Annotated in this window: 49 protein-coding genes, 1 tRNA gene and 2 pseudogenes (1 of these 52 running past the window's edge); 30 read left to right on the plus strand and 22 right to left on the minus strand. The window is 34.4% G+C overall.

Annotated elements, in window-relative coordinates; all coding sequences use genetic code 11:
- Positions 1-76 precede the first annotated feature (76 nt).
- Positions 77-1144 carry a branched-chain amino acid aminotransferase gene (locus DB891_RS12290; protein WP_116763878.1) on the minus strand — a complete coding sequence of 356 codons (1068 nt, stop codon included), beginning with the start codon at positions 1142-1144 and terminating at the stop codon, positions 77-79.
- 302 nt (positions 1145-1446) lie between these two features.
- On the opposite strand from DB891_RS12290, the gene mnmD reads away from it, so the two are divergent.
- The 3 genes from mnmD (at position 1447) to DB891_RS12305 (ending at position 2862) form a co-directional block, all read left to right on the plus strand.
- A complete protein-coding gene (mnmD, locus tag DB891_RS12295) occupies positions 1447-2106 on the plus strand; it encodes a tRNA (5-methylaminomethyl-2-thiouridine)(34)-methyltransferase MnmD (protein WP_116763879.1) in 660 nt (219 codons plus the stop codon).
- A 149-nt stretch (positions 2107-2255) separates the two neighbouring features.
- Entirely contained in the window at positions 2256-2453 is a 198-nt protein-coding gene (locus tag DB891_RS12300; protein ID WP_116763880.1) for a hypothetical protein, read from the plus strand.
- Between the two features lie 217 nt (positions 2454-2670).
- Positions 2671-2862, plus strand: coding sequence for a hypothetical protein (locus DB891_RS12305; RefSeq protein ID WP_116763881.1), 192 nt, complete (start codon positions 2671-2673; stop codon positions 2860-2862).
- An 80-nt stretch (positions 2863-2942) separates the two neighbouring features.
- On the opposite strand, the gene DB891_RS12310 is transcribed toward DB891_RS12305, so the two are convergent.
- Positions 2943-3884, minus strand: a complete 942-nt coding sequence (locus DB891_RS12310) for a LysR substrate-binding domain-containing protein (RefSeq protein WP_116763882.1) — start codon at positions 3882-3884, stop codon at positions 2943-2945.
- Positions 3885-4076: 192 nt separating this feature from the next.
- Between DB891_RS12310 and DB891_RS12315 the strand changes: the two genes are divergently transcribed.
- The 8 genes from DB891_RS12315 (at position 4077) to can (ending at position 13215) form a co-directional block, all read left to right on the plus strand.
- Positions 4077-4556, plus strand: a complete 480-nt coding sequence (locus DB891_RS12315; RefSeq protein ID WP_116763954.1) for a Dps family protein — start codon at positions 4077-4079, stop codon at positions 4554-4556.
- A gap of 129 nt (positions 4557-4685) precedes the next feature.
- Positions 4686-4982, plus strand: a complete 297-nt coding sequence (locus tag DB891_RS12320; protein WP_116763883.1) for a hypothetical protein — start codon at positions 4686-4688, stop codon at positions 4980-4982.
- Between the two features lie 160 nt (positions 4983-5142).
- Positions 5143-6714: a SulP family inorganic anion transporter gene (locus DB891_RS12325; protein WP_116763884.1), complete on the plus strand. Its 1572-nt coding sequence runs from the start codon at positions 5143-5145 to the stop codon at positions 6712-6714.
- Positions 6715-6739: 25 nt separating this feature from the next.
- The gene (locus DB891_RS12330; RefSeq protein WP_116763885.1) at positions 6740-7405 is read left to right on the plus strand and encodes a DUF2490 domain-containing protein; all 666 of its coding nucleotides are present in this window, start codon (positions 6740-6742) and stop codon (positions 7403-7405) included.
- Between the two features lie 31 nt (positions 7406-7436).
- A complete protein-coding gene (locus DB891_RS12335) occupies positions 7437-8120 on the plus strand; it encodes a carbonic anhydrase family protein (protein WP_116763886.1) in 684 nt (227 codons plus the stop codon).
- Between the two features lie 14 nt (positions 8121-8134).
- The gene (locus DB891_RS12340) at positions 8135-10675 is read left to right on the plus strand and encodes a YbcC family protein (RefSeq protein ID WP_116763887.1); all 2541 of its coding nucleotides are present in this window, start codon (positions 8135-8137) and stop codon (positions 10673-10675) included.
- Between the two features lie 2 nt (positions 10676-10677).
- Positions 10678-12537, plus strand: a complete 1860-nt coding sequence (locus DB891_RS12345; RefSeq protein ID WP_116763888.1) for a proton-conducting transporter transmembrane domain-containing protein — start codon at positions 10678-10680, stop codon at positions 12535-12537.
- A 36-nt stretch (positions 12538-12573) separates the two neighbouring features.
- Positions 12574-13215 carry a carbonate dehydratase gene (gene can / locus DB891_RS12350; protein ID WP_116763889.1) on the plus strand — a complete coding sequence of 214 codons (642 nt, stop codon included), beginning with the start codon at positions 12574-12576 and terminating at the stop codon, positions 13213-13215.
- Between the two features lie 86 nt (positions 13216-13301).
- Here can and DB891_RS12355 read toward each other — a convergent pair whose 3' ends face one another.
- From DB891_RS12355 to DB891_RS12370, 4 genes are all read right to left on the minus strand, one after another.
- A complete protein-coding gene (locus DB891_RS12355; RefSeq protein ID WP_116763890.1) occupies positions 13302-14504 on the minus strand; it encodes an LETM1-related biofilm-associated protein in 1203 nt (400 codons plus the stop codon).
- Positions 14505-14659: 155 nt separating this feature from the next.
- Positions 14660-15229 carry a YdeI/OmpD-associated family protein gene (locus DB891_RS12360; protein ID WP_116763891.1) on the minus strand — a complete coding sequence of 190 codons (570 nt, stop codon included), beginning with the start codon at positions 15227-15229 and terminating at the stop codon, positions 14660-14662.
- Between the two features lie 17 nt (positions 15230-15246).
- Complete coding sequence (locus DB891_RS12365; RefSeq protein ID WP_116763892.1) at positions 15247-15774, minus strand: superoxide dismutase family protein; 528 nt, start codon at positions 15772-15774, stop codon at positions 15247-15249.
- 73 nt (positions 15775-15847) lie between these two features.
- Positions 15848-16372 (minus strand): hypothetical protein, encoded by a 525-nt coding sequence (locus DB891_RS12370; protein ID WP_116763893.1) that lies wholly within the window; start codon positions 16370-16372, stop codon positions 15848-15850.
- A gap of 131 nt (positions 16373-16503) precedes the next feature.
- On the opposite strand from DB891_RS12370, the gene DB891_RS12375 reads away from it, so the two are divergent.
- The 12 genes from DB891_RS12375 to DB891_RS12430 all read left to right on the plus strand — a co-directional run bounded on the left by DB891_RS12375 (position 16504) and on the right by DB891_RS12430 (position 29023).
- The gene (locus DB891_RS12375; protein WP_116763894.1) at positions 16504-16935 is read left to right on the plus strand and encodes an META domain-containing protein; all 432 of its coding nucleotides are present in this window, start codon (positions 16504-16506) and stop codon (positions 16933-16935) included.
- Positions 16936-16990: 55 nt separating this feature from the next.
- Positions 16991-17500, plus strand: a complete 510-nt coding sequence (locus DB891_RS12380; RefSeq protein ID WP_124019520.1) for a DUF4251 domain-containing protein — start codon at positions 16991-16993, stop codon at positions 17498-17500.
- Positions 17501-17625: 125 nt separating this feature from the next.
- Positions 17626-18870, plus strand: coding sequence for a BamA/TamA family outer membrane protein (locus DB891_RS12385; RefSeq protein ID WP_116763896.1), 1245 nt, complete (start codon positions 17626-17628; stop codon positions 18868-18870).
- 210 nt (positions 18871-19080) lie between these two features.
- Positions 19081-20235 carry a BamA/TamA family outer membrane protein gene (locus tag DB891_RS12390; RefSeq protein WP_189337144.1) on the plus strand — a complete coding sequence of 385 codons (1155 nt, stop codon included), beginning with the start codon at positions 19081-19083 and terminating at the stop codon, positions 20233-20235.
- Between the two features lie 141 nt (positions 20236-20376).
- Complete coding sequence (locus DB891_RS12395) at positions 20377-20859, plus strand: hypothetical protein (RefSeq protein WP_116763898.1); 483 nt, start codon at positions 20377-20379, stop codon at positions 20857-20859.
- Between the two features lie 230 nt (positions 20860-21089).
- Positions 21090-21866: an ExbD/TolR family protein gene (locus tag DB891_RS12400; RefSeq protein WP_116763899.1), complete on the plus strand. Its 777-nt coding sequence runs from the start codon at positions 21090-21092 to the stop codon at positions 21864-21866.
- 235 nt (positions 21867-22101) lie between these two features.
- Complete coding sequence (locus DB891_RS12405) at positions 22102-22944, plus strand: transporter (RefSeq protein WP_223256100.1); 843 nt, start codon at positions 22102-22104, stop codon at positions 22942-22944.
- A gap of 237 nt (positions 22945-23181) precedes the next feature.
- Positions 23182-24516, plus strand: a complete 1335-nt coding sequence (locus tag DB891_RS12410; protein ID WP_116763901.1) for a TolC family protein — start codon at positions 23182-23184, stop codon at positions 24514-24516.
- 9 nt (positions 24517-24525) lie between these two features.
- Complete coding sequence (locus DB891_RS12415; protein WP_116763902.1) at positions 24526-25590, plus strand: HlyD family secretion protein; 1065 nt, start codon at positions 24526-24528, stop codon at positions 25588-25590.
- Between the two features lie 4 nt (positions 25591-25594).
- Positions 25595-27163, plus strand: coding sequence for an efflux MFS transporter permease (locus DB891_RS12420; RefSeq protein ID WP_116763903.1), 1569 nt, complete (start codon positions 25595-25597; stop codon positions 27161-27163).
- A 50-nt stretch (positions 27164-27213) separates the two neighbouring features.
- A complete protein-coding gene (locus DB891_RS12425; protein WP_116763904.1) occupies positions 27214-27918 on the plus strand; it encodes a potassium channel family protein in 705 nt (234 codons plus the stop codon).
- A 37-nt stretch (positions 27919-27955) separates the two neighbouring features.
- On the plus strand, positions 27956-29023 hold the full coding sequence (locus tag DB891_RS12430) for an AI-2E family transporter (protein WP_189337145.1): 1068 nt from the start codon (positions 27956-27958) through the stop codon (positions 29021-29023).
- Between the two features lie 90 nt (positions 29024-29113).
- Here the strand turns inward: DB891_RS12430 and DB891_RS12435 are convergent, their stop codons facing one another.
- The 5 genes from DB891_RS12435 to DB891_RS12455 all read right to left on the minus strand — a co-directional run bounded on the left by DB891_RS12435 (position 29114) and on the right by DB891_RS12455 (position 35663).
- The gene (locus tag DB891_RS12435; RefSeq protein WP_116763906.1) at positions 29114-30904 is read right to left on the minus strand and encodes an acyl-CoA dehydrogenase family protein; all 1791 of its coding nucleotides are present in this window, start codon (positions 30902-30904) and stop codon (positions 29114-29116) included.
- Positions 30905-30978: 74 nt separating this feature from the next.
- A complete protein-coding gene (locus tag DB891_RS12440) occupies positions 30979-31344 on the minus strand; it encodes a four helix bundle protein (protein WP_116763907.1) in 366 nt (121 codons plus the stop codon).
- Between the two features lie 195 nt (positions 31345-31539).
- Positions 31540-32721, minus strand: a complete 1182-nt coding sequence (locus DB891_RS12445; RefSeq protein WP_116763908.1) for an acetyl-CoA C-acyltransferase — start codon at positions 32719-32721, stop codon at positions 31540-31542.
- A 100-nt stretch (positions 32722-32821) separates the two neighbouring features.
- Positions 32822-35212, minus strand: coding sequence for a 3-hydroxyacyl-CoA dehydrogenase/enoyl-CoA hydratase family protein (locus DB891_RS12450; RefSeq protein ID WP_116763909.1), 2391 nt, complete (start codon positions 35210-35212; stop codon positions 32822-32824).
- A complete protein-coding gene (locus DB891_RS12455) occupies positions 35196-35663 on the minus strand; it encodes a MarR family winged helix-turn-helix transcriptional regulator (protein WP_116763910.1) in 468 nt (155 codons plus the stop codon). Before DB891_RS12455 ends, DB891_RS12450 begins: the two co-directional genes overlap by 17 nt.
- Before the next feature lie 298 nt (positions 35664-35961).
- Here DB891_RS12455 and DB891_RS17625 point away from each other — a divergent pair, with 298 nt between their 5' ends.
- Positions 35962-36111, plus strand: a complete 150-nt coding sequence (locus DB891_RS17625) for a hypothetical protein (RefSeq protein ID WP_189337146.1) — start codon at positions 35962-35964, stop codon at positions 36109-36111.
- Positions 36112-36174: 63 nt separating this feature from the next.
- Here the strand turns inward: DB891_RS17625 and DB891_RS12460 are convergent, their stop codons facing one another.
- The 6 genes and pseudogenes from DB891_RS12460 to DB891_RS12485 form a co-directional block, all read right to left on the minus strand.
- Entirely contained in the window at positions 36175-37224 is a 1050-nt protein-coding gene (locus DB891_RS12460; protein ID WP_116763955.1) for a proline iminopeptidase-family hydrolase, read from the minus strand.
- 273 nt (positions 37225-37497) lie between these two features.
- Positions 37498-39270, minus strand: a complete 1773-nt coding sequence (locus DB891_RS12465; RefSeq protein ID WP_116763911.1) for an AMP-dependent synthetase/ligase — start codon at positions 39268-39270, stop codon at positions 37498-37500.
- 198 nt (positions 39271-39468) lie between these two features.
- Positions 39469-39607 (minus strand): annotated as a pseudogene (locus tag DB891_RS12470) (phosphoribosylformylglycinamidine synthase subunit PurQ); the annotation flags it as partial.
- A 36-nt stretch (positions 39608-39643) separates the two neighbouring features.
- On the minus strand, positions 39644-41929 hold the full coding sequence (locus DB891_RS12475; RefSeq protein ID WP_116763913.1) for a GH92 family glycosyl hydrolase: 2286 nt from the start codon (positions 41927-41929) through the stop codon (positions 39644-39646).
- Between the two features lie 153 nt (positions 41930-42082).
- On the minus strand, positions 42083-45736 hold the full coding sequence (gene purL / locus DB891_RS12480) for a phosphoribosylformylglycinamidine synthase (protein ID WP_116763914.1): 3654 nt from the start codon (positions 45734-45736) through the stop codon (positions 42083-42085).
- A gap of 174 nt (positions 45737-45910) precedes the next feature.
- Positions 45911-47422, minus strand: coding sequence for a right-handed parallel beta-helix repeat-containing protein (locus DB891_RS12485; protein ID WP_116763915.1), 1512 nt, complete (start codon positions 47420-47422; stop codon positions 45911-45913).
- A 128-nt stretch (positions 47423-47550) separates the two neighbouring features.
- Here DB891_RS12485 and DB891_RS12490 point away from each other — a divergent pair, with 128 nt between their 5' ends.
- From DB891_RS12490 to DB891_RS12505, 4 genes are all read left to right on the plus strand, one after another.
- Positions 47551-47973 carry a PaaI family thioesterase gene (locus tag DB891_RS12490; RefSeq protein WP_116763916.1) on the plus strand — a complete coding sequence of 141 codons (423 nt, stop codon included), beginning with the start codon at positions 47551-47553 and terminating at the stop codon, positions 47971-47973.
- Between the two features lie 41 nt (positions 47974-48014).
- Positions 48015-49079, plus strand: a complete 1065-nt coding sequence (locus DB891_RS12495; protein ID WP_116763917.1) for an isochorismate synthase — start codon at positions 48015-48017, stop codon at positions 49077-49079.
- A gap of 262 nt (positions 49080-49341) precedes the next feature.
- Positions 49342-50058 carry a bacillithiol biosynthesis deacetylase BshB1 gene (gene bshB1, locus DB891_RS12500; protein ID WP_116763918.1) on the plus strand — a complete coding sequence of 239 codons (717 nt, stop codon included), beginning with the start codon at positions 49342-49344 and terminating at the stop codon, positions 50056-50058.
- Positions 50059-50134: 76 nt separating this feature from the next.
- Positions 50135-50210: transfer RNA gene (locus DB891_RS12505), tRNA-His, on the plus strand.
- A gap of 62 nt (positions 50211-50272) precedes the next feature.
- Here DB891_RS12505 and DB891_RS12510 read toward each other — a convergent pair.
- The 5 genes and pseudogenes from DB891_RS12510 to DB891_RS12530 all read right to left on the minus strand — a co-directional run bounded on the left by DB891_RS12510 (position 50273) and on the right by DB891_RS12530 (position 56165).
- On the minus strand, positions 50273-51385 hold the full coding sequence (locus tag DB891_RS12510; RefSeq protein WP_116763919.1) for a PAS domain-containing sensor histidine kinase: 1113 nt from the start codon (positions 51383-51385) through the stop codon (positions 50273-50275).
- Positions 51386-51572: 187 nt separating this feature from the next.
- The gene (locus DB891_RS12515; RefSeq protein ID WP_116763920.1) at positions 51573-52589 is read right to left on the minus strand and encodes a M28 family metallopeptidase; all 1017 of its coding nucleotides are present in this window, start codon (positions 52587-52589) and stop codon (positions 51573-51575) included.
- A gap of 24 nt (positions 52590-52613) precedes the next feature.
- A pseudogene (locus DB891_RS12520) lies at positions 52614-53386 on the minus strand (dienelactone hydrolase family protein).
- Positions 53387-53489: 103 nt separating this feature from the next.
- Positions 53490-55688, minus strand: coding sequence for a penicillin acylase family protein (locus DB891_RS12525; RefSeq protein WP_116763921.1), 2199 nt, complete (start codon positions 55686-55688; stop codon positions 53490-53492).
- Positions 55689-55712: 24 nt separating this feature from the next.
- Positions 55713-56165, minus strand: a complete 453-nt coding sequence (locus tag DB891_RS12530) for an Lrp/AsnC family transcriptional regulator (RefSeq protein WP_116763922.1) — start codon at positions 56163-56165, stop codon at positions 55713-55715.
- Positions 56166-56405: 240 nt separating this feature from the next.
- Between DB891_RS12530 and rocD the strand changes: the two genes are divergently transcribed.
- The gene (rocD, locus tag DB891_RS12535; protein ID WP_116763923.1) at positions 56406-57656 is read left to right on the plus strand and encodes an ornithine--oxo-acid transaminase; all 1251 of its coding nucleotides are present in this window, start codon (positions 56406-56408) and stop codon (positions 57654-57656) included.
- Positions 57643-57671 carry the 5' end (the start) of an arginase gene (gene rocF / locus DB891_RS12540; RefSeq protein WP_223256101.1) on the plus strand. The gene runs 955 nt beyond the window's last position, so the window shows 29 of its 984 coding nt (coding positions 1-29); it begins with the start codon at positions 57643-57645; its stop codon lies beyond the right edge, outside the window. The genes rocD and rocF overlap by 14 nt, the downstream gene beginning before the upstream one ends.

Below are 57671 nucleotides of genomic sequence, written 5' to 3' on the forward strand. Positions count from 1 at the left end.
CTAAAATCTAAAATCTAAAATCTAAAATCTAAAATCTAAAATCTAAAATCTAAAATCTAAAATCTAAAATCTAAAATTATACTTTAACCGTCCAACCAAAGGTGTCTTCAGCTAATTTATGTTGAATGTTAGTTAATTTCTCTTTAAGTAAAGAAGCGTATGAATTCTCGATTTTTGGCAATTCATAATAAACATCTTGGTAAGAGTAACCAATAATTGGATTAACTACAGCAGCAGTTCCAGCTCCAAAAATCTCTTTCAAAGAACCGTTTTTAGAAGCTTCCACTAATTCAGAAACCAATACAGGACGAACCTCTATGTTGATTCCTTCTTTTTTAGCCATATCAAGAAGACTTTTTCTCGTAATACCATCAAGTATACGCTCACTTGTAGGTGCAGTCAATAAAGTGTCGTTTATTCTAAAAAACACATTCATAGTACCTGCTTCCTCTAGTTTGGTATGAGTGGCATCATCAGTCCAGATTACTTGTTGAAATCCTTGTTTGTTTGCCAAAGTAGTTGGGTAGAATTGAGCAGCATAATTACCGGCCGCTTTTGCAGCACCAATTCCTCCGTTGGCAGCTCTACTGTAATGTTCTGCAATTAAAACTTTAACTTCACCTGCATAATAGGATTTAGCAGGAGAAAGTATAATCATGAATTTATAGTCATCAGATGGGTTTGCAATAACTCCATCACCAGTTGCAATCATAAAAGGACGAATATACATCGTGTTTCCTTTTCCTTTTTTTATCCAAGCTTCGTCCAATTGTAGTAATTGATTCAAACCATCCATGAAAATATGCTCCGGTACTTCTGGCATAGCCATTCTCACTGCAGAAGTATTGAAACGTTTGTAGTTTTCATCTGGTCTAAAAAGCCATATATCATTATTGTCATCTTTGTAAGCTTTCATCCCTTCAAAAATAGCTTGGCCATAATGAAAAACTTTTGCAGATGGGTCTAGTAAAAAGGGAGCGTAAGGCTTAATAACCGGTTTTTGCCATTCACCATTAGAAAAATCACATTCAAATAAATGATCGGTAAAAACGGCACCAAAGCTTAAATTATCAAAATCAACTTCATTTATTTTTGAAGTGGCTGCTTTTATTATTTCTATTTTGTTAGTTTGAGTTGTACTCATAATAAGGTATGGTTTAAAAAATATTTTTGTTGTTAATAAACTGTATAAAAAAAATCAATTTCTTAATTGTTGTAATATTGATTGCAAAATTAAATAAAAAACAGATTAATCCTTGCTAAAACAACATTAATTATACTGTTTAACTGTGATTTATTTACATTTTGAATTTAGTTGAAAATTAGACTGAAATTCTGTGAATTATATAAAAAAATATGAATTTTAGGTAGCTAAAAGATATTGTTTTAATTAATTTTGAAGTGGAATTAGAATTTAAATGATACTAAACATCTCAAAAAAATATTTTGGAAAGAGAAATTATACAAACACTCGATGGATCGACAACAATTCATCTCAAAGAATGGAATGAGTGTTACCATTCTAAACATGGTGCTATACAAGAAGCGAAGCATGTTTTTATTAAAAATGGATTGGCATTATTTTCAAATCAAAGCATTTCTATTTTAGAAATTGGTTTTGGTACGGGTTTAAATGCTTTTATTACGTATTTGGAATCTGAAGAATCGGGACAAACAATTGATTATGTTGGTGTAGAAGCCTATCCTGTTTCTGCCGATGAAGTTTTAGCGATGAATTATATCGAAGAATTGAAGGCTGCTGAATCCGAAGCTATTTTTGAAAAAATGCATACCTGTAATTGGGAGGAAAAAACAATTTTTTCGGGTAATTTTACATTGACCAAAAGAAAACAGTTTTTTGAAGAAATTGACGATATAGAAAAATTTGATTTAATTTATTTTGATGCTTTTGGCTATCGCGTGCAACCGGAATTATGGAGTACCGCTATCTTTGATAAAATGTATAAATCTTTAAAATCCAATGGAGTTTTAGTTACTTATGCTGCTCGTGGTGTAGTCAAAAGGAGTATGATAGAAGTTGGTTTTACGGTTGAAAAACTGGCTGGTCCACCAGGAAAAAGAGAAATGTTTCGAGCAAGGAAGTGAAATTTTCCATATTATATTTTATTATGATTTCCTTAACAATGTTAAGAATTGTAAAAAATCGATGTTAAAATTTTATTTTGTATTCAAAAAATAAAGTATATTTACAGAACGTTAAAATCGAGATCTAACCCCAAAAATCTTAATTTATTATGTCTAAAATAATGTTTGATTACACAAAATCGGTACTTGAAAGAGTGAGTTTTGATCCAATACTTTTTTGCAAAGAATTAGAAAAAGCAATTAGAACACTTTTACCATTCGAAATGGAAGAATTAAGAGAATGGTTGTTTAATTTCACAAGTGAAAAACCAGAACTAAAACAGTGTTTATTAATTGTAAATCCATAATAAAAAAAGGAACCAACGTATTGGTTCCTTTTTTTATGCTCAGTATTTAGGGATAATTGTGAAAATGTTTTTATTGTAAGTTATATCTATTTAAATAATAGAGAAGTGTGTTTTTAGTCGGTAAAATGTGTTTTTAACAATTTTTTTGTTAGTTTGAATGAGGGAATTTTATAATTTTACGAAGCTTTTAATCAATTAAATTTAAAACCTTTTTGTTATGTCCCGAATGATTTATGATTACACAAAAGAGGTACTCGAAAGAGTGAGTTTTGACCCCGAGCTTTTTACTAAAGAATTAAAAAAAGCGATTAGAAATCTATTACCTTATGAATTGGAGCAATTAAAAAGATGGCTTTTGTATTTTACGAATGAAAAACCGGAGCTTAAAAAATGTTTGGTCTATTTGTAAGGGGAATTTATCGTTAAATTAGATAATAAAAAAAAAGGAACTGAATCAGGACAAGCCCTTAGTTCCTTTTTTTTGTAGTTTTATTTTTTTGGAAGAGGACTCACGATTTGAACATTTTGAAAAACAATTGCTCCTTTTACAACTCCCGAAATAGTGCTTCTTAACGCATCAATAATTTGGATTTTTAATTCGCTTTTAGGATAAATTAAACTGACCTCTCTTGCCGGCTTTGGCTCTTTAAAATGTCTTAGTTTTAATTTGTCTTTTTCTTTCAAATCTAGTGTATGTAAGTAAGGAAGCAAAGTAGTACCCAATCCTTCGTCTGCCAATTTTATCAAAGTTTCAAAACTGCCACTTTCTATTTGAAACGGTTTTGGGTCTGATTCAGAATTGTTTTTACAGATATTTAAAATACCGTCCCTAAAACAATGTCCGTCTTGCAATAACAAAATTTCATTGATGTTTAAATCCGAAATTTCAATTTCCTCTTTCTGAAAAACAGAATTGTTCTCTGGAATATAGGCCACAAAAGGCTCAAAGTAAAGAACGATTTCTTTTATTTTTTCATCTTCTAATGGTGTAGCGGCAATTGCGGCATCAAGACGACCGTTTTTTAATTTTAAAATGATTTCTTCGGTATTAAGCTCTTCTATTATTAGTTTTACTTTTGGATATTTCTTGATGAAATTATTCAAAAACATAGGTAATAAAGTAGGCATAATTGTAGGTATAATTCCCAATCGAAATTCACCTCCTATAAAACCTTTTTGCTGTTCTACAATGTCTTGAATGCGATCCGCTTCGTTGACAATGTTCTTGGCTTGATTTACAATTTTTTGACCAATTTCGGTTAACTGAATTGGTTTTTTACTTCTGTCAAATATTTGAATGCTAAGTTCTTCTTCAATTTTTTGAATTTGCATACTCAATGTGGGTTGAGTAACAAAACATTTTTCGGCCGCTAGAGTAAAATTTTTATGTTCGGCTACAGCCAAAACGTATTTTAATTGTGTAATTGTCATAGTATAGTAGATTGTTATGCAAATATAAAAACAATCAATTAAATTTATGGTTTTTTCGCTGTGTTTATTTACTAAATTTGTGAAAGTAAGGATATGGAATTAACAAGATTGTTATTTGTTTAGAAATCTCAATGATGATTTAAAAATCACATATTAATTATGCTAAACATTAAACTTAAAAAATTTAAAGAAATGAAAATAAATTCAATTGGATTACCCGTAGCAGAATCTGAAGTAATTATAGTAGATCTGAATGTTCTTTTATCTAATTTTCAAGTTTACTATCAAAGTTTAAGAGGTTTGCATTGGAATATTAGAGGAAAACGTTTCTTTGATTTACATTTGAAATTTGAAGAATTATACAATGATGCTCAAATAAAAATTGATTTAATTGCCGAAAGAGTATTGACATTAGGAGGGAGACCTTTGCACACTTTTGAAGATTACATCAAGTTTAATCAACTTACGGTTGGTAAAAATATTTCTAACGATGAGACTGGAATTCAATTGATTGTCACTTCGTTGTCTCAGCTATTAAGAATTGAAAGAGAAATTCTTAGCAAAGCTTCAGAAATAAATGACGAAGGCACTAATTCTATGATGAGTGATTTTATAGTAGAGCAAGAAAAAACGATTTGGATGATGAAAGCTTGGTTAGAAGAAAGCTTATAATCCTTAATGTTAGATAATTGAAAAACCTAATTGATTTTTATCTTTTTAGGCTTTTTTTTTATGTTTAAAATTGATTAATTTTATAAAACTAATTTTTTAATTCAATTTTTATCTGCTATTTTTGCTCACATGAAAATCTTTTCAAGTATTGTATTATTGTTTTTTGTTTTATTTCTGGTAGCACCAACAATTGTGGTTTGCTTGAAACAAGACAAGGATTCTACTACCATCTGCGAAGATTGTAATGCTCCTTCTTCTTCTATTGAGGAAATAAAAAATGATTTAAAATTTTATACATTCAATCCTTTTTTAGAAATATCGTTTTTGGATTCTGAAAAGTCTTCTGATATTATAATTTTCGAGAATTTATCCAAGCATGATTTAATTTGTGCATCCATATTTATACCACCTCCCAACAAGGTATAGTTTTTATCCATTTTAGCATTGTTGTTCGATTGATAGTCTTTTTTGTTTATGAATATTTATTTATAAACGGATAGCTGTTAATTTGTGTAGCATGTAAACGCCGCAATAATGTGTTGTAGCGAATAACTTTATATTTAATCTTTTATAATTATTTTATATTATGACAAAAAAAATTAATCTTTTCGCAAACCTTAAATCAGATTTCGCTTCTGGTTTAGTGGTTTTTTTGGTAGCTCTTCCATTGTGTTTAGGAATTGCATTAGCTTCTGGCGCACCACTTTTTTCTGGTATTATTTCGGGTGTTATAGGCGGAATAGTTGTAGGTTTATTAAGCAAATCTCACATTAGTGTTTCTGGGCCTGCGGCTGGTTTAACTGCAATAGTTCTTGTTGCAATAACTGATCTGGGAGCTTTCGATATTTTTCTGACTGCTGTTCTAATTGCAGGATTAATACAACTCGCTTTAGGTTTTATTAAAGCTGGAGGCATTTCCAATTTTTTCCCAACCAATGTCATCGAAGGGATGCTTGCGGGAATTGGAGTTATTATTTTCTTAAAACAAATTCCAAAAGCCTTAGGATCGGACGTTTCCGTAGGCTCTGGATTAAAAATATTTACCGATGTTGCCTCTTCTTTTGGTGATTTAAAAATGGGTGTTGTCATCGTAACACTTATATCATTGGCAATCCTATTGGTTTGGGACAAAATCCCAACCCTCAAGAATATTAAAATGCTTCCTGCAGCTTTGATTGCTGTAACGGTTGGAGTTTTAATTAATGAATTTCTTTTTAAAGGAACAGCCAATGAAATTACTAGTAAATATTTAGTTTCATTACCTGTTCCAACAACCATTGAAGAATTTAAAGCCATTATTATAACCCCAAACTTTTCAGGGTTTACCAATCCAAAAGTATGGATGGTTGGACTTACTATTGCTATTGTAGCCTCTATCGAAACTTTATTGTGTATTGAAGCAGCAGATCGAATGGATATTCAAAAACGGTATACAGATACAAACGTTGAACTCAAAGCACAAGGAATCGGAAATATTGTAAGTGCCTTTTTAGGAGGTTTGCCTATGACATCAGTAGTTGTTCGATCTTCGGCCAACAATAATGCAGGTGCAAAATCAAAAATGTCGGCTGTTATACATGGTGTTTTATTACTAATTAGTGTTTTAACCATACCAATTGTTTTAAATAAAATTCCGTTTGCCACTTTGGCTGCAGTTTTATTATTAATAGGTTACAAATTAGCAAAACCATCCATTTTCAAACATTTTTGGGAACAAGGTAAGTACCAGTTTGCCCCATTCATAGCCACTTTTGGCGCCGTTGTCTTTTTGGATTTATTAAAAGGGGTTGCATTGGGAATGATTATAAGTGTCATTTATATTCTGAAAGGAAACATGCAACGTGCCTATAATTTTAGAACCGAAGAATACCATGACGGTGATGTTATCCATATTGATTTGGCCGAAGAGGTTTCTTTTTTAAATAAATCAGCTATAAAATCTACACTTGCTGCTATACCTGAAAATTCAAAAGTAATTATTAATGCTTCTAACACGGTCTATATTGCCCATGATGTCTTGGATCTAATCAAAGAATTTAAAAAAATTAGAGCCAAAGAGGAAAATATAAAAATAAAATTAATGGGCTTCAAAAAAGCTTACAATTTAGAGAATACCGGCGAAGAAGAGAAACACGTTTTTGTGGAACATAAGGTTTAACTAGTCTAATTTCAATCTTTTTTCAATGAAAATAATCAATTTAATTGTGCTATCTATTTGTTTTTGTAATCTTTCTTTTTCTCAAAAATCTGAAACCGGTAGTTGGTTGATGTATTTTGGCAATCAAAAGATGAATCCAAAATGGAATTGGCATAATGAAGTTCAGGTTAGAAATTACAATTTCATTGGCGATACCAATCAATTATTATTGAGAACGGGAATTGGATATAATCTTTCAGAAGACAATAACAATCTTTTACTAGGTTATGGATTTATTAATACTCAAAAGTACGTACCCAATTCTGATCAAAAAACAGATTCAAACGAACATCGTATTTATCAACAGTTTATAACACGGCAAAGTTTTGGTCGCATTTTTCTTCAACATCGATACCGAATTGAGGAACGATTTATACCAAATGATTTCCAAATTCGTTTCCGATATTTTTTGGGTATCAATATACCTTTCAACAAAAAGAAAGTTGAAACTAATGCCCTTTACCTTTCTGCCTATAATGAAATTTTTATAAATGCAGAAAGTCCACTATTTGACAGAAATAGACTATATGAAGCTTTAGGTTATGTTATCCATAAAAACATAAAAATCGAAGCAGGATTTATGGCACAAACACTTGAAAACTCAAATCGAAATCAGTTTCAAATAGCAATTTTCAACAATTTACCTTTTTAAAATAAAATAAAATAAAACTTATCATATAACTATGAAAGCACACAATAGAGAATCACAAGCACAAATGACTCCACGAAAAGCGTTGGAGTATTTGCAAGAAGGAAATAAAAGATTTATAGGGAATCTTAAAGCACATAGAGATTTATTAGAACAAGCAAATTCAACTATTGACGGACAATGGCCATTTGCCACTATATTGAGTTGTATTGATAGTAGAACATCGGCAGAATTAATTTTTGACCAAGGTCTTGGCGATGTTTTTTCGGTTAGAATTGCAGGAAACATCGTAAATACAGATATTTTAGGAAGTATGGAATTTGCTTGCAAAGTGGCAGGTTCTAAGTTAATTGTTGTACTTGGACATAGCAAATGTGGTGCGGTAAAAGGCGCATGTGATCATATAGAAATGGGGAATCTTACCGAATTATTGTCTAAAATACAACCCGCAGTGTACCAAGAAAAAACGACTCTTGAAGATCGAACATCTAAGAACTCCACTTTTGTTGAAAATGTAGCCAAAATAAACGTGAAACGAAGTGTAAAAAATATTATTGAGCGTAGTAATATATTAGAACGAATGATTGAAAATGGCGAAATAGGAATTATTGGCGCTATGCACAATATCGAAACAGGTAAAGTAAAGTTTTATACTGATGTTATGTATATCAAAGATGATTTAAACCCGAGCTTTTCGGTTGCAGATATACAGTATTAATAAATTCAAAGATTATGACACAAAACACTTTTGATGAACATCATGTTTTACATGAATTGAAACATTATCTTCCAACACAAACACCTTTGAAAGATTTTATTCATCACAATTCATTGCATGCTTTTCAAAGCACAAAATTTTATGACGCCATTTTCAAGTCCTCTAAAATTTTTGGCCATCAAGCCACTATGCCACTTTCTGATTTCAGAAAATTATTTAAGTTAGGCAGAATTCGTCCTGAAATTCTTGAAAGCGCCATTGCAAACAGAAAAGAAAACAACAAAGTAGAACTTTGGAAAACCTATTTAATATCCAAAGAATATGACGACCACAACGAGCAAAGAATCGGAATGCTTCGTGCCAATTGGAAACAGAAGTACCATATTGATTTAGACAATTTGGTGCAACCCTTTTTATTTCGTTTTTTGTGCAGTTATCTGGATCAAGGAATTGCTATTTGGGATTTCCCAATAGGAAACAAAAGCTTTCTAGAATCAATCAAAGAATTGGAAAAAAATAGCTATACCAGTATTTTTAAAACCAAAAGAGCCAAATCATTATTATTTCAAGAAGGTATTTCAATCGAACATTTGCTTCAAATTGTTGTTGGGAACGAAGCTTATTATGAACAATATTTATTCGACCAACAATTCAGTCATCGTGGCTGGAGTGGATTAATTGCATCGGTAGAATCACAACCTGATACTTTATTGAGTCCAAAACAAATTTCTTTGCATGATTTAATAGTTTTTGAATTGCTATTAGAAATAGACAATCTCGACAATCAACTTGGAAATAATTGGAAACCTCTTGGAGAAACGACCACTCAAAGTCCTATAAATTTATTTGCAGAAATAGAGAAAACTGAATTGCAAGAAGTCTTGAAAATTTGGCAAGACGCGTTCGAATGGAGTTATTATGACGAAGTTTTGGCTGGAATTCAACAATTGAGCATTTCCAAAAAGAAAACTGAAGTTGTTGCCAATCAATCCAAATCGTTTCAAGCCATGTTCTGTATAGATGAACGTGAAGACAGCATCAGACGACACGTTGAAGCCATTGACAAAGACTCCGAGACGTTCGGGACGCCTGGTTTTTTCACGGTTGAGTTTTATTTTCAAGCATTTGGAGCCAAGTTTTATGACAAATTGTGCCCTGCACCGGTAACACCAAAATATTTAATTAAGGAATATGATGTTACCGAAAAAAGAGCGCACGATTTATTATACACAAACAAAACCCATCAATTAACAACCGGTTTTTTAAGCACCTTTGTTTTTGGTTTTTGGTCGGCGTTTAGATTGGTTAAAAATCTATTTTTTCCTCAAAAGGGCCCGGCTATCTCCAATGCTTTTCTGCATATGAACGCCGAAGGAAAACTGACGGTAGAAAATAAAAGTATCGATGACATCGAAAACAATCTCCAAATCGGTTTCACTGTCGAGGAAATGGCAACAAGAGTGGCGAGTTTACTAAACGGAATTGCATTGACTAAAGACTTTGCTCCTATTGTTTATGTCGTGGCTCACGGAAGCAGCAGCGCCAATAATCCGCATCACGGAGCGCACGATTGTGGTGCTTGCAGCGGTCGTCCGGGTTCCGTAAACGCCCGTGTTTTTGCATTAATGGCGAATAATGTAAAAGTTAGGGAAGTTTTGAAAAACCAAGGAATTGATATTCCAAATGCCACCCAATTTATTGGAGCATTACACGATACCGCTTCCGATGAAATAGAGTTTTATGATGTTCCTACTTTAAATGCCGATAACGCAAAAAATCATAAAATAAACGCAACCACTTTTGAAGATGCTTTGGACTTGAATGCAAAAGAGCGTTCGAGACGTTTTGCCTCTATTGACACCAAAAGTAACATTAAAAAAGTACGTAAGGCAATCAAACAACGTTCCGTTTCCCTGTTCGAGCCTCGTCCGGAATTAGGACATGGAACAAACACACTTTGTATTGTAGGCAGAAGAAGTTTAACCAAGGGATTATTTCTTGACCGTAGGGCTTTCTTGAATTCTTATGATTATAAAACCGATTTGGAGGGTAAATTCTTAACTGGAATTATGAAACCGCTCGGTCCCGTTTGTGGTGGTATCAATTTGGAATATTATTTCTCTAGAGTTGATAATTATAAATTAGGCGCTGGAACAAAATTACCTCATAATGTAATGGGACTTTTCGGCGTAGCAAATAGTAGTGATGGTGATTTACGACCGGGATTGCCTTGGCAAATGATCGAAGTACATGATCCCGTTCGACTGATGATTATTGTCGAACATTTTCCGGATGTGGTTTTAAAAGTCATTCAATCGGTTCCAGAAATGTATGAATGGTTTATCAACGAATGGGTGCATTTATCAGTAATTAATCCAGAAACAGATGAGTTGTTTTATTTCAAAGAAGGACAATTTGTTTCGTATAAACCGATGACAAACCAAATTCACTTTTTCAAAGATGTACACACCCTTTTGGAAGATGCCAAAGAAATGGAAACCAACCATATCACACACGCTACACAAGAAAATTTACCAATTTATTTTTATAACTAATTATGGAACAGTTACTTCAATTTTTTATACTATTGCCATTGTTGGGTTTTATAATCAGTTTATTTTTTAGAAATAGAAATGAAAATGCTATTGCAGGAATTGCAATAACAACAATGGGTTTGCAGTTAGTTGGTTTATTGTTTTTTATTATTACTTGGGCATCAAACGGCTCAAACATACTTGATATCAAACATTTTACTTTTTACAAAGAAGCCAATGTCGAAATATTTATTGACTTGTTTTTTGATAAAATTACCGCAGTCTTTGCATTTGTAGGGACATTAATTACTTTTTTAGTAGCCATTTTTAGTCGGTTTTATTTGCATAGAGACAGCGGTTTCAAACGTTTTTTCAATACCTTATTACTATTTTTCTTTGCCTATTCGATAATCATATTCTCAGGTAATTTTGAAACCTTGTTTGTGGGTTGGGAATTTTTAGGTATTACTTCATTCTTACTGATCATCTTTTACAGAGACCGCTATTTGCCGGTAAAAAACGGTTTGAAAACCATTTCGTTGTATCGTTTTGCTGACGTTTGCTTGATACTAGCCTTGTGGATGAGTCATCATTTGTGGCATGAGAACATTACTTTCTTGAAATTAAACGATCTGGATTTAGTGTCAACGCACATTGAAGAACATTCTTATTATGCCTCATTTATTTTGGTTATGATTGTAATTGCGGCATCGATCAAATCGGCACAATTTCCGTTCTCCTCTTGGTTGCCACGTGCTATGGAAGGGCCAACAACATCGAGCGCCATTTTTTACGGTTCGCTATCGGCCCATATAGGCGTGTTTTTGTTGTTGCGAACTTATCCGTATTGGGAAACGATTTTGAGCATTAAAGTTCTTGTGATAGCAATCGGATTAATTACCGCTATAGTTGCCACATTAATAGCCAGAGTACAATCGTCTGTCAAAACCCAAATTGCTTATGGCTCTATTGCGCAAATAGGACTTATGTTTGTGGAAGTTGCAATGGGTTGGCACTTTTTGGCCTTAATTCACTTTTCAGGAAATGCTTTTTTAAGAACTTACCAATTATTGGTTTCGCCATCGGTTTTGGGGTATATGATTCACGATCAGTTTTTTAGTTATGTTCCAAAACAATATGGAAGCATCAATAAATTTACAAATTCCATTTATTTATTGAGTTTGAAAGAGTGGAATATGGATGCTTTTCAGTTTAATTTTCTATGGTCTCCATTTAAATGGATTGGTAGGAAATTAAATATTTTAAGCCATAAAACAGTTCTGATTTCACTGGTCATTATATATCTAATAGGTTTATTTTGTTTTTTAAATGAAGAAATGATTCCCAAACAACTGGATGAAATTTTACATTTAGTTTTTGCCTTTATCGCGATGCTTTTAATCTTGAAATCATTTGCAAAACGTACCGATGCCATTACCGTTTGGTTCATGATTATTGCGAGTCAGTTTTACATTTTACTGTCTATTGCATTACTTAATGATGAATATGAATATACCGAGATTTTATTATACATTAGTGGACTTATAGGTGCTTCTATTCTAGGGTTTTATTGTTTGCATAAATTGAAAGCAATCGAAAAAAATGTCGATTTGAATGACTTTTACGGCTATAATCACGACCATCCAAAATATGGATTTTGGTTCTTGATATCTTGTTTGGCATTTGTTGGATTGCCATTTTCCCCAACATTTATAGGCGTTGACTTGATGTTTAATCATATCGAGAAAGACGAGTATTTACTGATGTTTTTCACCTCCATAAGTTTTTTATTTATTGAAATTGCTGTTTTGCGAATGTATGCTAGGTTGTTTTTAGGGCCAAGCAAAAAACAAAATCATCCAATAGCATACAGATCATCATAATTATAATTAATTTTGATAATAATAACTTAAAGAGCAATGAGCGATTTTTATAAAAAAATATTAGACAACAACAAAGTTTGGGTAGAATCGACATTGGCAAAAGACCCAAACTATTTTAAAGATCTAGCCAAAGGGCAAACTCCACCGTTATTATGGATTGGTTGTTCAGACAGTAGGGTGCCGGCGAATGAAATCATCGGGGCGAAATCGGGCGAGGTTTTCGTTCATAGAAACATTGCCAATATGGTTATCCATTCGGATATGAATATGTTAAGCGTGCTAGATTATGCGGTAAATGTATTAAAGGTAAAACACGTTATTGTATGCGGTCATTATGGCTGTGGTGGGGTCAAAGCCGCAATGGGTAATGACTCTATTGGGATAATCGATAACTGGATTCGACATATCAAAGACATTTACCGTTTGCATGATAAATATCTGAATTCTATTGAAGACGAGAATGAACGTTTTAATGCTTTTGTAGAAATTAATGTAAAAGAACAGGTATTCGATTTGGCTAAAACATCCATTATACAATCTGCTTGGAAAAGAGATCAAGACGTGACCATTCACGGATGGGTTTATGGATTGAATTCAGGTTTTGTGACGGATTTAGGAGTGAATTTTAGTTCAGATAAAGATCTGGATGAAGTATATCAGCTCAATTTCCCAAAATAATCGATTGGGTCGTTCTAAACAGTAGATGATTTGTTTTACAATGGTTTATAAAAGGCTGTCTATTTTTTAGACAGCTTTTTTTATGCTTAATCGTCGTTATCTAGATTCTCATTAAATGCCGAAGGCAAAAGAGTTGGTATGAACTTAATTAGAATAGGCAATAATAAGCTACCTCCCGGAAATAAGAAAATGGTTAGCGATGGTATTGTTTTGCAAATGTCCAGTAACTGTTTTTTTACCTTTTTCTTTTCTTTTTCGTCTAAATCTCTGCGGGTGGAATAAGCTAAGAGAAGCATTAGTTCTTTGCTTTGAACAATTTCTTTGATTAATCTGGTTTTGTTGCGGGAAATTAGGGTAATAACACTCTGCGTGGTTTGATCGTAAAAATGTTTTACTGGATTGGAATAATTAAAATAAGGTATTTCTTTTTTGTGTTTAGCTATAAATCCATCCGTGCTGATAATACTATGTTCAACAAACTCTTCCGAAATAGAAAAGGTTCTGGCTAATGTATGCAAAAAATAAGCTTCGTTATTTTCGATTACGCCATCACTCCATAATGCCATTCCTGCAATATCTACTAAATATTTTTTTTCTAATTCATTTGTGAAATACTCTAATTGCAATGCTTCTAAAGTAAGATCCGTATTTTTAGAAAATTTACTGTATCGTATGGAGGCCTCGAAAAGTTTAATCAACAAATCGTCATATTGTGTTTTATTCGTCTTGATTTTTAGGGCTAGAGTTACTATGTTGACTATAGTTTCCTCAATTTTCTTTAAGTACTTTTCGGGTATTGCACCATGAATTAAATATTGACGAAAAGCCAAAACATCAATGAATAACAAAGCGTTGGTAACCAAATGCGAAAAGTTTTTATTGATAATGTTTTCATTAGTTTGAACGCGCTCGTCAATTATTTTTTCTAAGGTTAATGATGCAGTATTTTTAGGTAGTATTTTTTTAAATAAATTGAAGCCTTGAGGGTGCATTTGATTATAAAACACATTGGCTTGTTCTATAAATTTGGCCGAATCATTTTCTTTATTAGTCAAGCAAAAAATGCTGTATAAAGCATTTAATAAGGCTATTTTAGAAATTTCTTCCTTAAACCAACCTTTGGATTCAATAGGGAAAGTGGTGTCAAATGAAATGATATGTCCGTAGATAAATCCTGTGTTTCTTAATTTTTGATAAAAAGATTCTTCAGTTTCAGAAACTGTTTGTTCTGATAACTTTTGTTTTATAAAAAACTTATCTATCCAACCGGATGCCGAAGGGTTAATCATTGCTTTGTTTTGATTATGCAAAGCTATGTATTTTTATGGATCAAATTCTATTTTGAATATTTATAAAATGGGTTCTCAAGGTAAATTTTGTGAAACCTCGATTTTTGAATTTGAATCAATAAAATTCAGTAACTCAAATTATTTCTAAAATAAAACTAATCTCTCGACTTTTTATTTTGCTTACAAAGTTCAATTATTGTGGTAATTCTATTGTTTCTGGTTTCGGCTCTTTTGGCCTGATTGAGCCAATAAAGATAACTTTTTCGATATGAAGGACTGAATTTTTGATAGTTTTCTAAAGCCATTTGATTTTGATCAAATGCCAATGCCAAGTCTTCTGGAATTATTAAATCTTCAACGGCGTCTAGTGAAGTCCAGGAACCATCTTGCTTTGCAATTTCAATTTTGGCCAATCCGCTTTCGTGCATCAGATTGTCATCAATGAGTTTTTCGATATGCGTTTTATTGAGTTTGCTCCAAACACTTTTGTTTTTTCTGGGAGAGAAAACTTGCTTTCGGCTGTGCTCGTCAAGGTTTTTGACAGTAGAGTCAATCCAACCATAGCAAATAGCTACTTGAACCGCCTCTTCCCAACGCATACTTTCAAAAGGGCTATTTACTTTATAAAAAATCAAATACACACCAGTTGACGAATGATGATTGTTATGCAACCATTCTCGCCAAGCTGTTGTGTTTTTAAAATAGTGATGTTCTTTTTCTTTCAAGAGAATTTTCTATTGTTTTATTTTATAATAGCCGAACAAGCTACTCTTGCGCCTGCATTTCCGGCTGGTTGAGAAACAAAATCATCTGCACCTTGATGTACAATTAACCCTTTTCCTAGGATGTCTTTTGTTGCATCTTCACCGCCAATAGACCATTCGTCTGTTGTCAGAGTGATAGTCCCGTTTCCTTTTTCGTCAGCGGTAAAATTACCAATGTCACCTTTATGATATTCTTCTACTCCCCATTTTCCGTGTTTTTTGAATGTTGGGTTCCAGTGTCCGCCAGCAGAACTTCCATCAGCAGCAGAGCAATCTGATTTTTCATGAATGTGTATGGCATGGATGCCTGGTTGTAGTCCCGAAATTTTGGCAACAAAAGTTACCTTGCCATTTTTCTCTGTAAAAGTAGCGGTTCCTGTAACTTTGCTATTGCTTTTTGATTCAAACATCAAGTTTAGATTTTTGGAGTCGCTGGATTTGCTATTGGTCTTACAACCAATGATTACAGCGATAATAATTGCGATAGAAAAAAATATTTTTTTCATGTTTTTTTTAAATTGGATTCGATTATAAAATTAAGTAAAAAAAAGCGTGCTAAAATTAAAAGTTTCTTAAAATCTATTTAGACTTTTCTCCCACAAAATGATTGGTAGGCGATTTGAATAAAATATTAAATGAAGTCAAACTGCCGTAAATGCGAGTGATGTATTGTTGCAATTCTATCTTTTCAATTTCTTCTATTTTGCTGGTATTAATTTTTTGTTCCATCACACGTAAGCGATCCCGAACCATTATGATTTTATGGAAAAAAGTGTCGATTGGAATTTCTTTAGAAGCCAAACCTGCTTGTCCGGGCTCTAAAATCATTTTGCCACCTTTCCATTTGTCTCCAATAGGCACAATTTCGGAAACATCAGACCATTTCTTCAAAAGGTCTCTTAAACTATTTTCTACTTCCGAAAAACTTACTGTATCGACTTCGTCTACGGTAGCTTCAATCACTTTAAACTCATCGTTTAATGCTATGGTTTCTAATCCATTTTCTATAAATGTTACCCAATATTCTTTGGAGGAAACATTCGTGATTACGCCTTTTCCAAATTCGGGATGTTCAATTCGGGAACCTATTCCTAATAGTGTCATAATAGTTGTCTTTTTATACGAAAATAATCATACCGTTTTTAATAACCAAACAAGGAGTTAAAATATCATTTTTGCTTTTAAATTTTCGCTATTTTTACAAGACATAATTTCTGACATTTAAAAATGGGAACATGAAAAAAACAGCATTATTAGTAGTATTCATTGGCATGACATTGGTTTCATGCACTACAACAAAGTCAACTATGAAAACAGTTTCACTTGAGGGGACTTGGGAGTTAAATTATATAACGGGTCCTAGAATTGCTTTTGAAGGATTGTATCCTGAGAAAAAGCCAACAATTAAGTTCGATCTTGCAGCCAATAAAATTGCAGGAAACAATAGCTGCAATCAATATTTTGGGGCTTTAATTGTTGATGGAAATAAAATAAATTTTAAAGATGCCAAAATGGGAATGACTATGATGGCTTGTCAAGGAAATGGAGATTCAGTTTATATGGATACACTAAATAAAATAGAATCATATACGATTACAGATGATGGAAAAACCTTGAATTTTTTGATAGGTAATGTTGTGATGATGCGATTTACCCATCAAATGTAGTTGGATTTTGGTTTGTAAAGTATAATTAATTTTGTCTTATTTAAAATTCAAAGATATGAAAACACCAATTTTATCTTTTTTTCTTTCTTTTTCGATGCTAATTGGTTTTGCACAAGAGAAAACGAAACAGCAAATTAAGGAAGAAAAAAAAACAGCAAAACAAAAGGAAATTGAAGCGCTTGTTGATTCGAAAGAGTACGAATTTCAGGCTATTACGGCTTACCCTATGGGGGGGAGAAGCATTGACATGATTACAAATCCAAATTTTTTGAGATTTAAAAAGGATTCTATTGACAGTGCAATGCCTTATTTTGGAAGGGCTTATAGCGGAGTAGCCTATAGCAGTGGCGGCGGTGGATTGGATTTTAAAGGTCCAATTCAAGATTATTCCATAAAAAAAGGCAAGAAGGAATATACAATAAGAGCTAAAGTTAAAGGTAATGCAGATTCTTATGACATTCTTTTGAGTGTCTTTTTTGAAGGAACTGCATCTTTGTCTATAAGTTCAAATAACCGCAGTTCGATTAGTTATAGAGGAAGTATAGAAAAACTAAAAGCGAAATAATTCTTTCGGTTTTACTGTAGCTTAATTGTGATTTGGGATTTGAAGTAATAGCAGAATTGTACGTGCGTGCGTCTTTGTTTCGGTAAAACTAATTAGTAGGATTAGTTTAAAAATAAATAGCTGTTATGATAAAATTTTTAATTCCTTTTTTTATTATTTTATTTGGAAATCAATTTTTTGTTAATGCTCAAACGAATCCGGATATTGGCAATTCTTGCCCACCCAAAACGGTTTTTGAATTGTTTAAAAAGAAAGATTCGCTCATAGTTGTAAAACCAATTAAAAATAGTTTTTTATTAGTCATTCCTGTAATCGGGGTACAGCCTGCAACGGGATTTAGTTACGGCGCCACGGCACAATACACTTTTAAGGGTGCCGATGTTTTAGATAAATATTCTTCTGCAAATCTTGGCGTTGTTTTTACAACAAAAGATCAGTTGTTAATTAATGCCAAAAATAATATTCTGTTAAAGGATAATAAAATTTACTTAAGTGGAGATTATCGATTGTACGTTTTTACACAGCCCAATTACGGTTTGGGGACTCATATTATTCCAACTCACAAAGAAGATCCCGATTTTGATGTTGAATCCATCGAAGAGCCTATGGATTATAACTATTTTAAATTTCATCAAACGGTTTCTTGGGAAGTTAAAAAACATTTTTATGTAGGAACAGGAATTGAAATTGATTGGTATTCTACAATCGTTGACAAAAATCTTGACGTTGAGAATGGAATACTTACCAGTCATTATAATTACAGTAATCAATATGGTTTTAATGACAATGAATATTTTGTAAATGGTTTTAGTCTGAACTTAATTTATGATTCCAGGGATAACCAAATCAATACAAGAGAGGGTTGGTTTGCTAATATAAACTATAGATTTAACGCTGATTTATTCAATGATCAAAAATCGAGTAAAGTACTTTATACTGAGTTTAGATATTTTATTCCGCTTAGTCCAAAAAAGAAACAATTTGTATTAGGTATTTGGGCTTTTGGACAATTTGTGACCAATGGGGTAGTGCCGTATTTAAATTTACCCGCTATAGGTTGGGATCAACGCAGTCGAAGCGGGGAAGGTTATACTCAAGGGTTATTTCGAGGGAATAATTTAGCTTATCTTCAAACTGAATTAAGGTTTCCTATAAGTTGCAATCAACTTCTTAGCGGAACTGTTTTTACAAACTTTACAACGGCTAGTGATAAATTGAGTGAAATTTCACTTTTTCAATATGTTCAACCTGCAGTTGGGGTTGGTTTGAGGATTTTAATTGATAAAGCGACTCGCACCAATCTTATTTTGGATTACGCAGTTGGCAATCGTTCCAAGGGGTTTTATCTTAATGCGGGAGAAACTTTTTAAATTAATTCCTTATTTTAGTTTTCTTATTTGTAAACTGTACTTATATGTCAGTTATTTTGGATTAAATTATTAATCTGATTTTGCAACACACATTTTATTTAGTGTAATTGTATTGCATGTTTTTATATAAATCATAAAAAAGCATTGTAATTTGTATGATTTTTTATGTTATTTTTGTTTAAGGCAAATCTATTCAATTTTAAATTTCTTATGTTTAAAAAATCATTAATTCCGTCCCTTATTTTTCTCTTTTCGTTGTCAATAATTGCGCAAACTGAGGCTCAAACAAAAAAAGATACCATAGCAGAAAAGAAGACTAATCCTTCAAAATTTGACAATTTTAATAAAAAAGCGGAAGCTTTTTTCAAAGTATTTCCGGTTCCTATCTATGGTTATAGCACAGAGGCAGGGAATATTTTCGGGTTAGCAAAATTTAATGTGATCGATTTGTCTAAAAAAGATACAGTTTCAAAACCATCTAAATTAACTGAGCTTGTTTCTCTTTCGTCAAAAGGAAGAGTTAATGTTGTACTTGGAGGACAATTGTTTTTTAAAGAAAACAAATATCAAATTCAAAGTTATGTTTATTTTCAAAAACAACCTCAATACATATTTGGTATTGGTAATGATGTTGTAAAAGAGGAGGCTGAATTAATAAATTTTGATAGAGTAAAAGTATATTCAAATAATTTGATACGAATTAAGAAAAATTTTTATTTAGGAATTCCAATAGAGTTAGCCAACTATTGGAATATGGAAATACCGAGTGATAGTTTTTTAATTCGAGATAATGTACTTGGTGTAAATGGAGGGTATGATGTAGGAACAGGTTTCTCTGGGTTATATGATACAAGAGAAAATCCATATAATCCTCAACAAGGGATGTATTGTATGTCAAGTTTAGTTTTTCATCCCAAGTTTTTAGGAAGTACCTATGAGTTTACCAACTTTATTTTGGATATGAGAAAATATTATAATCCTTGGTTAAAGCATATTATTGCAGTGCAAGCCTATACAAGTAATGCTTTTGGAGACACTCCTTTTTATGATCTTTCCTTAATGGGGGGGTCAGACCAGATGCGGGGATATTATCAAGGAGGTTTTCGCGATAAAGCACTTGTAGATACACAAGTTGAATATCGCGTTCCAGTATGGAATATATTTGGTGTTGTTGGTTTTATTGGTACGGGTCGTGTCTTTGAAAGCTATAAAGATTTATCTTTTGAAAAATGGAGGGTGTCATACGGAACGGGTTTAAGGGTGATGGTAGACACTAAGAATAAAACTAATCTTAGAATTGATTTCGGATTTGGAGAAAAAGGTGCGCTTAAAGGGACTTATTTGAGCTTTAGTGAAGCATTTTAAATGTTTATTTTTTATTTTGCTATACTGGGCTTGTGTAATAAATTGATTGTAAAAACTTTGATAGAAAAAATATTGTGAATTATACTGTTAATTACTGTTAATTTGTTAAATTAGCTTATTCAACAATTAAATATAAAAAACATGAAGAAAGTATTTTTATTATTTGTTCTAGTAGTTTCGTCTACTGCATTCGCTCAATCTACTATGAAAGAAGACGTAGATGTTGTTCAAGCTGTTTATGGGAGATCTAAAGCAGAATTAGTGACGCAATATATGGCGTTAACAGGAGTTCAAGCTACAGATTTTACAAAAGTCTATGATGCGTACGAAGTGGAACGTAAAAAATTGGGACAAGAAAAAATCCAATTAATTAATCAATATGCTACAGATTACGCAACAATGACAGATGCTAATGCTGATGTTTTAACTAAAGGAGCTTTAAAAAATAATCTGGCGTATGAAAAATTGTATTCTACCTATTACGAAAAAGCAAAAAAAGCAGTTGGTGCTTTGAATGCCGCAAAATTCATTCAACTTGAAATTTATTTGCAGACAGAAATTAGAAGTAGCATACAAAATGCAATTCCTTTTGTTGGAGAATTGGATATGTCAAAAGTGAAATAAGTATTTTTTTACTTTTTTGTCTCAAAAAAAGAGCGTAATCATGGTGTTACGTTCTTTTTTTTGTAATTCTAAGTATGTTTTCGGATATCAGCAGGATATATGAAATTAGGTCTTCAATTATAAGTTCTTTAGTCGTAAAAAAACGTTAATTTTAGCTTCTCTGTTTCAGAAAAAAATGTTAAATTTGTTAATATGCTTTCCTATTCTTTTTATAATTAAAAAATTAAATCATGAAAATTTACACTGCCCAATTTAGAATAGTCTTTATTCTTTTAGTATTTTTAATGGTAACTAGTTCAATATTTGCCCAAACTTCGGATGGAGAACCAAAGCCTGCAAGAGATTTTAAGAATTCGGTTAAGTTTAATGTGTCTAATACATTGCTTTATGATAACTCCTATCAATTTTCGTATGAACGAATTATCAAAGAAAATCAAAGTATAAATGTTTTTGTTGGTTACCAGGAGTTTCCATTAATTACACTAGATCTTGCTGATGATAATGTTGATTTCGATAGAAAAAGTAATAGAAGTGGTTTTTCAATTGGTGCAGATTATAGATTTTACTTGGGAAGTGTAAATAAATACAGTGCGCCACGAGGTGTTTATTTGGCGCCATTTGTAAGTTTTTTTCAATTTAACACCGATAGGGATATAAATTATACTGATTCTAATAATGTTGTTAATACTGTTAATCTTTCTTCAAAATTTAACTTGACTAATTTCGGGGGTGAGTTGGGGTATCAGTTCGTATTATGGGATAGATTTGTTGTGGATTGTGTATTATTTGGACCTTCCTTGACTCGATATAAATTTAATGCCAAATTGGATGGAAGTATACCAAGTCTTGATGATAATGAGGTTTATCAAAAAGTAATTCAAGCAATAAAAGATAAATTCCCTGGAATTGATGGTATTACAGGAGATGAAGGAATAGAAAAAAAAGGAGTTCAATCGGTTACTGCTATTGGGTTTAGATATAACATCAGTATTGGTTATCGATTTTAAGAATAAATAAAAGTGAATACTAATAAAACCTCAAATAATTTTTTGAGGTTTTTTTAGGTTCAATTTTTAAATTGCTTTTCAAATTTAGTGGGCAGTAGTTAAGAAGTAATGAAATATAATTTAGAATAGATTTTTAATTTCTTATAAAATTCAGAATATGTTTTTCCCAAACTTTAGTAGTAGTAGAAAAGCTAAATTTTTATTAGCTGCTCTTTTTTTGATTTGTAATTTATCTATGGCACAAGATCTTGAGCCTCGAGCGTATGCTAATTTGCCAAAAGGAGCCCATGCTGTAGTAGCGAGTTACGGCTATATGAAAGGGAATGTCGTTTCAGAGCCAACATTGCCAATTGAAGATTTTGTTATTTCAAGTAACAATTTTGGTGTGGGTTATATGCAAACTTTTGGATTGGCCAACAAGTTAGCTAGGGTGCAAGTGATTCTACCGTATTCTATTATGGATGGAAAAGCAACCGTAAATGGTCAAAAAAACACAGGAAATAGAACTGGCTTTGGTGATATGCGTATTCGGCTCGGAATCAATTTAGTAGGCTCGCCTGCTTTGGCTAGAAAAGATTTTGCTCAATACCAACAAAAAACAATTTTTGGTGTAAGTTTAGTTACTTCTGTGCCAACGGGTCTCTATTACTCTGATAAAAGAATTAATTTGGGAGCTAATCGTTGGGGTTTTAAGCCAGAGGTTGGGGTTTCCAAACGTTTTAAACACGTGTATGCCGAATTCTATTCGGGAGTTTGGTTTTATACGAATAATGATGAGTTTTTGGGAGATAAAGACTTGCAACAAGAACCAGTACTCTCTTTTCAAGGCCATACCAGTTATTATTTTAAAAATCAAATGTGGGTAGGGATAAATGTAAACTGGTTTAACGGTGGAAAAACAGTTATAAATGATTTACCTGCTGGCAGTGTGATTAATAGTTCTAGAATAGGAGCGACATGGTCAATACCATTATCAAGAAGTCAATCCGTTAAATTGCAATTTAACACGGGTACCTTTAAAGATATTGGTTTAAATTATGATTCTATTACTATGTCATATCAATATGTTTTCTTTTAGTTTCAAAAGCAATCAGAAATTTATTTTAATTTTAAAAAAAAAAGAGGATTCTTCTTAACTTCGGCGGACAGTTTTTTTTAATGACACTTCTTAAAAAGATGTATTTTTTTTGTTATTAAAATGTTAAAACACCTATATTTGTATGTTTCAATTAGTGATTTTAATAAAAATGAAATCTACTTTTGACAAGTATAAAGATACTTTTCCTGTTGATTTTTTTGAACTAAAAATGTGTTAATGAATCGTCCTATTATAAAAAATCTTAAAATTGAATTTGTTATTCTAATAGTAGCTTGTTTTTTTCATGGAGTTGGATATTCTCAAAATGAGGAGGTTGCCAGAATCATAAAATTGGATGAAGCTATAGAATTAGGTGTTCAGAATAACAATCAACTTAAAATAGCCAATTCGGATGTTACTATTGCCAATGAAAATTTAAGCCAATCCCAAATAGCCAAAGTGCCTATGGTAGGGTTGAATATGGGGTATAATTATATTGGGAATCCCAAAATCTACGATGGTTTTTATGGAAAGAATGTTACGGTCGATTATTTTAATCACCAAGCTTCAGCTAATGTTTTTGCGTCGATGCCGTTGTATTATGGAGGTGTGATAAACAATCAAATTGACAAACAACAATTAATAGTCAATATGCAAGAATCGGTTGTAAAAATGACCGAATCAGAAATTAAACAAGCCATAACACTTCAATTTTTTACTCTCGAAAAATTATATACACAAATTGAAATAACCAAGCAAAATATTATCAATACCGAGTTGCGAATTAAACAATTGAAATCCAGAGTAGCGAATGGCCAAAATCTTAAAAGTGATTTGCTACGAACTGAATTACAAAAATCCAATTTTGAAGTGGCTGTTTTTCGTAGTTCAAATTCCATCGAGTTAATCAGTAATTATATGGATATATTAATTGGACTGCCTACCAATACCAAATTAAAACCGATTTTAGAGGGGATCTTAGTTCCCAAAGAAGATTTGAGTTTGAATGAAAGTTTGTCCGAAGCCTATCAAAATCGAAATGAAATCAAACGTTCGGAAATCAATGTTAGAATAGCCGAGTCTTCCATGGATATTACCAAAAGTGGTTTCAAGCCCAATGTCAATGCCAATTTGATGCTCAATACGCAATATCCTGCACAATGGCCGGATTATCCCAATATTCTCAATTATTGGGCTGCGGGAGTGTCGCTCAATTGGGATATTTCCAGTTTTTATAATCTAAAACATCGCGTCAATGGTGACCAACAGCAAATTAATAAAAGCAATATCGCATTAGAAGCCACCAAAGATCAAATTAATCAAGATGTAAAGGCTGCTTTTGTCCGATTTACTGAAAGTGTAAGGAATATTGTGACCTTTAAAAAAGATGTTGATTTGGCGTTGAGTAATTACAAAATTGTAAAAAGCCGTTATGACAACGATTTTGCCTTGATCAGCGATATGGTGGATGCTGAGTTACAGTTGAATGAAGCGAAAATATCACTGAATAATGCCAATATAGATTCGATTATCCAATATTATTCCTTGCAATATGCAATGGGTAAACTTTAAAAATTTTTTATGAGCGAAGAAACCGCAATCAACGAAACCGCATTGAAAAGCGAAAAAAAGAGAAATACTGTATTGACGGTTCTTTCTTTTATTTTTATTATAGGGGGAGGTATTTGGATATTGAGTTTATTTTTTGACTTCCATCGCTATGAAACGACCAATAATGCTCAAGTAGAATCCTATATTAGCAGCGTTACGGCCAGGGCGACGGGATATATAACCACAATTAATTTTGAAACCAATCAGTTGGTGCATAAAGGGGATACTTTGGTCGTTCTTGATGATAAGGAATACAAAATTAAAGTGCAGCAAGCCGAAGCAGATTTGGCTACTGCCGAAGGGAATCTGCATTCGTTGGAGCAATCTATCGTTACGGCGACCGCCAATCAGGCTGCGTCCAAGGATAATTTGGAAGGGGATGAAGCCAGTCTTGAAAAAGCCGAAAAGGATTACCAGCGTTTTAAAAATATGATTGCCGATTCGGCCGTTACCATAAATCAGTATGATCAAGTAGTGGCAAAACTGCAATCGACCAAGGCGTATCTCAATGCAGGTAAAAATCAATTACAAGCGAGTAGTTCTACGACCAAGCAAAGTTACACGAATCTGGAAGCAGCGCGAGCCACAGTGGCCCGTAAAAAAGCCGATTTGGATAATGCATGGCTGCAATTGTCTTACACCCGAATCATTGCATTAGCCGATGGTTATGTGGGAGAAAGAACAGTATCGGTAGGCGAACTGATTAATGCCAATCAAGTGGTGGCAACGCTTGTGTTAAATCAAAAAGTTTGGGTTACTGCTAATTTTAAGGAAACACAAATCGAAGAAATCAAGCAAGGTCAGGAAGTGACCATTACCATTGATGCATTGAATGATAAAGAATTCAAAGGTAAAGTAGTGGGTTTTTCGCCGGCAACCGGTGCTAAGTTCTCTATGGTGGAACCCGATAATTCTACAGGAAATTTTGTAAAAATCACCCAGCGTATTCCTGTGAAAATTGATTTCGACGCTTCCGCAAAAGAACTGGAAGCCGTAAAACCAGGGATGAATGTTACTGTGGAAATAAAAAAGTAAAAGGATGGCTTCAATCAAAAAAGGAAGTGTGTTTACCCTTGTAGGACTTTATCTCCTTACGATTCCCTTTTTTAATGCGTTAAATGTGACCTCTTACGATAACTCACAAATACTCGGGCATTTTGGATCCTCGACTACTGTTTTTTCCTATGCGACCTATATTCCTTTTTTTGCAATGCTTGGGTTTTTGCCTCTGGGATTAAAGTTGGGGAAGCAAATAAAGGTTCGGACGTTGATTTTATCTGTAAGTTTTTTGTCTATTATCTGTAATACCGCTTCGTTGTTTGCAACATCTATTCAGTGGTTTACGATTTGGCGCAGCCTGCTGGCCATTTTGTCTATCATTGGAATATTTGCTTCGATGATTCCAATTATTTTAAAATACAATCCTGTTTTTAATATGCCGATTTTGTATGGAATCATTCAATTTATTATGCAGGGAAGTAAGCAATTGTACCAATATTTTGGAACACAAATGACTAGTATTCACGACTGGACTTTTGGGGTTTACTTTTTGAATGTCAACTTTTTGTTAGCGATAGTTTTGGCTTGGATTTTTTATAAAAAAGACGTGGCACCTATGAAATCTCCATTTCAATTTGATTGGAGAGGTTGGCTCATAATGCTGTTGTTTTTTGTTGTTATTCTTTTTCTTTGTGCCGAGGGACAAACCCGTAATTGGTTGAGCGATCCTAAAGTCGCAATGGCACTTGCTTTTTTATTGATTATAATTGGGATTTATTTGATCCACGTTCGATTTACGAAAAACCCAATAATCAATCCCGATGTGTATAAATACACAAATGTAGTTTTCGGATCTTTTCTCTATTTTTATATCGGAATGATGAATGGCACCGGAAGTGTAGTGACCGGTTTTATGACAAATATTCTGGGTTTTGACAGTATTTATGTAGCGAGAACACATTTGGCCATACTTATAGGTCTTTTTGTAGCGATTCCATTAACGACTTATCTTTTGTATAAACGTATTTATTTGGCTACCATTTGGATAACCGGTTTTGCTTGTTTTGGTATGTATCATACACTGCTTTTTTTTCGTTTTTACCCCGGAATTGAATCTTCCGATTTTTTCGTGCCTTTTATTTTTAAAGGATTAGCGATTGGATTTTTGTATCCCGTGTCATCACTTTATATTTCCGAAAAAGTACCGCCCAAATTAGGTGATTCTAGGATGATGAGCGGTATAATTTCGAGAGTTGTATTTGCATCTTTGTTGGGAGGGGCTATATTAGGTACTTTTATTTCAAATTTGAAAATACAACACAAAACAGGCCTTAGCCAGCAATTGTCTCCTTTGAATGAAAAGGCACAACAAAAACTAAATAACACCACAAATTACTATTTGCATCAAGGATTGTCTCAAGTTGATGCGCAAAAAATGGCCGAAAAAAGTCTGTCCAATCAAACATCACAGTCTTCATTAATGCTGGCATACAAAGATATTTACTTAGTAATGGCAGCATTGTGTTTCTTCCCAATTTTAATTCTTTTGTTGTTTAGACTTGGTCGAAGACCTGTTGGAAGCGTTGCTGTAGAGCCGATTCCGTTTTAAACTCAGTATTCATTAATTTTAGGGTTATTTATAATTAAATATTGACAAATATGACAAGACAAAAAAAGATTAAGTTTTTGAATCATTTATGGAATAAAGAAAGTGGACTTAGTGGAATGTTCGTTTTACTTGTTGGAATGCATTTTATTTTAATACCCTTATTTAGTAGTTATAGATCTTTTATGGTGACCATCAATATATTTTGGATGCTGTTTCTTGTATCTGGAATCTTTTCATTGGCAAAATCCAAAAAGCAAACGTTGTTATTTTCCATTATTCCTTTAATGTTTGTGGTTTTTAGTTGGATTACGGTTTTTGAGCAAACTCCATTTGTTTTGTTTGCTGAAATATTTTTTACGATTGCAACTTTCGTTTTATTGATTGTTTTAGTTTTAAAAAAAGTTCTAGAACCTGGACCTATTACTGGATATAGAGTGATTGGTTCCATTGTGGTATATTTGATTTTGGCCAACTTATGGTGCGTAATTTATTTGTTTATTTACGAACAAATTCCTGGTTCTTTCTCTATCACATTACCTCCTTTTGAAAGCAATACATTACTGGCTAATTTTTTGTATTTTAGTTATATAACAATCACTACAACTGGATTTGGGGAGATTGTTCCTTTACATCCCTTTGCTAGAGCAATGGTTCAAATTGAAGCCATTATAGGAGTATTATATCCTGTAATTCTTATTGGTCGTCTCGTTTCGGATGCCAATGAAAATAATTCCAAGAAGAAGCAAAATCAATAATTTTAAACTCATTTATTCTAACCTTTATTTTTATTTTATGGAAAATTCAAACCAAAACAAAAACAAACAGCTTTTTGAAACTATTCTACAACTAGGACTTGTTTTCCTTATTTTAGGATTTTGTTTTAAACTTTTATTGCCTTTTATGATGCCAATTCTTTGGGCCATCATATTAGCTATTGTTTTGTATCCCGCTTTCAATTTTTTGCAAAAGAAATTAAAAGGACGTAAAAGTCTTGCTTCATTCATTATCACATTTGCTTTATTATCACTTATTATTATACCTACTGTTTCGTTTGTAAATTCGGTTACTACATCTCTTTCTGAATTAAAAGTTGGACTAGAAGACGGCACACTCAAAGTGGCGACTCCAGGTCAAAACATAAAGGAATGGCCATTAATTGGGGAGAAAGCATACGATTTTCTATATTCATTATCCACCGATTTAAAAACAGGATTACTCCAATACAAAGAACAAATCGTCGAAGTATCCAAAACAATACTCGGAAGCGTTCTCAGTTCCACCGTTGCTTTGCTACAAGTAATCCTTTCGGTTATCATTGCAGGAATATTGATGGTATCGACCAGTGCCCAAGATTTAGCTAGTAATTTTATCAAAAGAATTGCAGGTGATTCAGGCGAAGAGTTTTTAAATATTTCTGTTTCTACAGTATATCAAGTAGTCAAAGGAATATTGGGTGTTGCTGTTATTCAAACCCTTATTCAAGCGGTTGGGCTATTTGGTTGTGGTGTTCCTTTTGCAGGTGTATTGACCCTATTATGCTTAATGTTGTCCATAATTCAAATTGGCCCCATCATTATTAATCTTGGAGTTATTGCCTATCTTTTCTCATTAGACAATACCACAGCAGCCATTCTTTGGAGCATATTTTTCCTCTTAAGCGGACTATCCGACAATGTTTTAAAACCGTTATTGTTAGGAAAAGGCGCTTTAGTTCCAATGTTAGTCATCTTTCTAGGCGTAATTGGCGGATTCATGATGTCAGGCTTTATTGGCTTGTTTGTAGGTCCAATCATTTTTTCTATAGGTTATAAATTATTTGTTGCTTGGATGGATGATAAACCAGAAAGTACAGTAGCTTAATTTTTAGGAGTTGTTTAAAATAAAAAAGCCGCTATGTCATTCAGGGACAATAGCGGCTTTTTAAACAAATAAAAACTAAAAAAAAATATTTTAGAAACAGTATGCGTTTTCAGTAACCAGTTTTGTAGTAATCGTTTCTCTTAAACCAACTACGTTTGGCATGTTGGTGTATTTAGTAAAACGGCGTAATCCCATTAACATCATACGTTGCTCATCTCCTTCTGCAAAAGAAATAATACTTTCTTTTCCTTTTTGAGTAATAATATCAACCGCTTGATATAAGTATAATTTAGCCATTGCAATTTGTTCTGTGACTTTGTCTTCACCAGTTGCTTTAGCCAATTTTTCGGTTCTCAAGATGGTACTTTCAGCCATGTAGATTTCGATTAAGATATCAGAGGCAGCCATCAATAATTGTTGGTGTGCATCTAAGTCTGGACCGTATTTTTGAACTGCACCACCCGCAACCATAAGGAATGCTTTTTTCAATTTGGTGATCATTTCTTTTTCTTCAGCAAACAATTCAGAATAATCAGGAGTTTCAAATGATGGAATTCCCATTAATTCTTCTTGTACTTTTGAAGCAGGTCCTAGTAAATCAACATGCCCTTTCATGGCTTTCTTGATCAACATACCAACCGAAAGCATTCTGTTGATTTCGTTTGTTCCCTCGTAGATACGAGCAATACGGGCATCTCTCCAAGCACTTTCCATTGGTGTGTCTTCAGAGAATCCCATTCCACCAAAGATTTGAATTCCTTCATCAGCACAAGCTTGAACGTCTTCAGAAACGGCTACTTTCAAGATAGAACATTCGATAGCATATTCTTCAACCCCTTTCAATTCTGATTCTTGATGAGTAGATCCAGCTGCTTCACGTTCAGAAATACGATCTTCAATATCTTTTGCCGCACGGTAAGTAGCACTTTCTCCTGCATAGCATGAAGTTGCCATTTCAGCCAACTTAGAACGAATAGCACCAAATTGTGAAATTGCTGTATTAAACTGAATTCTTTCATTAGAATAGTTTACTGCTTGAGTAATCACTCTACGTTGTGCGTCCAAACAAGCTGCAGCCAATTTAATACGACCAACGTTTAAAGCATTCATGGCGATTTTGAAACCATTTCCTCTTTCAGATAACATGTTTTCAACAGGCACTACAGTATCATTAAAAAATACTTGACGTGTAGATGATGCACGAATACCTAATTTATGCTCTTCTTCATTCATAGAGATTCCATTGTCTGGAGTGTTTTCTACAATAAAACCTGTAATGTTCTTATCATCACCAATTCTTGCAAATACGATGAATACTGAGCAGAATCCTGCATTCGAAATCCACATTTTTTGTCCAGTGATCGAATATGTTTTTCCGTCTTCTGATAAAATAGCTTTAGTTTTTCCAGAATTGGCATCCGATCCAGCACCTGGCTCAGTCAAACAATAAGCGCCAAACCACTCACCAGAAGCTAGTTTAGGTACGTATTTTTGTTTTTGTTCTTCTGTTCCGTATAATGTGATTGGCATTGTTCCTATCCCCGTGTGCGCTCCAAAAGCTGTAGAAAAAGATCCTGTTGCTCCCGAAATATAATCGCATACCAAAACCGTATTCACAAATCCCATTCCCATTCCACCATAAGATTCTGGAACAGCAACACTAAGGAAACCTAAATCTCCTGCTTTTTTCATACACTCTTGAGTATACGCATAATCTTTTTTCTCAAAACGATCTTTATGAGCCCACAATTCTTTATCAACGAATTCTTTTACAGAATCACGCATCATTAATTGCTCTTCATTGAAATCTTCTGGCGTGAATATATCTTCACATTTTGTTTCTTTTACGATGAATTGTCCACCTCTTGTTTGATCGCTCATTTTTTAAAATTTTAGATGATAGATAATAGACGAATAGATAATAGACGCCAATTATTTATGAATTAATTTATAAGTTATTTATTTAGTGTGTTTTGAAAGGACATTGTTGCCTTTTGAAATTCTTCAATTTTTATTTCAATAAAATTGGTGTAATCGTCTGTTATATATTTTCTATGATTTGCAAGCAAAAGTTGTGTTTGTAGTTCAAAAGAAGATCCTAATGATATATCTAGGAAATGACTAAAAGATTTATCTGTTCTACTTGATCCTTCTGCAATATTTGATGGCATAGAAACAGTAGATCGATCCATTTGACTTTTCAATCCAAATTTTTCAGAAACTGGAAATGTATCCGTTGCGTCTAAAATTAGTTTAGCAATCTCCATTGCCATTTGCCAAATTTTTAGTTTTTTGAAATTGTGTCTTTTGAATTCGCTCATGTTTTAAATTTTAGATGATAGATAATAGACGGATAGATGAAAGACTTTGACTTGATAATTTTTAAAAGATGATAGATGATAGATAATAGACAGATAGATGATAGACTTTGATTTGACAGATTAGATTAGAGTTGACAAATAGATAATATATTTTTTAATCTATTATCTATTTGTCTATTATCTCTTCGTCTCTTCTTACATTAATTCGTAAATTCCAGCAGAACCTTGTCCTGTTCCTACACACATAGAAACGATTCCATATTTGCTTCCTCTGCGTTTCATTTCATCAAACAATTGAACAGAAAGTTTAGCACCTGTACAACCTAGTGGGTGGCCTAATGCAATAGCTCCACCATTCACATTGATAATGTCAGGATTCAAGTTCAGTTCACGGGTAACGGCCAATGCTTGTGAAGCAAATGCTTCATTCAATTCAATTAAATCAATATCATTTAACGTCAATCCCGCTTGTTTCAAGGCTTTTGGAATGGCTTTTACAGGGCCAATTCCCATGATCCTTGGCTCAACACCTGCAGAGGCGAAGTTTACCAAACGAGCAATAGGTTCAAGGTTTAATTCTTTTACCATTTCTTCGCTCATAACCAGTACGAAAGCCGCACCGTCACTCATTTGAGAAGAGTTACCAGCAGTTACACTTCCATCAGCAGCAAAAACAGCTCTAAGACCTGCTAATGCTTCCAAAGAAGTTCCAGCTCTTGGGCCTTCGTCTTTGTTTACCACATACGATTTGGTTTCTTTTTTACCATTTTCATTGATAAATGTTTGCTCTACTGTAATTGGTACGATTTGTTTGTCAAATTTACCTTCAGCTTGTGCTTTCAAAGCTTTATTATGCGATTGAAAAGCAAATTCATCTTGGTCTGCACGAGAAATATTGAATTGTTTAGCCACCGCTTCCGATGTCAATCCCATTCCCCAGTAGTAATCCTCATGTCCTGCTTTTGCAACAGCATAATCCGGAGTAGGTTTGTAACCTCCCATTGGAATAAAACTCATACTTTCGGCTCCACCTGCAATGATACAATGTGCCATTCCTGATTGGATTTTGGCAGTTGCCATTCCGATCGTTTCCAATCCAGAAGCGCAATATCTGTTTACGGTAACACCCGGTACATCATCTACTTTTAATCCCATCAAAGAGATTAAACGTCCTACGTTCAAACCTTGTTCTGCTTCAGGCATGGCATTTCCAACCATAACATCGTCAATACGTGTTTTGTCAAAATCAGGCAACTCATTCATCATGTATTGAATGGTTTCTGCAGCCAACTCATCAGGTCTTTTAAATCTAAAAACTCCTTTTGGTGCTTTACCTACCGCAGTACGATACGCTTTAACTATATATGCTGTTTTCATATTTTTTTTCTTTTTAAGACTATAGACGGATAGATAATAGATGATAGACTTTTACGTGTTACGGATTTTGTCTATCATCTATCCGTCTTTTATCTATTATCTAATTACGAAGTGGTTTCCCTTTTGTTAACATGAACTGAATTCTTTCTAGCGTTTTTCTCTCAGTACAAAGTGATAAAAATGCTTCGCGTTCAAGGTCTAATAAATATTGCTCAGATACCAAAGTGTGTTCCGATAAATCACCACCAGCCATAACATAAGCCAGTTTGTTTGCAATTTTTAAATCGTGTTCTGAGATGTATTTACCGGCAACCATTTGATTGGTTCCAACTAAGAACATTCCTAATGCCTGTTTACCCAAAACTTTTACATCCGTTCTGCGAATTGGTTGTGTATAACCAGCTTCGGCCATTAATAAGGCATGTTTTTTGGCTTCTGCGATCTGACGGTCTTTGTTTACCACAATAATATCTTTACCGTGTTGTAAAAGTCCAGTATCAAAAGCTTCGTAAGCCGAAGTAGATACTTTTGCCATAGCGATGGTCATGAAATATTCTTGAAGAACATTCAATTCCACATCGTTTTTACGGAATAAATCAGATGCACGCATGGCCAATTCTTTCGAACCACCACCGCCAGGAATAACCCCAACACCAAATTCAACTAATCCCATATAAGTTTCTGCAGCAGCAACCACTTTATCAGCATGTAAGCTCATTTCGCAACCACCACCAAAAGTCATTCCGTGTGGAGCAACTACAACTGGAATCCCAGAATAACGCACACGCATCATCGTGTCTTGGAACATTTTGATGGCCATATTCAACTCATCATATTCTTGCTCCACAGCCATCATGAATATCATTCCGATATTGGCACCAACAGAGAAATTCGCTGCTTGATTTCCAATAACCAAACCTTGATATTCTTTTTCAGATAAGTCAATCGCTTTATTGATAGCTTGTAAAACATCGCCACCAATAGTATTCATTTTAGATTGGAATTCTAAGTTCAAGATTCCGTCTCCTAAATCCTGAATGATAGCACCACTATTGCTCCAAACTTTTTTGCTTTCGCGAATGTTGTTCAGGATGATAAAGGCATCTTGACCCGGAACTTTAGTTTGTGATTTTGTTGGAATATTGTAGAAATAAGTCGCTCCTTCTTTAATAGTATAAAAACTAGTACTTCCTGAAGCTAACATTTCAGTAACCCAAGCTGCAGGCTCTTGACCTTCGGCTTTCATGATTTCGATTCCTTTTTCAACACCAATAGCATCCCAAATTTCGAATGGACCATTTTCCCATCCGAAACCAGCTTTCATGGCATCGTCTATTTTGTATAATTCATCAGAGATTTCAGGAATTCTGTTCGAAACATAAGCAAACATTCCAGAGAAACTTTTTCTGTAGAATTCACCTGCTTTGTCTTTTCCTTTTACTAAAACCTTGAATCTGTTGATTGGTTTGTCAATGGTTTTGGTTAATTCCAAAGTAGCAAAAGAAGCTCTTTTGGCAGGACGGTATTCCATCGTATCCAAGTCCAAAGAAAGAATGTCTCTGTCTACTTTTTTGTAGAAACCTTGTCCAGTTTTGCTTCCGTACCATTTGTTTTCCATCATTTTGTTCACAAATTCCGGAAGTTTGAACAACTCGTGTTGTTCGTCTGTTGGGCAGTTTTCGTAGATTCCGTTGGCAACATGTACCAAAGTATCCAATCCAACAACATCCACAGTTCTGAAAGTAGCCGATTTTGGGCGACCAATAACCGGTCCCGTCAATTTATCCACTTCTTCAATAGTCAATCCCAATTCTTTTACCAAGTGGAACAAACTTTGAATTCCGTAAATACCAATACGGTTTCCAATAAATGCTGGAGTATCTTTGGCAACAACCGAAGTTTTACCCAAGAATTTCTCTCCGTATATCGTTAAGAAATCCAATACTTCAGTTGAAGTTTGTGGACCAGGAATAATTTCGAATAATTTTAAGTAACGCGCAGGGTTAAAAAAGTGAGTACCGCAGAAGTGTTTTTGGAAATCCTCGCTACGTCCTTCGCTCATAAAGTGAATCGGAATACCAGAAGTGTTTGATGTAACCAAAGTTCCCGGTTTTCTGAATTTTTCAATTTGCTCAAAAACCAATTTTTTGATATCCAAACGCTCTACAACCACTTCGATGATCCAATCTACATTGGCAATTTTCGCCATATCATCCGTAGTGTTTCCAGTGGTGATACGGTTAGCGAATTTTTGGCTGTAAATAGGAGAGGGCTTCGATTTTAATGAGTTGGCCAAATGTTCGTTTACCACACGGTTGCGAACAATTTTACTCTCAAGTGTTAGCCCTTTTTTGGCTTCTGCATCCGTCAATTCTCTTGGGACAATGTCCAAAAGTAAGACTTCTACACCAATGTTGGCAAAATGACAAGCAATTCCTGAACCCATAATTCCGGATCCAATTACTGCAACTTTTTTAATTGTGCGTTTCATCATTACTGTTTTCTTGTTGATTAAATATGTTTTTATTCTGAATTAGTTCGTTGATAATTTCAGCCACTTCTATGAAATTGTTTAGCTTTTCTTCCGAAACATGTTTTCTAACAGTTTCATTAAAATTCAAAACGGTATTCTTAGATAATTCCCTTTTTTCTTTTCCAAATTCGGTTAGGTAAATCAAAACGCCTCTGCCGTCTTCTGGATTTTTCTTTCTGATTATTAGCCCTTTTTCCTCCATGGATTTTAAGGTTCTGGTCAAGCTTGTGGCTTCCATTCCCATTCTGGGTCCTAATGCTGTAGAAGGTGTTCCTTCCTCTCTGTCAATACTTAATAAGGCAAATCCTGTTGCCATTGTAGCGTCATATTTAGCAGCTTCTTCGTTGTACATTCTGGATACGGCTTGCCAAGTTGCTCTTAAGATATAATCTATTGTTTTGTTTTTCATATTTTACTATATCGATTTCAAATGTAATAAAAAAAATACTATGCACGCATAATAAATTTTAATTTTTTTTAATTTTTTATAAATATAAATAAAAAACTCCTTTGAAATAAGGAGTTTAGGGAATATTATGCATGCGTGGTATTTTCTTGTTTTTTTAAAATAATGCTTTTTTGAATTTTAAATAAAAAGTGATGAAATTTTGATTTGAAGTGGTTAAAATGGGGTTATTTACTTATTTTGTTTTTTTACTTTGGTGAAAAATAAATCTTTATTTTTGTAATATAAAACTTCATGAATCATGAACTACAAAATATCATTTCAGGAAAGAGCCAAGTCGAGTATGGAGCAAATATCCAAGCAACCACCAGTTACCTTAGAAGAAGCAAGAGCACAGGTCGAATGGCTCAAAAATAATAGTGTTTCTTTTGATAAAAAAAAGAGAGTTTAAAGTTTATAAACCAAAAGCGTCCCAATTTAGGACGCTTTTATATTTTTATCATTTTTTAGTTTATTACCCTTTCTTAAAATTCCCACTATCCACATCTCTCAAAAACTGAATTACGCCTTTGAAATAGTTTTTTTGGTCATCATATTGCGAAAGATGGCTTCCGTTGGGACAAAACAAAAAGCGTCCGTTTTGAACTTCTTTAGACATCCATTTCATGTGTTCGGGATCCATAGTGTCGTATTTGGCACCAATGACCAGAGTAGGCACGGCAATCGTTTTAAGTCGAGCAGTGACATCCCAATCCTTTAAAGTGGCATTTCCTGTAATTCCAAATTCACTGGGTCCTTGCATATACACATACACAGACGGGTTCATGTGTTTGAAAGCTCTGTTTATGGATTCCGGCCATTTGTCAATTGGCATTCTTAAAATGTGTTCCGTATAATAGTACTTAAAAAGCAGTTCAGTGTATTTTGGATTGGAATAATCCTTGTTTTTTTCGAATGTTTTTATTTGGTCAAAAATGGCTTTTGGAAGTTTTGGTCCGAGTACTTCTTCGGCATATTTGTTGTAAGCAGGTGCGCTGGCCATCATGTTAGAAATAATCAGTCCTTTGAGATTTTTTTGGTATTTCAACGCATATTCCATAGCTAGGATTCCACCCCAGGATTGTCCCAAAACATAAAAATTGGTATTATCACAACCTAGTGCTTTTCGAACTTGTTCTACTTCTTCCACAAAACGTTCATTGGTCCATAGACTGTTGTCATTCGGCTGATCGCTGTAATAGGAGCCCAATTGGTCATAGTAGATGTATTCAATGCTTTCGTTTGGGAAATAGCCGTCAAATGATTCATACAGCTCATGGGTGAGACCTGGGCCTCCGTGAAGCAATAATACTTTGATGGTTGGGTTGTTTCCCACTGTTTTTGTCCAAACCTTGAAAGTGCCTTTTGGTGTGGTGATCGGAATCATTTTGATACCGCCGGTAAATTGATCATCCCTTTTGGAAAAATCCAGATAATTGGCTTTGATGGTGTCTTCGGGTTTTTCTTTGCAGCCTGTAATTAAAAAGAGGCTGATGAAAAGCATGGAGTAGATTTTGAATTTCATATGTAGATTTTTTTTTAATGGATCGTAATTGTTATCGCGCAATGCTGCTTTTTTTCTCGCAAAGGCGCAAAGACGCAAAGTTTAAAGTTATTTTATTTGCGACTTTGCGGCTTTGCGAGAAACAAGTTTAGAAAGTTTTGCATGAAAGCTTTAAACTTTAGATTTGCATTATTTTCAAAATAATAGTGAAGATAAGAAGTTTTTAAATACAAAAAGCCCTGACAGTAACTATCAGGACTTTAAATTTTTAATTGTAAATGGAGTTTATACCGATTAACCGTATATTTTTTTATACAGGTCTTTGTAGATTTCCAATATAATTTTTCGTTTTAGTTTTAAAGTAGGAGTAAGGTGTCCGCCATTTATAGACCAAACATCTGGAGTCAATTCGAAACGTTTGATTTGCTCCCAATTTCCGAATTTTTTATTTAGTTGGTCAATTTCTTCTTGAACACGTGCAATTACTTTTGGATGAGCAATTACTTCTTCATTGGTTTTTCCCACTTCGATACCGTGTAGTTTTTCCCATTCTCTGATAAATTCAAAACTAGGTTGAATGAAGGCACCTGGCATTTTTTCGCCATCCCCAATAACCATAATCTGTTCGATAAAACGAGATTGTTTCATGGTGTTTTCAATCATTTGAGGGGCAATGTATTTACCTCCGGAGGTTTTAAACATTTCTTTCTTACGGTCTGTAATTTTAAGAAAACCTTCCTCGTCAATTTCGCCAATGTCACCCGTATGGAAATATCCATTTTGGATAACCTCATTCGTTAATTTTTCGTCTTTATAATAGCCCATCATTACATTTGGACCTTTGCAAAGAATTTCTCCGTCTTCGGCAATTTTGACTTCTACATTTTCAATGGCTTTACCCACAGTTCCTATTTTGAAACCTCTGTTTCTCATGTCATTTACCGTAATAACAGGAGAGGTTTCGGTTAAGCCATATCCTTCCATAACTGGGATTTCTGCTGCTGCAAAAACCCTGGCCAGTCTTGGTTGCAAAGCGGCACTTCCGGAAACCATTAAATCTAAATTACCACCCAATCCTTCTTTCCATTTGCTGAAAATTAATTTTCGGGCTATTTTTAATTGAAATTCATACCAAGAACCATTGGCTCCATAAGGTTCGTAGCGCAATCCTAAATCGATAGCCCAAAAGAAAAGTATTTTTTTAATTCCGGTTAGCTCAGATCCTTTTGCGTAGATTTTGTCGTATACTTTCTCTAATAATCTTGGTACCGCCGAAATTACGTTTGGCCTTACTTCTTTTAGATTGTCACTTACTTTATCAATAGATTCTCCAAAATAAACCGATACACCATAATATTGGTATAAATACAAAATCATTCTTTCGAATATATGGCAAATTGGAAGAAAACTTAAGGATTTGGTGGTGCCAGGCTCAAAAGGTATTCTGGTAGCACTGTTTAGTACGTCTGAAACAATATTTTTATGGGAAAGCATTACACCTTTTGGTCTTCCTGTTGTTCCCGAAGTATAAATGATTGTAGCTAAGTCATCTGGTTTTACGTTGTTTTTGCATTCTTCAACATCGTTTTGATTGCTTAGGTCTTTTCCTAGTTGAAGCAACTTCTTCCAGTTTTTGCAACCTTCAATTTCGTTAAAGGAGTAAACCTCTTTAAACGTAGGGACATTAGCCTTAATGTTGTTTACTTTATTTAAGACTTCAATATCTGAAACAAAAACATACATGGCTCCAGAATGATTCAGAATATATTCGTAATCTTCTTGGGCGATGGTTGGATAAATAGGAACGGTTTGTGCTCCCGTTTGCAAAACACCAATATCCATAATATGCCATTCCGTTCTGTTATTGGTAGAAATGATGGCGACTTTATCGTCTTTTTGAATACCCATTCGCAGCAGTGCCCTAGAAATAGCATTGGATTGGTCAATGTATTCTTGGGATGAGGTTTTTACCCAAACCCCATTCTGCTTGGTTACTAAAGCATCAGATTTGTTGAATTTTTCTTGCTGATAGTAAGGGAAATCAAAAATGCGAGTGATATTTGTCATTGAGGGATTATTAATTTTTTCGCAAATTAAATAAAATTTAAGAATAATTTTTATTTTTCATAGAATAAATATGGAAAATATAATTACACAATTGACATTCAACGAAATCGATTTCTTAAAGGGGCAGATATTGAATGAATTGCATTAAAAAAGCGTTCCCTGATAGAGAACGCTTTTGTTAAAATTTATGTTGTATTCTTAGATTTTATCAATCCATTTTTTTGGCATTGACAAAAGCTTCATGCCAAGGTGTAACCTCATCATTTCGGTCTTTTGGATAGTGCGCCCAGTTCCATTGAAAAGTAGAACGCTCAATGTGTGGCATCATCACTAAATGTATTTCAATATGATTAAGTAAAATAGTTCCATTTAATCAAATCTTTTTAGGCTTTGCCCCCATATAGAAAGTTAATTTCGATCCATTGGTAATATCAGCGTGTTTGATAAATGAACTGTTTAAGGGTTTTCCGTTTAATAGCATTTTTTGAACATAAACATTTTTATCACTTTGGTTAATTGCTTTTACACTAAAGGTTTTGCCATTTTCTAAGGTTAATGCTGCATTGTTTACCAATGGCGATCCCAAAGCGTACTCATCAGATCCAGGCGCTACAGGATAGAATCCTAGTGAAGAGAAAATATACCAAGCACTCATTTGTCCGCAATCATCGTTGCCTCCTAAACCGTCGGGAGTAGGTTTGTATTGCATATTCAAAATTTTACGTACTTGGGATTGGGTTTTCCAAGGTTCGTCAGTCCAATTGTAAAAATAAGCTACGTGGTGCGCTGGTTCATTGCCATGAACGTAACCTCCGATAATTCCTTCTCGGGTAATGTCTTCTGTTTCTGCAAAAAAGGAATCTGGTAAATGCATTGAAAATAAGGTGTCTAAACGTGATGTGAAAGTTTTTTCACCTCCCATTTGTGTCATTAATTGACTTGGGTCTTGCGGTACAAAAAAGCTGTAGTTCCAGCTATTGCCTTCAATAAAGCCTTGTCCGTGGGTGCTTAAAGCGTTAAATTCTTTTTTGAAGGTACCGTCTGTCAATTTTGGACGCATAAAACCAGTTGTTTTGTCGAAATTGTTTTTCCAATTTTCGGAGCGTTTTATAAAATCATTATATACGTCAGTTCTGTTTAGTTTTTTGGCTATTTGTGCAATACACCAATCGTCATAAGCATATTCTAATGTATTTGAAACAGAAATGCCACTTTTCTCGGCGGGAATATATCCCAAATCGATATAGCTGCCAATTCCTTCGTAATTTCGGTGGTTTGCAGTTGTGATACAGGCTTCTAAAGCTTGATTTTTATCTCCATTGTAAACTCCTTTTATAATCGCATCCGATATCACGGAGACACTATGATACCCACTCATACACCAGTTATCATTGGAGTAGTGAGACCAAATTGGCAACATATGTAAGGCACTTTGATTGTAATGTGCCAGCATAGATTTTACCATATCATTATTTCGGGATGGCTGGATTATATTGAAAAAGGGGTGTAATGCACGATACGTATCCCAAAGTGAAAAAGTACTGTAATTGGTAAATCCATCCGCCTGATGTATTCCCTGATCCAGTCCTTTATATTGTCCGTTTATATCAGTATAAACGGTTGGGTTTATGAATGTATGATACATTGCAGTATAAAAGTTCACTTTAATATCATCTGGTGCAGTGATAGTGATTTTATTCAATTCTTTATTCCAAATTGCTTGCGCTTGGTTTTTTGCTTTTTCGAAATCCCAATCCTTAATTTCTGCCTGCATATTTTGCAATGCATTTTTTTGGCTGACGGATGATAAAGAGAATTTTATTTTTATTTTCTCGGCTTCTTCTGTTTTGAAATCAAAATACATTCGTATTTTTTTTCCGGCGATTTCCGGAAAGTTTTTACTTTGGTCGAACTTACCCCAAAATCCTCTGTACGGCTGCTTTTCATCATAATTTTTTAGACCATATTCTTTGAAAGGCTTAGAAAATGACATGGCAAAGTAAACCGTTCGGGTTCTTGCCCAGCCATTCGTTTGTCTGTAACCTGTAATCAATGTGTCGTTAATAACCCTTACATACGTCCAAATGTCCTTTTGGTCATAATTATAAATTCCGGCCATTAAATCTAAAATGATATGACTTTGGTCTGATTTTGGAAAGGTATATTGATGCATACCAACCCGAGTGGTAGCAGTCATTTCGGCTGTTATATTATCATCATCGAGTTTTACTTTATAATACCCTGCTTCGGCTGTTTCGTTGGCATGAGAAAACGTAGAACGATAACCACTTTTTGGATCTGTGGCAGTTCCTGGGTTCAGTTGTAATTTACCTTGTGTGGGCATAATTAGAAAATCACCAAGATCTGAATGTCCTGTTCCGCTTAGATGGGTATGACTAAAACCTACAATAGTCTTGTCTTCGTATTTGTATCCTGCACAATAGTTATAGACATCCCCATTGTATTTTCCATTAAGTTCGTATGAAATAGTATCCGTTTCCGGGCTTAGTTGTACAGCTCCAAAAGGAACTGTCGCTCCTGGATAAGTATGTCCCATTTTTTCGGTACCAATAATTGGCTTCACGTATTTGACTAAATTTTGTTGTGCATTAATAAAGGTTGAGCAAAATGAGAGTGTAAATAGAATGTGCCTTTTCATTGTATAAATTTATGGATGCTAAATCGTTTTAGTAACTAACTGTAAATATACAGGTTTGTATTTAATCTAACTAATCGTAAATTCTTTAAAAAATTGCATTAAAAAAAGCGTTCCCTGATAGAGAACGCTTTTGTTAAAATTTATGTTGTATTCTTAGATTTTGTCAATCCATTTTCTAGCATTGACAAAAGCTTCATGCCAAGGTGTAACTTCGTCATTACGGTCTTTTGGATAATGTGCCCAGTTCCATTGAAAAGTAGATCTTTCGATGTGTGGCATCATTACCAAGTGACGACCTGTTGTGTCGCACATCATAGCAGTGTTATAATCAGAACCGTTAGGGTTAGCAGGATAACTGTCATAACCGTATTTACCTACGATGTTGTAGTGTTCTTCGGCCATTGGCTTGCTGAATTTTCCTTCACCATGTGATACCCAAACTCCAAGTGTGGCACCAGCCAACGTAGATAACATCACAGAGTTGTTTTCCTGTATGGTTACAGAAGTAAAGATACTCTCGTGCTTGTTGCTCTCATTGTGGAGCATTTTTGGTTTTTGTTTGTGTTCTGGGTTGATTAATCCTAATTCGATGAACAATTGACAACCGTTACAAATTCCAACAGACAGAGTATCTTCTCTTTTAAAGAAATTGGTCAAAGCTGTTTTTGCTTTTTCATTGTATAAAAAGGCTCCAGCCCAACCTTTGGCTGAACCCAAAACATCTGAATTAGAGAATCCTCCAACAGCTCCAATGAACTGAATGTCTTCCAGATTTTCACGTCCCGAAATCAAATCGGTCATGTGTACATCTTTTACGTCAAAACCGGCTAAGTACATTGCATTGGCCATTTCACGTTCGGAGTTGCTTCCTTTTTCGCGGATGATTGCTGCTTTTGGACGTGGTTTTGAATTGTCGATTACAGGTTTTTTTCCTGTAAAATGTGCAGGGAAAGTATAGTTTAAAGCTTGATTTTTATAATTGTCAAAACGCGCTTGAGCTGTTCCGTTTTTAGATTGCTTTTGATCTAACAGGAAAGACGTTTTAAACCAAATGTCTCTGTATTTGGCAATGTCTAATTTACAAGGTCCAAAGTCTAAAGTAGCTTCCGTTGTTGCTGTTCCTAATTTGTAGAAAGCGACATTGTTTGCTTTTAATTTAGCTTCAACCGCCTCATCTGAATTGGCTTGGAAAACCACTGCGATGTTTTCGGCAAAAAGATATTTGATGATGTCTTTTTCTTCGAAAACAGAGAAATCGATTTTGGCTCCCAAATTCACATCGGCAAAACACATTTCTAGTAAAGTAGTGATTAATCCACCACTTCCGATGTCGTGTCCAGCCAGAATTTGATTGTCTAAAATCAATTCTTGAAGGGTGTTGAATGCATTTTTGAAAAAAGCAGCGTCTTTAATTGTTGGTGCATCGTTTCCGATAGCATTCAATGTTTGTGCCAAAGAAGAACCTCCTAATTTGAAGTCGTCTTGAGACAAATTAATATAGTAAATAGAACCACCGTCTTTTTGTAAAACAGGCTCTACTACTTTTCTAATATCGATACAATTTCCACCTGCAGAAATAATTACCGTTCCCGGCGCAATTACTTCGTCGTTTGGATATTTTTGTTTCATCGAAAGTGAATCTTTTCCTGTTGGAATGTTGATTCCCAATTCGATTGCAAATTCAGAACAACCTTCTACAGCGGCATACAAACGAGCGTCTTCACCTTCGTTTTTACAAGCCCACATCCAGTTGGCCGAAAGGGAAATCCCTTTTAATCCGTCTTTAATTGGTGCCCAAACAATATTCGATAATGATTCGGCAATCGCAGTTCTACTTCCTGCAACAGGGTCAATAAGTGCAGCGATAGGAGAGTGTCCAATCGATGTTGCAACACCTTCTATTCCTTGGTAATCCAAAGCCATAACACCACAATTGTTCAAAGGCAATTGCAATGGTCCAGCACATTGTTGTTTGGCAACTTTTCCACCCACACAACGGTCTACTTTATTGGTCAACCAGTCTTTACAGGCAACAGCTTCCAGTTGTAAAACTTGCTCTAAGTAAGTTGATATATTTTTTACGCTATATTCTAATGCAGGATAGTTGTAATTGATGGTTTTATCCGTCATTACCGTTTTTGGGGAACTTCCGAAGAAATCTTCCAAAGCATAATCCATTGGTTTTAAACCAGTACTTTTAGATTCGAAAGTAAAACGATGATCACTGGTTACATCACCTACTTGATACATCGGAGAGCGTTCTCTGTCTGCAATTCTTTGTAAAATATCGATGTCTTTTTGACCAATAATTAATCCCATTCTTTCTTGGGATTCGTTACCGATAATTTCTTTTGCCGAAAGGGTAGGATCTCCAACAGGTAATTTGTCTAAATCAATTAATCCTCCTGTTTCTTCAACTAGTTCAGAAAGACAGTTTAAGTGTCCACCTGCACCATGATCGTGAATAGAAACAATTGGGTTATTGTCGCTTTCTACCAAACCACGAATGGCGTTGGCAGCACGTTTTTGCATTTCGGGGTTCGAACGTTGAATAGCATTCAATTCGATTCCTGAACCAAAAGCTCCTGTGTCTGCAGAAGATACTGCGGCACCACCCATTCCGATTCTATAATTTTCTCCACCAAGAATAACAATTTTGTCTCCTTCTTGTGGTTTCTTTTTGATGGCTTGATCTAATTTTCCGTAACCAATTCCACCCGCTTGCATGATTACTTTATCATAACCAATTTTACGGTTGTTTTCTTCATGTTCGAAAGTCAAAATGGAACCAGTAATAAGTGGTTGTCCAAATTTATTTCCAAAATCAGATGCCCCATTCGAAGCTTTTATTAAGATGTCCATTGGAGTTTGGTACAACCATTTTCTAGCTTCAACAGCATCTTCCCATGGTCTGTTTTCTTCTAATCGAGAATAAGAAGTCATGTAAACCGCCGTTCCTGCCATTGGCAACGATCCTTGTCCTCCTGCTAAACGGTCACGAATTTCTCCTCCAGATCCTGTTGCAGCTCCATTGAAAGGCTCTACAGTTGTCGGGAAATTGTGTGTTTCTGCTTTTAAAGAGATAACCGAATCAAATTCTTTTATTTCGTAAAAATCAGGTTTGTCAGCTGTTTTAGGGGCAAATTGTTGTACTCTTGGTCCTTTTACAAATGCTACGTTGTCTTTGTAGGCCGAAACAATATCGTTAGGGTTTTCCTGAGATGTTTTTTTGATTAATTTAAAAAGAGACGTTTCTTTTTCTACACCATCAATTACAAAAGTTCCATTGAAAATCTTGTGGCGACAGTGTTCTGAATTGGCTTGTGAAAAAGCAAAAATCTCTGAATCCGTTAATTTTCTACCTAATTTAGTGGCTAAATTATCTAAGTATTCCACTTCTTCCGGACTTAAAGCCAAACCTTCACTTTTGTTGTAAGCAGCGATATCATCGATGTTCAGAATAGCTTCCGGAAGTACATTGATGGTAAATATATCTTGATTCAACTCGGTGTATTTTTGCGAAAGCATAGGGTCGAAATCATTGAAATCAGCCGTAGCTTTGTGGAATTCTTCGATACGAATGATTCCAGAAATCCCCATGTTTTGAGTAATTTCCACCGCATTGGTACTCCAAGGAGTAATCATAGTGGCACGAGGTCCAACAAAAAAATCCGACAAGACGGATTTTTCTATTTTATTGGAATCGGCAAAAAGCCAGTTGAGTTTTGAAATGTCTTGAGCCGAAATTTCGTTTTGCGTTTGTACTGCAAAAACAGTTTTGCTTTGGTTTTCAAAGAAATGGATCATTGTTGTGTAGTTTGTTGTATTTAACGGTGCAAATTTAGTTTAAATATATAGTAAGAGCAAATGTGAAAAGCAAAGACTTTGATAAAATCACACAATTAAAAAAAGACCGCAAATTCGCAAATTTTTATGGGTCTTAAAATAATATAATTTGCGAATTTGCGGTTAATTAACATTTTACTTCGGAAACGGTTTGTTTTGATAGGCTCCTAAATCTGGGGGTAACGTTCTGGTATTTCCAAGAATATCTAGCGGTATCAAATACGTCGAATTCCCTTTTGCGAAAGCGGAAGAAGTATTGTCTATATTGAAATTATTGATATTTGGATTAAAGAATTTGGGGTCTTTGTTGAGGGTAATAGTATTGTAATGCACTGGATCTGTATCGAATTGATAAAGCGGATCTTTGGTGTTGTTGGACTTAATCAAGCAATTGTTGAATTGGTATTCGAAAGTGGCTCCCGTTTTTTTACTTAAAAAAAGTTCATTGGAATAGGAACCATAAATGATACAATTGTTGAATGTTGCCTGAGTAAGGTCTTTGGTCTCGGGAGTTGCAGCTGTACTATAATTGCTAATAAAGACCGCTACTTGTCCAGGACTCGACCAGTTGTTGTTGAAGGTGCAATGTGTAAACTTGTAATTTCCGCCATAAGTACAGGCTAGACTTGCTTCTCCTGTATAGTTGATGACGATGTTTTCTCCTTTTATTAATCCGTTTTTGGCTTGAATTCCATAATGGGTACAGTTGTAAACCTGAGTATTTTTTATAGAAACGGTTGCTCCGTCATTACCCTCGATTAATAATCCAACAGTTGCGTTTTTTAGTGTGAGATTTTGAATCGTATTATTGACACTTCCTTCTTGCAACCAAATCGTTCCCCATTGTCCAGGAACATAGGCGAAATCGGGTTGTTGACGATCACTGCTAAAAATGACTTCGTTTTCTAATTTATCAGTGACTGATGTTGAACCATTGATGTGAATGGAAGCTTTTTTGGATACAATAAGACCGGAATTAGCATGAAAATAAACTCTTGCTCCAGGATCAAAAGTCACGGTTTCTCCTTCGGGAACGGCTGCGTAGCCATAAATAACATAGGCTTTTTTGTTGGTAAAATGGAGTTCATTGCCATGAATAGGGTCGTTTTTGTCCAGATAAAAACCGTTTTTTTTTTCATTTCCGATTGGGAGTGTTTCTGTGGTTCCGTCTGCATTGCGGTTGGGATATAATAAAATGGCATCTTGTACCAAGGTTACTAATTCTACCTTTTGAAGATTGGCTCCGCCGTCAAACTCAATTTGGTCGGTGTATAGAAACTCTGTAGGGGTTGCATTATCAGTTTCTACGGTTGTTTCTATGAAAATATACAGGCTGTCTTTGGCCAATAGCGTAACATTTTCGAATAGTTTGCCTTGATTGCCTTGGGCGCCATCAACGGACATTCGGTATTTTGAGTTTAATCCTTTGTTGAATTTTATGGTTGGAATGTTAATGTCGTTTTTTGAATGGTTATAGACTTTTAGGGTATAGGTACTCGAACTCAAATTGGTAAAAACCGTATCTAAATAAACAGTATCTTTAGAGAAAGTCAAATCACCGGTACTGGCTACGGTCTCAAAATCACTACGACAAGAGCAAAATGAAAGTAGTATTCCAGCTAAAAAAAGTAAAGTGATGTGACGCATTTGGTTTTGTTATTTTTTGTAAAAATAGGAATAAATTAGATTTGTAAGATTGTTAAGCGCTTTAGATTTTTATTTCTTTTTTGGATTGTCTATTTAATGTATTTTTACATTCTTTAAAATCTAAAATCATGACAATAGACAAAGATAAAATGCTCGAATATTGTAACGAGTTTTCCAAAAACACTTTGATGGAAACGTTGAAGATCGAGTTCATAGATGCCGGAGAGGGATTCCTTGTTGCCAAAATGCCTGTTAATTCGTTAGTGCATCAACCGATGGGATTGTTGCATGGAGGTGCTTCGGTGGCTTTGGCAGAAAGTGTGGGAAGTGCAGCTTCGCATTTTTTTATTAATGATAAAAATCAAGAAGTACGCGGTATCGAGATTTCGGCCAATCACTTAAGGAGTATCCGTGAAGGTGTTGTTTTTGGAACTGCCCGTATTATTCATAAAGGGAGAAGTTTGCATCTTTGGGAGATTAAAATTACGGATGAGGAAGGGAATTTGATTTCACTTTGTAAATTGACTAATATGGTTTTGACGCGCCCCTAACCCCAAAAGGGGAAAATTTGATTTTTTATTATTAAAGTAGTATGAGTGATTTTTTTGAAAAAGTTATAAAACAACAAGAACAAAAGCTTCCTTTTGTTTTGTATTGCAAATCCAATTCGGATACGATAATTGGAATGTTTCAGCATAATGATACATTGTTTAATGTGGTCGATTTTACCGAGAAGGGATTTGTGTTTGCTTCTTTCGATGGAAATAGTATTCATTTAATTCCCGAAAACCAATCAGAAATAACTGCTGTTATTAGAGAAAAAGGGGGAGTTGAAATATCGAAAAAGAAGGAGAAGGTTTCAACTGTGTCAGAAAAAAAAGATTTCGAAAAGTTAGTTTCTAAAGGGATTCAAGCCATAGAAAATCAAGAATTCAAGAAGGTCGTTCTTTCACGCAAAGAAATAATCGAACTGGAAAATTTTGATTTGGTTGCTACTTTCGAAAAATTAGTTCGATTGTATCCCAACACTTTTGTGTACTGTTTTTATCATCCCAAAGTTGGAGTTTGGCTTGGTGCAACTCCTGAGCAATTGGTAAAAGCCAATGTCAATGTATTCGAGACAATGGCCTTGGCAGGAACCCAAAAAGATTATGGCTCTGATGCAGTTGTTTGGGAAAAGAAAGAAAGGGAAGAACAGCAATATGTTACAGACTATATCGTAGATCAACTCCAAGAGGTGGCGCTGGAGGTTTCGGTTACGGAACCTTATAGCATTAAAGCGGGGAGTGTTTGGCATCTTAAAACCGATATTTGGGGCGTTCTAAATGCTGGTTTTAGTTTAAAACAAGTTGTTTATTTATTGCATCCTACTCCAGCAGTTTGCGGATTGCCAAAAGAAGCTTCTAAAGCCTTTATTTTGGAAAATGAAAATTACGATCGAACTTTTTATACCGGATTTTTGGGCGAATTGAATACAAGTTTTGCGGTTGATTCCGTTAGCTCGGATCTGTTTGTCAATTTGCGTTGCATGCAGATTTGTGACTCGCAAGCATATTTGTATATGGGATGCGGAATTACCAAAGACAGTATTCCTGAAAATGAATGGATGGAAAGTGTTAATAAATCGATGACGATGAAGAGGAGTTTGGATTTTTAATTCTAAAAGGCAGAAAGCAGGAAACAGAATTCAGGAAGAGGAAAGAGAAAGCATAAAAAGACAAAATTTTGTCATAAAGAATTGCCATAATATTGTCTTTCCGACGAAGGAGGGATATCCGAAAGTAACTCGACAATCCTAATAAATAACACATTCAAGATCCGAAAAAAAAATAATATTGAGGAATAGTATTGCGGAAGTAGTTTACAAAAGATAGGAGAAAGAAAACAGAAAGCAGAAATTAGAAAAAAACATAAAATAAATGAAATTAGATATACTAGCATTTGGTGCACATCCGGACGATGTAGAATTGGGATGTGCAGGAACGATTTTAAAAGAGATTTCTTTGGGTAAAACGGTTGGAATTGTTGATTTGACCCGAGGAGAGCTTGGTACTCGTGGTTCTGCCGAGATTAGGGATCAGGAAGCAAATGCTGCTGCGAAAGTATTAGGGGTTTCTGTTCGGGAGAATCTGAATATGCGGGATGGCTTTTTTGTAAATGATGAAAAACATCAATTGCAAGTGATTCAAATGATTCGGAAATACCAACCACAGATCGTGTTGTGCAATGCGATAGATGACAGGCATATCGATCACGGAAAAGGAAGTCAATTGGTTTCGGACGCTTGCTTTTTGTCGGGCTTGTTAAAGATTGAAACGGTTCTCGATGGTGTTATTCAAAAACCATGGAGACCTAAAGTGGTGTATCATTACATACAATGGAAAAACATAGAACCGGATTTTGTGGTGGACATAACTGGGTTTACTGAGGCAAAAATTGAATCGATATTGGCCTATCGTTCGCAATTTTATGATCCCAATTCAAAAGAACCGGAATCTCCCATATCGAGTAAAAACTTCTTGGAAAGTCTAAATTACCGTTCAAGGGATTTAGGAAGGCTAACTGGGGTAGAATATGCTGAAGGTTTTACGGTAGAAAGGTATTTGGCAGTCAATAGTTTAGGAGATTTGTTGTAAAATTGTTGAATTTTTTTTGATTTTTTGTTTGGAGAAGTAAACATTTATCCTATCTTTGCCACCGCTAAGCGCAAATGGTGGTTGTAGCTCAGTTGGTTAGAGCATCGGTTTGTGGTACCGAGGGTCGCGGGTTCGAGCCCCGTCTCCCACCCAGAAATAATAAGCCTTGAAGAAATTCAAGGCTTTTTTTGTGGAGTAAAGTTTCGTGCTGTAATTAGCTTATTTCCGTTGTTTCTTTTTTAAAGGATATAGTAAACGTTGTTCCTTCATTAATTTTACTATCTACTTCAATTTTACCACCTAAACTGGTGATGTGATTATTTACTAAATAAAGTCCGATTCCCTTACTGTCAATATGGTTGTGGAACTTTTGGTGCAGACCGAAAACTTTGTCTTTTACAAGATCCATATCGAATCCGAGACCGTTGTCCGAAAAAAACAATTGATCTATTCCGTTGTTATTTCTGGAATAAATAGAAATAATTGGCGAGCAACTTGGTTTGGCATATTTAATCGAATTGGTTATTAAATTTAGGAATATACTTTCTAAATACGCTTTGTTGAAATTAATCTTTTCAAGTTCAGAAAAGTCAGCATGAAGGGTAACTTTTGAATTTTGGATCAAAGAGAAGATGGAGTGTTTTACTGCTTTGAGGGATTCATTCAAGTCTACTTCTTCAACCTGAGCAATTGCCTTATCCTCATGAATTAAAATGTCTACATAATCGTTTAAAGCTTGTTTTAAACTTTCACTGGTTGATTTTAGCATTTCAATAAATTCCAGTGTTTCTGGGTCATCAATTTTAGAAACATCTAAAAGACTGAATATAGAAAGCAGATTATTTACCGGAGATCTCAGATCATGGGAACTATTATAGCTTAATTTCTTGAGGTCTTTATTGATTTTCGTAAACTTAGTAAGAAGTAAATTTCGTTCCTCTTCCAGTTTTTTATTGTGTGTAATGTTTTTAGCAATCGCATAAACTAATTTATCATCGACTATTGGCATAGAGGTCCAAGAGAGCCATACAATCCCGCCACTCTTTGTTACGTATCGATTTTCGAAATTCAAAAGTGGTTTGTTATTAGTCAGTTCCTCTCTGACTTTTGCAGTAAAATCCCTGTCATCAATATGGATAAATTCATTGATGGGTCTTGAAAACAATTCTTCATTTGTGTAACCCAATAATTTAGAAACGGCAGGGTTTGTTTTTTTGAAGAAACCATCAAATCCTGCGATACATAGTAAATCAGCTGATATTTCAAAAAAATGTTCGAATATAAAAGTGTTATCCGGATTTGGAATTGAATTATGCTTTTTTGTCATTTTCGTGTAATAGAATTGTTATTGTTTCTATGTTTTTTGAGAATAACAGAAAAGACCTATTAAAGAATCTCCTTATGTTATTTCTTTATTAGAATGTAATGCATTGTCAGGTTTCGAAAACTGGACATAAATTTAAAAAAAAAAGGATCATCAAATTTCTTCGAAGTTCCTTTTTTTACTAATATATTTATTTAAGCGGTTTGTCAACTACAATTCTCTCTGGTCTGTTGGCCAAATCCCATGCAATAACAAAGGCGAGTTGCGCTCTTTTGGCCAAGGCATCAAATTCAATTTTATCTACTTCATCTGATTTTTGATGATAATCGGCATGAACACCATTGAAAAGGAATACAGATGGGATGCCATTTTTGGCAAAATTATAATGATCAGAACGCTCATAAAAATGATTTGGATCTTTCGGGTCGTTGAATTTGTAATCCAAATCTAAATGGGTGTATTTATCGTTTTGTGCAACGGTTATATTGTGTAAATCGGTTGACAGTCTATCGGCACCAATAACATAGACATAATTGTTGGTATTTGCATGTTCTACATCGCGACGGCCTATCATATCAATATTAATATCGGCAATGGTATTGGCAATTGGAAATAACGGGTTTTCGGAATAGAATCTAGAACCATGCAAACCATGTTCCTCGCCAGTTACATGAAGAAATAATATAGAACGTTTTGGACCATGACCTGCTTTTTTTGCTTTTTGAAAAGCTTGGGCAATTTGCAGGATAGCAACAGTACCAGACCCATCATCATCGGCACCATTATAAATATCTCCGTTTTTGATACCTACATGGTCGTAATGTGCTGAAATGACTAAAACTTCATTTGGCTTTTCAGAACCTTCAATATAAGCCCAAATATTTTCAGAATCGGGTAAGTTCTCGTTGCGTTTGGCATTCAAGTAGGCCGCAGGAACTGGTTGGTAATAGTTTTTGGCTCCCTTAGGATAAGAGATGCCGCTTTTTTTGTACTGACTGATAAGATATTCACCGGCTTTTTTTTGGCCTTTAGATCCAGTGTCGCGACCTTCCATTTCGTCAGAAGCAACGATATAGAGTTTGGTCTTTAATTGATCTGCGGTTATGGTGTTCATGAACGTTGTTGTAATGTCATTGTTGACTGCCTTTTTTTGGGCGAAACAGGATAGTGTCGTCATAAACACTAAAAGGGCTAGGTTTTTTTTCATATAGGGATTGGAATATTTAATTTGTTATTTTTTCAAAACTTCATTCAAGAATAGTTTCAAGTGCTCAAAAGAACGTTTGTCTGCTTTTTCATTGTAGGCAGCTCCTTTAGAATTGTCATTCCCTGCTTCTGGATTGGTAAAAGAATGAACGGCATTTGCATAATAAATCATTTGCCAATCGGCTTTTGTATCCCGCATTTCTTTTTGAAATGTTAAAATTTCTTCGGTAGATTCATACGGATCATCGGCTCCGTGACAGATCAAAACTTTGGTATTGATAGGTTCTACTGGTCGTAAATGGTCTTTAGTCAAACTTCCATGAAAAGACACAACTCCTTTTACTTTTAGATGTCCACGAGCGGCTTCAAGTGCTCCTGTGCCTCCAAAACAATAGCCAATAGCTACAATGTTATCTGGATTGGCACCAGCGGCAATTAATTGTTGTAGAGCTAAGGAAATTCGCTTTTGATAAGCTTCGAAGTTTTTTTGTAAAAACCAGCCTTATTACCAGCCTCATTGTTGTCTTTTGGATAATTTCCTTCACCATAAATATCGGCTATGAAGGTATAATATCCCATTTTTGAAAGTTTGTCAGCAGTGTCTTTAGAGAGTTTGTCAATGCCTCTCCAAGCGGGAAGAATCAGAATTCCTGGTTTTTCAACGCTTTTATTTACAGGAGCTATTTTATAACCATTTAAAATTTGTGCCTCATCTTTGTATTGTACCGGTTTTAATTGCGCAAATAATTGACTACCAAATAATACTATTCCAAAAAATATGAATTTTAAATTTTTCATGGCTTTGTTTTTACAAATATCAGAATAATAATGATATAAAAAAACCTCGAAAGTTACTTCTTTCAAGGTTCTCTAAAATTATAAATTTAATGGTTTTTATCTATTATTCTCCAGGATGGTAAGTGCGTTCGGCATTTTTATCGATATCTTCTTTATAAAATAAGACGTCTTTGAATTCTCCTTTTTGATACATTTTTGCTTGATCCATAAAGTGTTTAGATTTTGGATCACCGCTGTTTCCTCCAGCCAAAAGTGATTTGGCTTTTATTTTGGGTCCAAATTCAACGGCACATACAAAGCTGTTTCCGTTGTAACCGTATCTTTTCTTGGTACCATTTTGATACCCACTTTTGTATGCGGGTAAACTTCCCCAAAGTGCCGATCCGTTTCCAATAGGTAAACTTTCGAGAGTGTCATTAAAAGTTAAATCGATATCGCCAGAGGTACGTTGAAATCTGTTGAGTTCTCCCCAGAGTATTTGCCAGGTTCCGAATTTAGTTTTTAATTCGTTTATTACAGTTTGCAATTGGGGAATCATTTGATCTGCAGTTGCATTTTTGGCAAATTGAATGGTGTTTTCTACTTGATCCATTTCCCCTTCGTCGATATAAACTTTTTGAGTAATAGGATTTAGTTTGTATCCCCATTCATTGGCCAAAGTAGTGGCTATTGATTTTTCATTGGCATAATAGTCCCAATTTTTTAACACTGTAATGGGTTCTATTAACTCGTTATAAAGTGGATTTTCGGGTTGGATGTTTTTTTTAAAACTAGTCACCAAAGCTGGAATCAAAACTTCAAAAATAGAAAGTTTAGAATCATATCCGTCGGCAATAACTTTGTCTAGTGTGTACTCTTTTCCTTTGCTTAAAACACGAACGGCATTTATGCCTCTATAATTTTCCCCGTCTGGAGCCATATACGGTAGGTAATTTTCTTCTTTCGGACTATTGGATCCTGCAACACTGTATGGAGTTGAATTGCAGTTTTGTAACCAACCATTTGTTGGATTGAAAAGATGTACCGTTTCAGACGGATTGTGCAAGCCTTTCCATTGTGTTGTTGATGTAGTCCCATCCATCACTTTGGACCAATTTAAATTTTTATCCCGAATAGGAATAAAATTCCCATGCCAGTAGGCAATATTTCCTTTATTGTCAGCATAAACCGTATTGTTTGAGGTGTTGGCTTTCAATTCCATTGCTTTTTTATAGTCGTCAAAGTTTTTAGATTTTGTGCGTATCCAACTTTGTTCCAGGCTTTTCATAGAACGATTTTTGGATTTTAAACTAATCCATTTTCCGTCTCTTTTGGCCATAATTGGGCCTTTATTGGTGAAATAAGTGGTAAACGTTTTTGGGATTAATTTGCCGTTTTTTAGATAACTGATGGTAATTTTCTTTTCTATTACTGGATATAATTTGGTGTCGTATTCATAAAAAAGTTTTTTGTTTTTAGTGACTATTTTTTCGGCATACATATCGGCTACATCCACATTAGACGAAGTGTGCATCCAACCACAATTTTCATTAAATCCCTGATAAATAAAAAATTGTCCCCAAGTTACCGCTCCATAGGCATTCAAGCCTTCTTCGCTATTGATTTGTATTTCAGGTCTGAAATAAAAAGAAGTATGCGGATTGATGTATAAAATAGCATTACCGCTGGCTGTTTTTGATGGAGCGATGGCAAAACCGTTAGAACCTGTTTGCATGTCTTTTATTTTTTCGACATAAGCAAATTTGTCATCACTTCCGTAAAAGGATTTTAATTCTGAGTTTGATAGGTCAGCTGTGCTTATTGCTCCGATGCTACCGTCTGTCCAAAGTAAAGGAAACCAAGGCTCAAAATGGGTTAGCATTAAGGGCTTCACTTCTGGATGTTTGTATAAATAATAGTTTATTCCGTCAGCATAACTGTTTAATAATTTTTTTAACCATGGAGCTGCATTTTTGTAATCGGTTTTGGCTTCATTGGCATCAATTAATAAACGAGTTTCTAGGTCATTGTATAAAACAGATTGGCCTTTTACTTCGGCAAGGCGTCCTAGTTTGTCAATGTAATTCATTTCAACTCTCTTGAAATCGTCTTCGCATTGTGCATATAGCATTCCGAAAACAGCATCAGCATCTGTTTTGCCATAAACGTGAGCAATTCCCCAATTATCACGGATAATTGTAACTTCTTGGGTTAACTTTTTAAGTCTGGTAATTTCTTTAGTATCTGGATTTTGTGCAAACACATTAAAACTGATACAGATAAAAAGAATTCCAAATTGTAAATAGTTTTTGTGATTGTGCATATTTAGTGATATTAAATTATTGAATTAAAGACTAACATTACGTTTGAAAGCACAACCCAATTCAATTAGCGAATCCGTTTTGGCAATCCCAGGGATGTTATCAATTTGCTCATAAAGTAGTTTTCTCATGTGCTCGTGATCCTTTGCAATCATTTTTATATAAAGAGTGTACTGACCTGTAATAAAATAACATTCCGTAATTTCAGGAATATTTTTCAAAGCTTCAATCACTCTTTCGGAATCATGGTCTTTTTTTAGTGTAATTCCAGTGAAAGCACCCCAGTCATAGCCGATCTTCTTTTCATTTAGAGTAGGCTTAATTCCCGTTATAATTCCTTGCTCGATTAAGCGATTGATGCGTTGATGCACCATAGTATTGGATATCTTAAGATTACTCGCAATTGCAGAAAAGGCCATTCTTCCGTCTTTTTCTAATTCCTTGATTATATTAATGTCGAATTCATCTAATATTTCCATTTTTGGGTCTATTTAAGTTAAAATCACTTTTTTTGAAGTTATAAAAGTAATTGTTTTTTATTTATGTTTAAATGGATTCATAAAATCAAATAATAAAATTTTAAAAATTACTTTTTTTTAAGTTTTATTAAATTAATTATGTTTAAATATGGTTAAAATTAAGTCAAAAAACACATATTTATGCTTTTGAATAGAAATTTTGATTACTTTTGTCTAGTAACTATTTAAAAACATCTAATTATGACACATACAACAGAAAAACTTTCTTCAAAATCAGAAGTTTTAATTGAAAAAGAAAACAAATACGGAGCCCATAATTATCACCCGCTACCTGTTGTATTAGATAGGGGAGAAGGAGTATATGTTTGGGATGTAGACGGGAAAAAATATTATGATTTCCTGTCGGCATATTCTGCCGTAAATCAAGGACATTGCCATCCAAAAATTGTTGGTGCTATGGTAAAACAAGCTCAAACATTGACATTGACATCGCGTGCGTTTTATAACGACCAATTAGGCGTTTATGAGGAATATGTAACCAAGTATTTTGGTTTTGACAAAGTGTTGCCCATGAATACTGGTGCTGAAGCTGTAGAAACCGCTTTGAAATTGTGTAGAAAATGGGCTTATGAAGTAAAAGGAATCCCAGAAGATCAAGCGCAAATTATTGTTTGCGAGAATAATTTTCACGGAAGAACGACTACCATTATTTCATTCTCTAATGATGAAACGGCGCGTAAAAGTTTTGGTCCATTCACGGCAGGATTTATAAAAATTCCTTATGATGATATCGAGGCTTTAGAAAATGTATTAAAATCAACAAAAAATATTGCGGGATTTTTGGTAGAACCTATTCAAGGAGAAGCTGGAGTTTATGTTCCTACCGAAGGTTATTTGGCGAAAGCCAAAGCACTTTGTGAGCAACACAATGCGTTATTTATTGCCGATGAAGTACAAACAGGAATTGCAAGAACAGGAAAGTTATTGGCTGTACACCACGAAAATGTGCAACCAGATATTCTTATTTTAGGTAAAGCAATTTCTGGGGGAGTTTATCCTATTTCGGCAGTTTTGGCAAATGATACTATTATGAATGTCATCAAGCCGGGACAGCATGGTTCTACTTTTGGTGGAAATCCAGTTGCAGCAGCGGTTGCGATTGCTGCTCTTGAAGTAGTACGTGAGGAAAATTTGGCTGAAAATGCAGAACGTCTTGGAATTCTTTTGAGAAAAGGACTTAACGAAATTGCCGAAAGAAATCCATTAATCACTTTGGTACGTGGTAAAGGTTTATTGAATGCCATTGTTATTAATTGTGGAGAAGATTCAGATTTAGCTTGGGATATTTGTTTGCGTTTTAGAGATTATGGATTATTGGCTAAACCAACACACGGTAACAAAATCCGTTTGGCGCCACCATTAGTAATCACGGAAGTTCAAATCCAAGAATGTCTTACTATTATTGAAAAAGCGTTAAATGATTTCAAATAAAGTTATGATGGAACG

This window comes from Flavobacterium laiguense, assembly GCF_003097655.1.
Lineage (GTDB): Bacteria > Bacteroidota > Bacteroidia > Flavobacteriales > Flavobacteriaceae > Flavobacterium > Flavobacterium laiguense.

What these genes read in the sequence shown, in the direction of transcription:
- DB891_RS12290 (WP_116763878.1), bottom strand. Translation starts at nt 1,144, where the DNA reads ATGAGTACAACTCAAACTAACAAAATAGAAATAATAAAAGCAGCCACT.
- DB891_RS12300 (WP_116763880.1), top strand. Translation starts at nt 2,256, where the DNA reads ATGTCTAAAATAATGTTTGATTACACAAAATCGGTACTTGAAAGAGTG.
- DB891_RS12305 (WP_116763881.1), top strand. Translation starts at nt 2,671, where the DNA reads ATGTCCCGAATGATTTATGATTACACAAAAGAGGTACTCGAAAGAGTG.
- DB891_RS12310 (WP_116763882.1), bottom strand. Translation starts at nt 3,884, where the DNA reads ATGACAATTACACAATTAAAATACGTTTTGGCTGTAGCCGAACATAAA.
- DB891_RS12315 (WP_116763954.1), top strand. Translation starts at nt 4,077, where the DNA reads ATGAAAATAAATTCAATTGGATTACCCGTAGCAGAATCTGAAGTAATT.
- DB891_RS12320 (WP_116763883.1), top strand. Translation starts at nt 4,686, where the DNA reads ATGAAAATCTTTTCAAGTATTGTATTATTGTTTTTTGTTTTATTTCTG.
- DB891_RS12325 (WP_116763884.1), top strand. Translation starts at nt 5,143, where the DNA reads ATGACAAAAAAAATTAATCTTTTCGCAAACCTTAAATCAGATTTCGCT.
- DB891_RS12330 (WP_116763885.1), top strand. Translation starts at nt 6,740, where the DNA reads ATGAAAATAATCAATTTAATTGTGCTATCTATTTGTTTTTGTAATCTT.
- DB891_RS12335 (WP_116763886.1), top strand. Translation starts at nt 7,437, where the DNA reads ATGAAAGCACACAATAGAGAATCACAAGCACAAATGACTCCACGAAAA.
- DB891_RS12340 (WP_116763887.1), top strand. Translation starts at nt 8,135, where the DNA reads ATGACACAAAACACTTTTGATGAACATCATGTTTTACATGAATTGAAA.
- DB891_RS12345 (WP_116763888.1), top strand. Translation starts at nt 10,678, where the DNA reads ATGGAACAGTTACTTCAATTTTTTATACTATTGCCATTGTTGGGTTTT.
- can (WP_116763889.1), top strand. Translation starts at nt 12,574, where the DNA reads ATGAGCGATTTTTATAAAAAAATATTAGACAACAACAAAGTTTGGGTA.
- DB891_RS12355 (WP_116763890.1), bottom strand. Translation starts at nt 14,504, where the DNA reads ATGATTAACCCTTCGGCATCCGGTTGGATAGATAAGTTTTTTATAAAA.
- DB891_RS12365 (WP_116763892.1), bottom strand. Translation starts at nt 15,774, where the DNA reads ATGAAAAAAATATTTTTTTCTATCGCAATTATTATCGCTGTAATCATT.
- DB891_RS12370 (WP_116763893.1), bottom strand. Translation starts at nt 16,372, where the DNA reads ATGACACTATTAGGAATAGGTTCCCGAATTGAACATCCCGAATTTGGA.
- DB891_RS12375 (WP_116763894.1), top strand. Translation starts at nt 16,504, where the DNA reads ATGAAAAAAACAGCATTATTAGTAGTATTCATTGGCATGACATTGGTT.
- DB891_RS12380 (WP_124019520.1), top strand. Translation starts at nt 16,991, where the DNA reads ATGAAAACACCAATTTTATCTTTTTTTCTTTCTTTTTCGATGCTAATT.
- DB891_RS12385 (WP_116763896.1), top strand. Translation starts at nt 17,626, where the DNA reads ATGATAAAATTTTTAATTCCTTTTTTTATTATTTTATTTGGAAATCAA.
- DB891_RS12390 (WP_189337144.1), top strand. Translation starts at nt 19,081, where the DNA reads ATGTTTAAAAAATCATTAATTCCGTCCCTTATTTTTCTCTTTTCGTTG.
- DB891_RS12395 (WP_116763898.1), top strand. Translation starts at nt 20,377, where the DNA reads ATGAAGAAAGTATTTTTATTATTTGTTCTAGTAGTTTCGTCTACTGCA.
- DB891_RS12400 (WP_116763899.1), top strand. Translation starts at nt 21,090, where the DNA reads ATGAAAATTTACACTGCCCAATTTAGAATAGTCTTTATTCTTTTAGTA.
- DB891_RS12405 (WP_223256100.1), top strand. Translation starts at nt 22,102, where the DNA reads ATGGCACAAGATCTTGAGCCTCGAGCGTATGCTAATTTGCCAAAAGGA.
- DB891_RS12410 (WP_116763901.1), top strand. Translation starts at nt 23,182, where the DNA reads ATGAATCGTCCTATTATAAAAAATCTTAAAATTGAATTTGTTATTCTA.
- DB891_RS12415 (WP_116763902.1), top strand. Translation starts at nt 24,526, where the DNA reads ATGAGCGAAGAAACCGCAATCAACGAAACCGCATTGAAAAGCGAAAAA.
- DB891_RS12420 (WP_116763903.1), top strand. Translation starts at nt 25,595, where the DNA reads ATGGCTTCAATCAAAAAAGGAAGTGTGTTTACCCTTGTAGGACTTTAT.
- DB891_RS12425 (WP_116763904.1), top strand. Translation starts at nt 27,214, where the DNA reads ATGACAAGACAAAAAAAGATTAAGTTTTTGAATCATTTATGGAATAAA.
- DB891_RS12430 (WP_189337145.1), top strand. Translation starts at nt 27,956, where the DNA reads ATGGAAAATTCAAACCAAAACAAAAACAAACAGCTTTTTGAAACTATT.
- DB891_RS12435 (WP_116763906.1), bottom strand. Translation starts at nt 30,904, where the DNA reads ATGAGCGATCAAACAAGAGGTGGACAATTCATCGTAAAAGAAACAAAA.
- DB891_RS12440 (WP_116763907.1), bottom strand. Translation starts at nt 31,344, where the DNA reads ATGAGCGAATTCAAAAGACACAATTTCAAAAAACTAAAAATTTGGCAA.
- DB891_RS12445 (WP_116763908.1), bottom strand. Translation starts at nt 32,721, where the DNA reads ATGAAAACAGCATATATAGTTAAAGCGTATCGTACTGCGGTAGGTAAA.
- DB891_RS12450 (WP_116763909.1), bottom strand. Translation starts at nt 35,212, where the DNA reads ATGAAACGCACAATTAAAAAAGTTGCAGTAATTGGATCCGGAATTATG.
- DB891_RS12455 (WP_116763910.1), bottom strand. Translation starts at nt 35,663, where the DNA reads ATGAAAAACAAAACAATAGATTATATCTTAAGAGCAACTTGGCAAGCC.
- DB891_RS17625 (WP_189337146.1), top strand. Translation starts at nt 35,962, where the DNA reads ATGAACTACAAAATATCATTTCAGGAAAGAGCCAAGTCGAGTATGGAG.
- DB891_RS12460 (WP_116763955.1), bottom strand. Translation starts at nt 37,224, where the DNA reads ATGAAATTCAAAATCTACTCCATGCTTTTCATCAGCCTCTTTTTAATT.
- DB891_RS12465 (WP_116763911.1), bottom strand. Translation starts at nt 39,270, where the DNA reads ATGACAAATATCACTCGCATTTTTGATTTCCCTTACTATCAGCAAGAA.
- DB891_RS12475 (WP_116763913.1), bottom strand. Translation starts at nt 41,929, where the DNA reads ATGAAAAGGCACATTCTATTTACACTCTCATTTTGCTCAACCTTTATT.
- purL (WP_116763914.1), bottom strand. Translation starts at nt 45,736, where the DNA reads ATGATCCATTTCTTTGAAAACCAAAGCAAAACTGTTTTTGCAGTACAA.
- DB891_RS12485 (WP_116763915.1), bottom strand. Translation starts at nt 47,422, where the DNA reads ATGCGTCACATCACTTTACTTTTTTTAGCTGGAATACTACTTTCATTT.
- DB891_RS12490 (WP_116763916.1), top strand. Translation starts at nt 47,551, where the DNA reads ATGACAATAGACAAAGATAAAATGCTCGAATATTGTAACGAGTTTTCC.
- DB891_RS12495 (WP_116763917.1), top strand. Translation starts at nt 48,015, where the DNA reads ATGAGTGATTTTTTTGAAAAAGTTATAAAACAACAAGAACAAAAGCTT.
- bshB1 (WP_116763918.1), top strand. Translation starts at nt 49,342, where the DNA reads ATGAAATTAGATATACTAGCATTTGGTGCACATCCGGACGATGTAGAA.
- DB891_RS12510 (WP_116763919.1), bottom strand. Translation starts at nt 51,385, where the DNA reads ATGACAAAAAAGCATAATTCAATTCCAAATCCGGATAACACTTTTATA.
- DB891_RS12515 (WP_116763920.1), bottom strand. Translation starts at nt 52,589, where the DNA reads ATGAAAAAAAACCTAGCCCTTTTAGTGTTTATGACGACACTATCCTGT.
- DB891_RS12525 (WP_116763921.1), bottom strand. Translation starts at nt 55,688, where the DNA reads ATGCACAATCACAAAAACTATTTACAATTTGGAATTCTTTTTATCTGT.
- DB891_RS12530 (WP_116763922.1), bottom strand. Translation starts at nt 56,165, where the DNA reads ATGGAAATATTAGATGAATTCGACATTAATATAATCAAGGAATTAGAA.
- rocD (WP_116763923.1), top strand. Translation starts at nt 56,406, where the DNA reads ATGACACATACAACAGAAAAACTTTCTTCAAAATCAGAAGTTTTAATT.